Here is a 56,131-nt window from a genome sequence, read left to right as displayed (position 1 = left end):
CGGGTCGGAGTCGGCGACGATGCCGGCGCCAGCCTGGACGTAGAGTGTGCCATCCTTGACGACTGCGGTGCGGATGGCAATGGCCAGATCCATGTCGCCGTGGAAACCCAGATAGCCGACGGCGCCGGCGTAGATGCCGCGCTTGATCGGTTCGAGTTCGTCGATGATCTCCATGGCCCGCACCTTGGGGGCACCCGACACGGTGCCGGCCGGGAAGGTGGCCTTCAGCACGTCGAGCGCACTGAGCCCGGGCTGTAGCTTACCTTCAACGTTGGATACGATGTGCATGACATGCGAATAGCGTTCGATCATCATGTTTTCGGTGAGCTTGACGCTGCCGACCTGCGCTACGCGTCCAGCATCGTTGCGGCCAAGGTCGAGCAACTGAACGTGTTCGGCGCGCTCCTTCTCGTCGGCCAGCAGTTCGGCCGCCAGCGCCTGATCTTCGTCAAAGGTGGCGCCGCGCTTGCGCGTCCCGGCAATCGGCCGCACCGTGACGGTATCGCCTTCGAGGCGAACGAGGATCTCGGGCGAAGCGCCGACGACGTAAAAATCCTCAAAGTTGAAGTAGAACATATAGGGCGAGGGATTGAGTGAGCGCAGCGAGCGGTAGAGCGCCAGCGGGCTGGCGGCAAAGGGCTTGCTCATGCGCTGCGCGAGGACGACCTGCATGACATCGCCATCAGTGATATAACGCTTGGCCCTGACGACGGCCTGCTTGAAGTGCGCCTCGCCGAACAGGGAAACAGCCGCTGGCGACGGCCCGGGTGTTTCGCTCGGGATATTTGCCGGCTCGCGAAGTTTGGCGAGCAGTTCTTTTAGCCGCGCCTGCGCCTTCTGGTAGGCGCCGGGAACGCCGGGCTCGGCATAGACAACCAGAGTGAGCTTGCCGGAAAGATTATCAACGACGGCGATTTCTTCGGAGAGCAGCAGCACGATATCAGGCGTGCCAAGTTCGTCGGCTTTGCTCGTCCGGGTCAGCTTCGTTTCGATGTAGCGCACGGTATCGTAGCCAAAACAGCCGACGAGGCCGCCGCAGAAACGCGGCAGGCCGGCCGACGGCGCCGCGCGGAAGCGCTTCATGTACGTGCCGATGAACTCCAGCGGGTTGCTGTCGTCTTCGCGCTCGGCGATGCGGTTGCCGGTCAGCACCAGGATCTGGTGATCGTTGACCACAATACGCGTCGAACTAGCGAGGCCAATGATCGAGTAGCGGCCAAAACGCTCTCCCCCTTGCACCGATTCGAGCAGGTAGGTGTAGGGGCCGTTGGCAAGCTTCAGATAGATCGAGAGCGGGGTGTCGAGATCGGCAAAGGTCTCGAGGGTGACGGGAATACGGTTATAGCCCTGCGCGGCCAGCCGATTGAAAACGGATTCAGTCATGAACGACTCCACAGGCAATTATTGCAAGGTTCGGCATAAGCGCCGAGACAAGACGGGGACTTACTGGCAAGAACGCCAGGGCCACGCCTCCGCCCAGAAGGAGGGCTCACGATGCAAATTGTGGTGATGTGGTTTCATTTTGGCTGTTGCGGTTTGTGATTCGTTGTGCGGCGTATTCAACAGATGGGACTATAGCATCGCAATCCAGATCGCGTACATCGCGGCCTTCGTTGTAGCCGTAAGGCAGCAGAAAAACATGACAACCGGCAGCGCGACCGGCAAGGAAATCATTGATCGAATCGCCAATGAACAGCGTATCGACGGGAGAGACACCGAGTCGGCCACAGGCCCAGATGAGCGCCATCGGATCAGGCTTGGGCTTAGGCAACAAATCACCACTGACCACCACATCGAAATAGCCGGCCAGCCCGGTCATCTCAAGCAGCGGCAGAGTGAAGGACTCGGCCTTGTTGGTAATCACCGCCAGGGGAAGCCCCTTGGCCTTCAGCGCCTGCAATCCTTCGATGACGCCAGGATAACAGCGGACATTACGGCCGTTTTCCCTGGCGTAGTGCCGCCGAAAACTGTCCAGTGCACTCTGCGGTGGCGACGAGGCGTCGTCAGCCACCCCCAGCGAGCCGGCCAACACGCGCTTGACGAGGTTGACAATGCCGCGCCCGACGTAGCTGCGGATCGCCTCCTGGGGCAATTCTGGGCGACCAAGATCGAGCAGCATGGCGCTGGCTGCAGCATGAAGATCCGGCACGGTATCAAGCAGGGTGCCATCCAGATCGAAGAGGACGGCGCTAAGCGCCAGGGGTTCGGCGATGGTGGCTTGCTTCATCAGACTGTCGCCAGCTCGGCGCGCAGGGCGGCGATGATCGAGTTGTAGCGCTGCGCATCGGAATCCTTGCCAGCGCCATAGATTGCCGAGCCGGCGACAAAGGTGTCGGCTCCGGCACGAGCAATTTCGGCGATGTTGTCGACCTTGACGCCACCGTCGATCTCAAGGCGAATCTTTCGCCCGCTCTCGCTCTGGTAGGCGTCAATCCGGGCGCGTGCCGCCCTCAGCTTGGCCAACGTCGCCGGGATAAACTGCTGCCCGCCGAAGCCGGGGTTGACGCCCATCAGCAGGACCAGATCGATCTTGTCCATCACGTAATCGAGATAATCCAGTGAGCTTGCCGGATTGAACACCAGGCCGGACTGACAGCCATGTTCACGGATCAGCGAGAGGCTGCGGTCGACGTGTTCCGAAGCCTCGGGATGAAAGGTAATCAGGTTGGCGCCGGCCCTGGCGAAATCCGGAATCAGACGATCCACCGGCTTGACCATCAGATGCACGTCAATGCTCGCCTGGGTCAGCGGGCGCAGTGCTTCACAAACCAGCGGACCAACGGTCAGGTTGGGCACGTAATGGTTATCCATCACGTCGAAATGAATCCAGTCAGCGCCGGCGGCCAGCACATCAACGACTTCTTCACCGAGTTTGGTGAAATCGGCGGAAAGGATGCTAGGAGCGATGATATACATGACAACGACCTGCGAGGAAAGATGAAGGGAAATTCTACCGCGAAAGCATCAGTAAGCTTAAGCGATCATGGCCACGCAGAAATCGCTCTTGGAATCTCTCGCATCGTTCGATCACATGAGAAATTTGCAGAGATGATCAGATCGGAAGCCGCCAGCGGCTTCGGCGAGCGATTAGCGACCGTTTTCAAACGCGAGCCGTTACCGCTAAGTGGTGTAGCGCACCGACCGTTGGCCGGGTTCGGTATTAAATCAGCGCACGACCTAACCGGAGTGAATCGCCATGCTCGAAGAAGATGATTCGTCAACAATCAACGTCGTCTCGCCGGATACGCGGGCCTACGCCACATCAAATTCCGGTACATCCGTCGAATCATCGCGAGTGAAGACAAAGGCCACACAGAATGCGGCAGTACTCCAGTCCTCGCTTGACGTGTCGCTTGAATCGAAAAACCAGCCTCTGGCCTTGCTCCTAAAGTCTGCGATCACTGGAATTAATGATCTGCTGAGGCCGCAATTTGGCGACAATGCCATTCAGGCGGCCGCCAGTCAGGACAACACCCCCTCGGGTACTGCGGATCGCATCGTGTCACTCTCCACTGGCTTTTACGAAGCGTTCAAGAAACAACATCTGGGCGAGAGTGCGAGCGATGTGCTGACAAAGTTCATGGACACCATTCGCGGCGGGTTCGAGCAGGGCGCCAAGGAAGCGCAAGACATTCTGACGGGCATGGGCGTCCTGTCGGGTGATATTGCCAGCAACATTGACAAGACGCTCGCGCTGGTTAAGCAAGGCTATGCCGACTTTGAAACTGCACAACGTGCCAGTTTGGACACTGCAGCCTCAGCCGAGTAGCGCACAAAATCCGCTGGACTTGGTTTCTATGGGGGCAAGCAACACGGACGTGAGGCTCGTCTCCCGGGTAGATAAGTCTGGGCTGCTCAGCATCGGTTTATGAGGCGAGAAAGTAGGCAACGAGGGAGGAAAATGCGATGGCACGCGCGCTTATGAAATTGCATCTGAAGAAAAATCAACTTCACGAGGACGTAGGTAAGGCACCTGGGGCCAAGATCACAGAGGCAGACATCGCAACGGAGGAAGCCAAAGGCGGTGTTTTCGCCAAGCGCGCGCAGTTCGCCGAGAATGCAAAGAAGTGGAATCACCAAAGTAAGGCAAAGCGGTAGGCCGTTGGGCGGAAGCTCGAAAAGAAAAATAAGAAAGGAAAATAGACATGCCAGGATTTGGATCACCCTTTTCAGGGTTGGCAAACGACAGGAAGCTCGTCTGTCCAAAAGCAGTTATGACATAGACCATAGGCTAAAATCATGAGCAACTCCCTCGCAATACAACCCATCGACCTATACGGACCCGCCAGTATCCGTCAGGTGGTGCTTCAGTCGTTACTGTCTGCAACGTCGGCAAACAGCGCCTCGCCATTGGACAGCACGTCGGACGTTGTTCAATTGTCGGCGTTGGGGCAGGTGTTGGGGGCTGACGCAACACTTCAAAGTAGTCTTGAAGCCTTGCAGGCAAACACGGCTAACGCGACGCCTAGCACCGTGCAGACCACGGCACAGGCGTTTGTTACCGCATTTAACAACGTTCAGCAAAGCATAGCTACTGCGCTGCTGTCTGACAATGCACTGGTCACCCAGTTCGTCCAGACCTTGAATGCCTCGGGGACGTCCTCCACGACGGCCGGGAAACAGGATCTAAGCGATTTGCAGGCGATCGGGATTTCGTTCCTCTCGCCCTCGTCGACCAGCTCAATTGAAACCACAGCCCGCTTGAGTATCGACCAGAGCGTACTGAATGCCGCTGCCGAAGCGAATCCCGCAGCAACGGCAACCCTGCTTTCTGACGCGACCCAGTCGTTACTGCAACAAGTGACTACCTTCGAAGTGCAGGCGACCAGTTCTACTAGCTTGCCGACTGACACTGCAGTTCTGGGACCCGGATTGCCAACGGAGTTGTTGCAGAACCTGTCTGCAGATACGGTGCTGAACAACATTCAGTTGGAAAATCTCGATCTCGCCGCCGTCGGACTAGACGCCAACACAATCCGATCAGAGAGTACCGTACTCGATACGTCCCTGGCGGCTACGACTGCACTCGCCAATACAATCATCACGACTGATCTGACGGCCGTTGCTGACGTGAAGCCTGTTGCCGTTGGCGCCATGCCTATTGCTGCCGACAAACTGGCAACGCCTGACGTCGCAACTAGTGAAACACCAGCGGTCACAGCGACGACAATGACGACCACTGCCAACCAGAGCCTACCCCAGCTACCTGCAGTGGCGACCGTCGACACGCTTTCCGCTGATCAAGCCGCGGCTGACGCAACGCATGCTCTTCAGGTCATGATGGCAGATTCGGCACTGCGCGATGTTATCTTCAATCCGGCGTATTCGGCCCTCATCGCATCATCGCACATGTCCGATTTCGCCGTGCCCATCGCGCGGACTCGCATGGGGGCGATCCCGGCTGAAATTCCGGGGGCGGTCTTGCCGATCAATCGGATCGGAGCCATCAGCAGCTATCAGGACGCGGCAAGTGCCTTTGTCGGCCGCTAATGAGTGAGTCAGCGGTCGTACGCCAGACATCACCACGAAGGACTGCTTGGCGAATCGTGCTACCGCACGGACTGCCGGAATAATTTCCTCTGTGCGATGGCGCACAGAACGTTTTCTGCCAAATCGGATAGCTCGATAGCAGCGATGACTCGTGGGCTTGGGGTAGCGTCACTTTCCAGTGGGCCGCCCCGAAATCCAGTCATAGATGCGGGGAAGGGAAAATGCGCCATATCTTCATTGTGTTGTGGATGTTGTTCTTCGCGGCGACGCCGACCTTGGCACAGGTCAGCGTTAATATCGGTATCAATATGTCCTCGTACCCCGAGCTCGTGCGGGTTCCCGGCTATCCTGTTTATTATGCACCGCGACAAAATTCAAATTTTTTCTTTTACGATGGCATGTACTGGGTTTATCAAAATGACAACTGGTATGCGAGTTCCTGGTACAACGGGCCGTGGAGATTTGTAGACCCGGAGATGGTTCCCCTGTTTGTCCTGCGCATCCCGGTGCGCTACTACCGGAATCCCCCAACCTATTTCTACGGATGGCGACGAGAAGCACCGCCACACTGGGGTGATCACTGGGGTAATGATTGGGTGCAGCATCGGCGGGGCTGGGACCAATGGAATCGCCGTTCTGCTCCAGCACCAGCACCGCTGCCGGTTTACCAGAGAAAATATTCGGGTGAGCGCTATCCCCAGGCCGAGCAGCAGCATGATATTCACCAACAGAATTACCGCTACCAGCCGCGTGATGCCATGGTGCGGCAGCATGACCAGGCGCCGACCGTGCAAAGAGCGCCCGCGTCGTCGCGACAGAGTCGGGAAGCACCGCCGGAAAGAAATCAGCAGTCTCAGCAGGATGGTCAGCGCGCCGCGCCGCCGTCACACCCGCCGAGCGCTCCAGCCGCTCCGCGTTCGCAACCGCCGCAACAAAGAGGCGAAGAGGCTCAGAGATCAGCCCCGGCCCGCGAGCAACAACGAACTCCGGCCGCCCGAGAACAGCAGCAGCCCCGGCAAGCGCCGGTTCAGCATGAACAGCCGGCACCAAAGCAAGAGCAACACGGAGCACCCCATGATCCAGGGCGAGGTCAAGGGCAAGACCAAGAAAAGGATCACGACCAAGGCGAAGGGCATGGGCAGGGACGAAACAAGTAAGGTCGTTACGTCTCTTGTCGGTCAAGTCTTTACATTTTGTGAGCAGGAATTTCTCATCGCAGCGTCGCAGAGGAAAACATTTCTTTGAACTTCTTCGCGAAAACTTTGCGACTCTGCATTCCCTTCGGTCACCTTTGTGTCTTTGCGGGGAAGCTCAGATTTTAATCGGCGCGCCGGAGTGCTTCGCGTGTTTGAAATGTGCCGTTGCCGGCGTTATGGCGAAACTATTGAGATTAATGATGCGCAGCCCTTTTTTCCTGTCTCAGAAGCTGTGCGTCAAATTGAAGCCGGCGGCGACCTTGGCTGTCTTGAAGCCCTGGGGTTGGTACAGCAGCCCGAGGTCGTTGCGAATCAGCCAGCCGCGTCGGCCATCAGGACGCTTTCGCCGTCGAAACCGCGAACGGTGTAGCGGCCGCCAATCGAGAAGCGGTCCTGCGGCACCAGCACTTTTAAACGGGTAGAGAGGTTTAACCACAACGAACACAACGAACACAACGGGCACCACGAGAACCAAGAGGACAGAACCCAAGGGATTATTCGCTTAATGCCCTTCGTTGTGGTTGATTTCAAACCCTTTAAGCTGCACCGCCTCACTCACCCGAACGATATGCACTCCTTGATATATAGCGACGGAGAGCAAAGGTTTATCCCCTGTCACGATCCACTTGGCTTGCGCGGCCAGCGCAGTGCCGATTACCACATCATCATCTGGGTCGGGGGCGATGCCCGATACTAAAGTGGGTCGTACCAGCGTTATCAAATTCGCATAACGATCCACCAATTGATCGACCGTCAGCCTGGACGCAGCAATCTTCTTCTCAAACTTCGTGCGACCCAGAATATCGGTTAACTCTGCCAGTAGCGCCGTACTCGTAAACAGCATGACACGCTGCTCACGCGCTGCCTGCAACAGCAAGCGTGGTGTGCCGCCCCACAACATGGCCGAAGCCACCACATTCGTATCTAACACTACGCGCATCAGTTCGTATTCCTGGCGCGTCTATCGGCGCGCATGACGCGGATTTCCTCAGCCACATCTTCGGGTGACATGGCACCAGGCAAATCTACCGCAGCCATCTGATCCATTGCCTGGAATAACTCATCGACATGTTGCGCCTTCAGTTGTGCGCGCAAAATGCGCTCAATGGTGTCCGAGCCGAGCAACCCAGCACGTTGCGCTTCCTGTGCTAGCTGATCGGGCAAGGTAATTTGCACGGTCGTCATGATGATTTTTCCTCCTTTAAGTGGTTTAACCACACCGAACACAACGGGCACAACGAGAACCAAGAGGACAGAACCCAAGAGATTATTCGCTTAATGTTCTTCGTTGTGGTTAATTTCAAATCCCTTAGCGGCTCAGCCTGAAGCGGCCTGAATCAGTTCCATATCTTAAGGTTTTCGTCTCTCGCGATTGCAATGCGTTGGTGTGCTAGAAGTGATACCCAAGGCTGATCGACAAGAGATCGGTCTTCACCTTGGCGTCTCCCATTTTTGACTTGCCATAGGACTCGTATTCGGCCCGCAGACCGATATTTTTGCCAAAAGCATACCCGGCGCCCAGCCCGACGACCGGGGCAGTCGACGAGTAATTGTTACTGATGTTTTCGCTATAACCGGGCTGCGACCAGCTTTCGCGGTATTTGACCTGGGTGTTGGCGGCACCCAGCTTGCCAAGCAGAGCGAAAGAATTGCCAAGCGGGAGCCGTCCAGTCGCCGCCAAGGCAAAGGTACTGGCGGATACGGTTCCAGAGCCGCTTTCAACGGGACTATATGTCCAGTTGAACTTCTCTTTTCCGAAATCGACGTAGCTGCCTTCAATGCCGAAATTCGAGTTAAAGCGATAGCCGCCAAAGAGTTTGTAGCCCGTATCGTGGGTATCCCGGTTAATGGTGTAACCGTTGCCCATGGCATCTTCCTTCACGGTGCTGTAGCCTAGGCCAGCCCCCGCGTACCATCCGGCGCCACCGACACCGCCAAAGGCGGTATCGGTGGCGAACGCCGGAGCGGTGCAAAGGGCCAGGGTGAGAAGGCTGAGGGTGCGAATTATGTTCATTGTGTTCCCTTTGTTGAGGTAAATGCAGGAGATCCTGCGGAGAGGTGAAACGAAACGCTAAGGTCGTGGAGGTGTCTTGCGGATTTCTAGCTTTCTCGGGTTGCGGGGAGGTTGGTGGTAGGGCAGAGAAATATTTCAGTCAAATTAGAGACTGGCCGTTCGTAGTAACAGCAGTAAGTCTAGCGGGTTTAAGTCCCGTCCGGGGAGTTGTCCGTACGCCCCGGTAGCATGAGGAAGCGGCGTCGTGATAGCCCGTTTTGCGAACCTGTCAGAAATTTTATGTTTGAGGCATAACATGTTGCAAAGGAGCATGTATGCCAAGCAAGACGAGCACGAAGAAACCGGCGGCGCTGCCGACCATCCCGAAAGAACTCATTGACCAGTTCGCTGACGGCCCGATGACTGCCGAGGCGGTGAATGCCGCCTCGATGGTTTTCAAGAAGGCGCTGATTGAGCGCGCGCTGGGCGCCGAACTCAGCCATCACCTGGGTTACGCGCCTGGCGCCGATAAACCCGAAGGCGCCGGCAACCACCGCAACGGCGTCAGCAGCAAGCCCGACAGGCTGCTAGGCACCCGGCTCGTCGATCTGCGAGGGTTCGAGGTAGAGCTTGGCATACTTGAGATAAACCTTCTGCTTGATGAAAACCTCAAAAAGATCAGGGTCGATGTGACCGTTGTGGCAAAACTTGCCGAGGATTGCCAGGGCCTGGGTGAGTTTCATTCCAGGCTTGTAGGGCCGGTCGCGCGCGGTCAGCGCTTCGAAGATGTCGGCGATGCCCATGATTCTGGCCTGAATCGACATCTCGTCGCGCTTGAGCCCTTTCGGATAACCCTTGCCGTCCATGCGCTCGTGGTGCCCTCCGGCGTATTCGGGAACACGCTTCAAGTGCTTGGGCCAGGGCAGGGATTCGAGCATCTTGATCGTTGCAACGATGTGGTAGTTGATCGTTTCACGTTCGGCCTGGGTCAGCGTCCCGGCGCGAATGGTGAGGTTCTCGACCTCGTTGTCGGTCAGAAAATCGGCTTCGATCCCCTCGCTATTGAGCCAGCGGTAATTCTGCGAGATGCGGCGCACCCGATCCTGATCTTCGGGTTGCATGCGTTCGCTGCCGACATTGGCATGACGCAGGAATGCGCGGTCTTCGTCAATGGCGCGCAGTTGCTGGCGCAACGCCTGTTCGGCAGTGACCTGATCGGCACCCGCCAGCACAGCGCGCAGCATGGCCAGTTCGGCATCACGCCGGATGACTTCGAAGCGGGTATCGACCATCTGGATGCGGTCGAAGATGGTTTGCAGCTTGGTCGCCTTGTCGACCACATGCACCGGCGTCGTGACCTTGCCGCAGTCGTGCAGCAGACCAGCGATCTTCAGTTCATAGCGGTCCTTGTCGCTCATCTGGAAGCTGGCCAGTGGCCCTTCACTGGCCGCATCCGCCGCTTCGGCCAGCATCATCGTCAATGTCGGCACACGCTGGCAGTGACCACCGGTATAGGGCGATTTTTCGTCAATGGCCAGATTGATCAGGGTGATGAACGCTTCAAACAATGCCTCCAGTTGAATGACCAGGAGTCTGTTGGTCAGGGCGACGGCGGCCTGCGATGCCAGCGATTCGGCGAGTCGCTGGTCCGCATTCGAAAACTCGCAGACGGCGCCGCTTGCCGGGTCAATGGCGTTGATCAGTTGCAGCACACCGATGATCTCGTTTTCGTGATTCTTCAAGGGAACGGTGAGGAAGGACTGCGAGCGGTAGCCCGTTACCTGGTCAAATTTTTTCGTTCCCGAAAAATCAAACCCCTCTGCCGCGTAGGCATCGGCAATATTCACCGTCCGTACATGAATTGCCGAATACGCGGCGATCAGGGAATTGTTCGGCTCGCCATTCTCGCGATACAGCGGCAGATCCTTGAATTTGGCTGAAATCGGTTCGCCACTGGTCCCACCGTAGGCGATCTTCAGCGAGTCGGTACGCACGATTTCGAAACGCAGGGATTGTCGGTCTTCGCTGACGCGGTAGAGCGTTCCCCCGTCGGCATGGGTTATTCCTTTCACCGCCAGCAGGATGTTTTCCAGCAGGCGATCGATATTCCGCTCGCTCGAAAGGGATGCGCCAATTTCGTTGAGTTGCTCGAAGCGCTCGAACAGATCGGTCATCGTATCCACATTACCGCTCCTACTTGATGCAGACCGAACGCACCTGCTTGATGTCGGTGATCCCCGCCATGACTTTTTCGACCCCGTCCATCTTCAGCGTGCGCATACCTTCGTTAAGCCCCGTGGCAAACAGTTCGGCAACGCGCGCGTGTTCCTGGATCTGTTTTTTTAGCTGGTCGGTCCCGACCAGCAACTCGTGCAAACCGACCCTCCCCTTGTACCCGCTGCCGCCACAGGCATCACATCCCTTGCTGCGATAGAGGGTGAATTTTCCGTCTCTGGCGTACTGCTTTTGCCACTCCTGATGCACGGCAGCGCTGGCGGCTTTGGCATCTTTTTTCCAAAGATCGGTATGGCCAAGATCTTCGCAGTATTCCGCGAGCAGGCACAGAATCTCTTCTGGCTCAGCCTGATACGCCTCCTTGCACGACTTGCACAAACGTTTGGCCAGACGCTGTGCGAGAATGCCGAGCAAGGCATCGGAGAAATTGAAGGGGTCCATGCCCATGTCGAGCAGGCGATTGATCGACTCCGGCGCACTGTTGGTGTGCAATGTAGCGAACACCAGATGACCGGTGAGCGAAGCCTCAATCCCGATGGAGACGGTTTCCTTGTCGCGCATTTCGCCGACCATGATTACATCCGGATCGGCGCGCAGAAAGGCGCGCATCACCGTTGCGAAATCAAGGCCGGCTTTCTTGTTGATCTGGACCTGACGCAAGCCCTTCTGGGTGATTTCAACCGGATCCTCAGCCGTCCAGATCTTGGTTTCCGGCTTGTTGATGTAACTCATGATCGAATGCAGCGTTGTCGTCTTGCCCGACCCGGTCGGTCCGCACACAAAGAACAGGCCGTAGGGCTTGCTGATCACCGCTTTCAAGCGGTCAAGATTGCCCGGACTGACCCCCAGGCTGTTAAGTGGAATCGGCTCACCGGCCGACAGGATGCGCATCACCACATCTTCCATCCCCCCCGCCGTGGGGATCGTCGCCACGCGCAGCTCGATGTCAAGCGGACCAAATTTCTTGAACATGATCTTGCCGTCCTGCGGCCGTCGCTTTTCGGAAATATCGAGATCGCACATGATCTTGATGCGCGCTATCAGCGCACTGCGATAGGAGGGCGGGACTTCGATGTAGGTCCCGAGCGAACCGTCCTTGCGGAAACGGACCAGGGTCTTTTCCTTGCCCGGGCGCGGCTCGATGTGAATATCCGAAGCGCCTTGCTGGTAGGCCTCGACGATGATCTTATTGACCAGGCGGACCAACTCGTTGTCGGCTGCTGCAGTCAATTCGTCAGAACCGCCCGTGATGAATTCGCCGGATTCACCATCGTCAAGACTGGACAGCATATCGCCGACCGAGCCCATGTCGGCCAGGGCGCCGTAGAACTGATCAACAGCCTTCTGAAACTCGGCGTTGGTCGTCACGCGATAGACGATCTTATTCTTCGGGAAAACAGCATTGACGATCCGCGACCCCCTGATCCGCTCTGGATCCATCGCGACAACAACGATCCCCTCCGGATTCTCCTCAATTGGCAACCACTGATTGGCTTCGACATAATCACGCTTGAGATTTCTGAGCAAATCCATCGGCTTGATGCGTTCCGCCCGGAAGGGTTCGTAGGGCACGTCGAAGAAACGGGACAAGGCGTCGCCAATTGCCGCCGGTTTAACCTGAAATTCCCTGACCAGAACCTCCTCCAGATCAATGGCCTTGCGCCGCGCCGAACGCTGTGCGAGTTCAAGTTCGTCGGCAGAGATGATGGACTCGGTAACCAGCGCATCGTACTTCGAACGTACCGCCTGACGCGGCTTCTGGCGCTGGGTGAAGGCCACCGCCAGGGTCTGCGCCAAGCTTTGCACTCCCTCGTCGGCTAGCGCCGGAAAGGGCGTATCCGAGCGGTTGTTAATCAGTTGCACCACCCCGATCAACTTATTGCTTTTGGCGTCCAGGATAGGCGCCACCAGCATCTGTTTCGAGCGGTAACCGGTGCGCTTGTCGACCTCCTTGAGAAACTGCATGCTCGGGCTATAGCCTTGCAACTCGACTTCGTCATAGACATCGCTAATATTGGCCGCCTTGCGCGTCGATGCCACGTAGCCGGCCACACTCTGCTCGGAGATCGGCAGCTTGAAGTCCTTGAACGAGTTAAGCCCGGTCTTGACCTTGGAGACGATATGCTTTTTGTCTTCGCTCAGCGCGTATATGGTCAGCCGGTCGCTATTGAACAGATCGCAGATATCCTGCGACATCTCGAGCATGATCTCGTCGATGTTATTGGTCGCATGAATTTTGTTGGTGACGATCTGGAGCGTCTTGAGGAACTCCAGACGATTAGGCATATCACCCGTACCGGTATTTTCCATTTGAGAATTGCTTGTCATCGCTCAGAACTCGAAAATCTGGTTGTTTTGCAGCATCCTGGGCTTGAAGTCGCCGGCACACTCTTCGATCTCGCCCATGATCAGCTCGATGTGACCGGGCTTTAAGTGCGTGATGTAAATCTTGGCGTCACGCTCCAGTTTGGCCAACTCATCAATTAGCATGCTCGGACAAAGATGCTTCGACATGATGGCCAGCGGCTTTTCCCGATTTGAAAACGCGGTTTCAATAATCAGGTAACGTAAATTGGCAATCTTGTTCAGCACCGGCCAGAAAACGTCGTTGCTCGTCGTATCCCCGGTGAATACCAGGCTGCCCGCTCCGGAATCGAGGTGATAACCGACGGCCGGAACCGTATGCTCGGCGGGAACGGCGCTAATCCTGCGCTCACCTAAGCGGATTTGCTGCCCGACGCGAATCGCCTGGTACTGCATCACAGCCTCTTCACGAATCGAAATCTCGCTAAAATCAGGCCAGATCGCCCAGTTGAAGATGTGGTTCTGGATGATTTCAAGCGTGGCGTCGGTGGCATAGACAGTGACCGGTTTGATGCGCATATCGGCAACCGAGTCGATCATCAACGGCAGCGAGGCAATATGATCCAGGTGGGAATGAGTGATGAAGACATGATCGATCATGGCCAGTTCAGCGAGCGAGAGATCGGCCACGCCGGTGCCCGCATCAATCAGGATGTCGTGATCGACGAGCATTGAGGTGGTGCGCAACTGATGCCCTCCGATACCGCCGCTACAGCCCAAAATTCTGACTTTCATGCGCTCTCCACAGACCCTTAACCCTTAACCATCTTCACTTCGTTTCAAACGTCGTTACGCCATCCCAGTCCTCGCCTGGAGGATGCTCCCGGTAAAACGCAATGCGTTCGGTGTACACCTGATACAGGGTGCGCTGCGGACTGATGCGCGACAGATTGTAGAGCTGTAGCTCAGCCTGATCCCAGTCCTGCTGGCGGTAAAGGCGCAGGGCCTGATTCCAGAGTTTAAGTTCATCCTGCTCCGCCTTGTCGATTGGTGCGGCCAGAGGCTCGAAAATGCTGACCGGTTCGCCCTTGCCCTTGACCCGGACACGATCAAGCTCACGATAGACCAAATCCTTGACCAGCGCCCGGGTTGAAGCACTGACGATGATTCCGACGCCGTACTGCTTGGTCAGCCCTTCCAGCCGCGAACCGAGATTCACGGCATCGCCCATTACAGTGTAGGACTTGCGCACCTTCGATCCCATGTCGCCTACCGTCATCGTACCGGAATTGATGCCGACACCGATATGCAGCGCCGCCCATCCGCGCGCCTTGAAGGGCTCATCAAGCCGGCGCAACTCGACCTGCATTTCCAGCGCCGTCAATACGGCATGGCGGGCATGATCGACATCGGCCACCGGCGCTCCCCAGAACGCCATGATCGCGTCGCCGATATATTTGTCGAGCGTGCCACGATTTTTCTGGACGACCGCAGTCATCGCACCAAGATAGGCATTCATCAGTTGCGTCAGTTCCTTGGGGTCAAGTCCCTCCGAGATGCTGGTAAAACCTCGCACATCCGAAAAGAGCACCGTCAGCTCTTCATTCTTGCCTTCCATGCTGTAGCGCTCAGGGTCACGCGCCATTTCGTCGACCAGTTCGGGCGGCACGTATTGGCCGAAAAGCTCGGTGAATTGACGCTTGCTGCGTGACTCGACGAAAAAGCCCCAGGACATGTTCAACGCATAAAGTCCGAGGATGGCCGAGACGACGGCAGCCAGAGGCATCATCAGGCCAGCCCACCACAGGCCGAAGTTCAGCACCGTCACCCCCAGCAGGAGGGAAAACGCGAGCAGAGTGGCGCGCAAAGGCGAAAGAACAGGTAGCAACAAAGCCAGCAGCAAAGCACACAGCGAGAGCAAAAGGACATCGGCGCCGAGCACATACGACGGCTTTTGCTTGATGCTTCCATCAAGGATTCCGGCCAACAGATTGGCATGTATCTCGACCCCCGGGTAGGTGCTGCCCACCGGCGTCGCGCGCAAATCCATCAAGCCCGGCGCTGTCGTGCCGAACAACACAATCTTCCCCTTGAGTTGTTCCTGTTGCAGCCGTCCGCTCAGGACATCGGCAGCTGAAACATAGGTGAAGCTGCCCTCTGCCCCACGGTAGGGAATCAGGCTGGCCGCCTGTTCATCGACCGGAATACGCACCACCTTGCCACCGTCAAGCGGAAGGTCAAGCCACTCCATCGCGCCGTAGTTTTTGCTAGAGAAAATATCTTCTTCCGGATACCCCGGTGTCAGTTGTGGCTTGCCAAGCAGCACGCGCGCCATGGCCAGCGAAAGTGACTCGTAATATTTCCCTTCGTGCTCGACGAGCATCGGCACCCGCCGGGAAACGCCGTCAAAGTCGACAATCGGATTGAAGTGCCCGGCACTCCCAGCATTCTTCTGAAACTCGGGCAGATTGGCGCCATAACCACTCCACGACGTAAAATCGACATGCTTGCCCTTGAAAGTCCCCGCCTGGATGACCGCATCGGGCAGCGCGCCACTCTTGTGTACGGCATCCAGACTGGTGAAATAGTAGCCAAGAACGACTGGTCGGTTGCGCAATGTCTCGGCAAAACGCTGGTCGTAATTCAAGGCGCCGCGCAGCCCCTTTAATACCGATTGAAACGCCGCGTCGCCTTTCAGTTCGTCGTTGGCAACGGCCTCCAGGGATGACAGACCGGAACTGCTGTCCGGCTCGGCAAAGACCACGTCGAAACCCAGAAGGGCGATCCCGTAGTGGTCGAACAGTTGCGTCACCAGCGCCGCCATTTTGTCCCGACTCCATGGCCAGCGACCAACTTCGGCAAGACTTTTCTCGTTGATATCGACGATGACGATACGCTCATCGACACCGCCTCGGGCGGTCAAACGAAGACGCGCATCGTAGACGAAAGCATCAAGGGTGTTGAGCAGGGGAATCTGGTAGATATTGGCCGAATGACCAAAAAGAACCAGCGCCAGCGCTAGGCCGAGCGCAATCCGGATGAGGTTCTTTTTCAATGCACTTCCGGTAGGAATGAGCGCTGGAGCATCAGCTTTTCAGGAAGAACTCCATTTTAATGCCGGCGATTTCAATGACATCATGGTCTGCCAACTGATGCGCCTGCGCTTCAATCTCCTGACCATTCAAAACCGGGTGCTGTCCACCTTCGACATGGGTAATGAAATAACCGTGCGGCCGGCGGGCGATTACCGCGACCTGCACACCGGGTTTGCCCAGCGTCGTCAGGGTCTTGGTCAGTTCAAGTTCACGACCGGCATTGGCGCCATTAAGAATCTGGATCGCTCCGGTAACCACAGCAGCATAGGTAGGCTGAGGCTGTGCTGCCGCCGCCGCTGACGATGCTTGACCGGCCGAGGTATTGCCAAAGGCATTTTTTACAGCCGCTGCGGCTGCCGCCGACAAGGCCTCGGAAGTTGGGGCCTGTTTCAGAGCCTTCGGCCGTATGAGCATGGTTTTCTCAAAATCGGTCGATTCGATCTTTTGCACATGCTCGGCAACGTACTTGAGTTTGTACTTGCCAAGTTCAATGACATCACCGTTCTGGAGGAAATGCTTTTTGGCCGGCTGACCATTGACCAGCGTTCCATTGGTGCTGTTCAAATCTTCAAGGAAGGAGTCGTTAAGGATCGTCACCACTGCCGCGTGCTCGCCACTGATCGCCAGATTGTCGATCTGAATGTCATTGCTGGCTTTGCGCCCGATGCTCATCCGCTCCTTGGTCAAGGTAATTTCTTTGAGGACCAGGCCGTCCATGCTCAGTATCAGTTTTGCCATCGCTTTTCCGCCTTTATTTAAACCAAGTCAAGAACTTCGACCACCGGCTCCGGGAAGCAGGGAACTCGCGGAGAATTTTGACCAGAATGACAGAGGCGTTATCGCGCCCGCCATTATCGTTGGCCATTTGAATGAGTTGCGTCGCAGCCAGTTCCAGGTTAGCAGCAAGCATCTGCAGCGTGAGCTGGATTTCCTCATCCTCAACCATGTCATTGAGGCCGTCGGAACACAGGAGATAAATGTCTCCCGGCTGCACCGGGTAGTCGTGAATCTCGGTTTCAACGTCGGGCTCCACGCCCAGTGCGCGCAAGACCAGGTTCTTGTTTTGCGAGAAGCGCGCTTCCTCGACCGAGATGATGCCGCTATCGATCTGATCCTGCAACAGCGAGTGGTCGCGCGTAATCGCACAGAACGATTCGCCACGCAGGCGATACAGCCGCGAATCGCCAATGTGCGCAACCGTCACCTGATTGTCGTAAAACACCGCCGTTACCAGCGTGGTGCCCATCCCGGCGTACTGCGGCTGGCTTTCCGCCGCATTGAAGATGGCCAGATTGGTCACCGCCACCTTGTCCAGAAGACAACTGTGGGCAAACGACAGGCCGCTCACCCGATCGATGGCGTAGGGCGGGTTGGCAGAAAACGCCGTTTCCAGCTCGGAGGATAGCAGCGTGGTCGCCATGCCACTGGCCACCTCACCCGCGTTATAACCCCCCATCCCGTCGGCCAGGATTACGAAGCCAAGATTCGGGTTGGCAAATACGGCATCTTCGTTGTGTTCTCGAACCATCCCAGGATCAGTTCGAACCACAATTTCAAGCGCGCCACTTAGTGTTCTGTCCACCTCATCTCCCTACAGATGAATATCAATATTGGAATGCTGTGCCCGCCCCAGGATGAGGCATGCACGCAGGTCACGCGCCATTTCTTCGCCCGTCTGGTAGCGCTGCGCTATGTCTTTGTTCAGGGCACGATCGATAACTGCCGCCAGGCCATCGGGCACTTGCGGATTGACAGAACGAACATCGGGCTGGACTTCGTTGGCAATCTTGAACATCAGTTGCGCCATTGAATCACCGATAAAAGGCAGCTGGCCGCAAACCATCTGGTAAAGCATAACGCCCAGAGAGAAAATATCCGAGCGACCGTCGATTTTTTTACCCGACAACTGCTCCGGCGACATATAGCTTGGCGTTCCGAGTACCATGCCTGTTTTGGTTCTTGATGAGTCGGTAATGCGTGCAATCCCGAAGTCAGTGACCTTGACCTGATCCAATTCAGGTTCATACATCACGTTGGCGGGTTTTACGTCGCGGTGAACCACGTTGTTGCTGTGAGCATAGGCCAGCGCGTCGGCGACCCGGGCGGCGATGCTCACCACCTGCGGTAGCGGCAACAGTTGATCGGGCTTGGTGAACGGCACCAGATCCCTGCCCTTGAGAAATTCCATGGCGATATAGGCCAGATCGTGTTCTTCACCGGCATCGTACATGGTGACGATATTCTGGTGGTTGAGGCGTCCGGCGGTTTCTGCTTCGCGAAAGAAACGGTCCTTCACGTCAACGAGTTCGTCTGCCTCAAATTCTTGCGACAAGGCCATGGTCTTGATCGCCACTACACGATTGATCTTTGGATCACGCCCCAGATAGACCACGCCCATGGCTCCCTTGCCCAGCTCTTTCTCGATCTGGTAACGACCCAACATCGGCTTCTCGACCTGACCACCATCGAGCATCATGGTGTTGACGTTGGCGCGCCCACCGGAGCCACCGAGCATGACCGTTTCCGACATCGCCTTGGCACGCTGGAGGCGTTGTTCGAGGTCACGGAATTTCGGGTTGTAGTCAATCATGTAGCGGAATGCCGCTTCGGCCTTGTTAAATTGCCGCTTGCGCTCAAAATCAAGCGCCAGATTGTAGAGATTCTCCATCAAGGCATCGTCAAGCGGACACTTGCGGAACTTGTCGAAAGCCATGTCAAGCTGGCCCTGCCCTTGGAAAGCGAGACCGAGCATGCGGTTCGACTCGGCTGAATCGGCCTCCGATTTTTCCTTGCCGCGCTCGGTCATCAGGAAACGCTTGGTGGTCAGCAGGAGATGCCCGACCAGCAGCAGCGTCGCCGCCCCCATCAACTGAATCCACAGTGCACCACCCACCATCAGGGAAAAATGCGCGCCAAGCAGGGTCGCCAGGATAAGCGTCGTGGCTATTGCGCCAACCCCTGCCGACAGACGCGGCAGGAGGGCAATCAGATACCCGGCAATCAGAACGAAAACAGCAAAGGATGCCAATCCACCCCATTCCGGCGTGACGAAAAAATGCTCCTGGAGAATGCTTGACACGGCGTGCGCCAGAGTCAGCACCGGCGCCATTGCCGGCGACACCGGCGTCACCTGCGAAGCGCCGACACCGGCGGCAGTGGCGCCGATCAGAACGATCTTGTCTTGATACTTGCTGGCGGGAATTTTTCCGGTCAGGACGTCATAGAAGGAATCCACCTGGAATGCCGGTTTGCCCTCGCGCTCCTTGTAGAAGAAGGTATTCATCTGCGTCTGCTCATCGGTCGGAATGCGCAGATTCCCCAGCCGAACTTCCTGACCGAGTGTCACACGCACATCAGCCGGACCGAGGTTCAGGCTTTTAGCGGCAATCATCAACGACAAAGAGGGGTAGTACTGATCGAAGTAACGTAGCACCAGAGGCTCAGTCCGAATGGCGCCATCAACATCGGCGCTGGCGTTAAGGTGGCCGATGGCCGCCTTGATGCCAAGCGCTTCGATCGGCATCTGCAACGCCAGGGTCGCCCCGACCTCGCCGCCGCTGCCCGCAACCTGGGTCAGCCTGTTGCGCGTCACGAACTCAGGTAAATCCTGGTCCGGTCGCCCTCTCGGCTCACCCAGGACAAACAGCATGGGCAGGAGGACATTGCCGGCCTTGCCGATGCTCTCGGCCAATATGCGATCGGTATTCAACGCTAGCTCGGCTTCGCCCAGTATGCCGCCAATCTGCGTCATTTCCGCCGGCAAGGGTTCAATAGTCTCCGAGGCCCGCTTGACGATGTCGAGCAATCTCGTGACATAGACGTAGCCGGGATCGATCTGCGGCTCGAAAAAGAAAACGGTATTGGCCACCACCTTGGCCTTGCCGGCAGCCAGCAGATCGGTCATTCTAGCCAGACGATCACGCGGCCAGGGCCAGCGCCCGAGATTGGCAATCGAGGCATCATCAATGGCGATCACCGCGACACGATCAAGCGGGATGCGGCTCGACGCCTGAACACCGAGGTCGTAGGCCTTGCGTTCCAGACTGCGGATCAGGTCGCCACCGACCGCCACGAGCATGACACAACTGACCATCAGGCCGAGGAACCAGTCGGTTTTCCAGAATCCCGTTTTGCGCATTCTCATCCCTCTTCTGGCCCATCGATAATGACGTCTTCTTGATCACGCTGCCGCAGCCGTTTTCTGCTGATTATCCCTTCAAGAGGAAAAATGTGAAGGCGAAACATGAGTCTATAGCGCATTCTTACAGTTCAGCAAGAAATCAGTCAATCGGCATCGGCTGAAAGACTACTTTGCGTAAGGCAATTCAAGCCCCAGACCACGTTCGCGCGCCAAAGCCTCCAGCCTGACGGCCAGCGCAAGATCCTGGATGGCCATGCCCTGCGACTCGAACAGAGTAATCTCCGCGGGCGTACTACGCCCGGGATGACGTCCGGTGATTACCGCGCCGAGTTCGATCAGAGTTCGCTCGTTCAAGCGCCCCTTTTCCAGCATTGGCAGAAGATCTCCCGCCTCCTTGAGCGCGCTCTCCATACTATCGACCACGATGAGGCTAGTGACGCTCAACACATCCTCGCTCACCTCGCGCCGGATCAGCGAATTGGAGCCCGCCGCGTTGATGTGCGTGCCAGGCGACAGCCATTTCGCGTCAAACAAGGGCGTCGCCGACGTCGTGACGGTACTGACAATATCGCTGCCGCACACCGTTTCTTCCGCTGATGACGCGGGAACGACCTCGATTTCCAGGCGCTCTGACATTTGCACGCAAAATGCCTTCAGGCGCTCTGGATTTCGCGCAAACACCTTGACCCGACGCAGAGGTCGTACTGCAGCGATGGCCTCGATATGTCCCGCAGACTGCCACCCGGAACCAAAGACCCCAAGGATCTCGGCGTCCGGACGCGCCAACCAGCGTGTCGCCACCCCAGAAGCCGCACCGGTACGCATCATACCGAGCAGATTCGCCTCCAGGACGACACGCAGCACGCCGGTCGACGCACTGAATACATGAACCAGAAAACGGACGCCCGAACGGTTGCTGGTATAGGCTTTGTAGCCGATAGCATCGTGCTCCGGCAGCGCGCCCTGCAGGATATGCAGCGCCGTCTGTGGCAGCCGTGTACGTTGGCGTGGTATGTCTACGGCATGGCCAAGGGCGAGCTCGCGATGCGCTTCTTCGACCGCCTCGATAGCCATTGGCATGGTCAACAACTGCCGGACATCTGTTTCACTCAGGAACAAGGACATGCATCCTCCAAGAGCAGGACAAGAGCGTCAGAAAGGATTCTACCGGCATTCCATCTTTACTTCGCAGCCGCCATCACCATCGATGCTTTTGCGGCTACCATGGTGCTTTTATAGCGCATTCTTTACCCCGTTGCTATGCGAACAATACGACTGATCGCCATTCTGCTCCCGGCTTTTTTGCTTCCTTCACCGGCAGCCCAGGCCGCCAAATGGATTGGCATCAGCAGCAAGGAGCAGGCCACACAGACACGCAACGAAGTCGATGCCAGCAGCATCAACTCGGCCAGCGACGGGAAATTGCGCATCTGGCATCGCGAAATCTATTCCCAGCCAAAGATTCCAGACTCAGGCGCCTTTTCCTTCAGCCGCCTGACCTCGCTCACTGAATTTCAATGCGACAAGCGACTTGCGGCTTTGATTCAACGCAGCTACATCGCAGCCGATGGTAACGAATTGAAGAACGAAACATTTGACGCCAGGGAGCCCAGACCCATCGCTCCCGACTCCAGTCTCGAAGCCGTGTTCAATTACGCCTGCAAGCACCGCAGCACACCGCTTGTCGAGCCGCCGCCTGCTCCCACTCCACCCACTCCAGCGCCCGTGCTTGAAGTCAAGGAAGCGCCCAAGAAGAATGGTAAAAAAACACAGGATGACCCGCCGCCACGTCAAACCTACTGGAGCTACACCGGCAACACGGGCGCCGACAAATGGGGCGCCCTGGACAAAGAATTTGCATTCTGCGGCCAAGGGCAACGGCAGTCACCAATTGACATTCGCCATACCGTCCGCGCCGATCTGCCTCAGATTCAGTTTGCCTACAAGCCGATTCCGCTCTCGATCGTTGATAACGGGCACAGCATCAAGGTCGATACGCCGGATGCCGGTGGTATCACCATTGAGGGTGAAAGCTACGCGCTGCAACAGTTCCATTTTCACAAACCCAGCGAGGAAAAGCTCAACGGCAAGGCCTACGCCATGGCCGTCCACCTGGAGCATAAGTCCAAGGCCGGCAAACTTGCCGTGGTCGCTGTCATGTTCGAAGCCGGCAAGGAGCAGGGGCTGATCCGTACGCTGTGGACCAATCTGCCACTGGAACAGAACAAGCCGATCGTTCGTCCCGACATCAAGATCGACCCGACCCTGCTGCTTCCGGTAAAACGAAATTACTATACCTTCCTTGGATCGCTGACCACGCCGCCTTGTACCGAGGGTGTGTTATGGCTGGTGCTGAAAACGCCAATCCAGGTTTCCAGGGAGCAACTCGCCGGCTTTGGCACAATCTACAAGAACAATGTACGGCCTACCCAGCCGGTAAATAGTCGGTTGATCAAGGAATCGCGCTGAGGACAGGCAAGCTCCACGACGAAAAAGGGCAGGCCGCAGCCTGCCCTTTTTTCTGAAACGCGCTCGTTTTACTTGAGCAGTGCCTTGAGCAGCTTGGCCATTTCTGACGGATTGCGTGTCACCGTGAAACCGCACTCTTCCATGATCGCCAGCTTGGCATCGGCCGTATCGGCACCGCCCGAAATCAGCGCTCCGGCATGGCCCATGCGCTTGCCGGCCGGCGCCGTGACGCCAGCGATGAAACCGACGATCGGCTTCTTCATATTGGCCTTGCACCATTGCGCGGCTTCGGCTTCATCCGGACCGCCGATTTCACCGATCATGATGACCGCATCGGTATCCGGATCGTCGTTGAACAGACGCATGATGTCGATATGCTTCAGACCGTTGATCGGGTCGCCGCCGATACCAACCGCCGTCGATTGACCAAGACCAATTTCCGTCAGTTGACCGACAGCTTCATAGGTCAAGGTTCCGGAACGCGAAACCACGCCAATGCGCCCCTTGCGGTGGATATGGCCAGGCATGATGCCAATCTTGATTTCGTCCGGCGTGATGACGCCCGGGCAGTTCGGTCCGAGCAGCAGCGTTTTTTTGCCGCCCGCCGCTTCCCTTTTTTTCATCCTGTTGCGCAGTTCAAGCATGTCGCGAACCGGAATGCCTTCGGTAATGCAGATGGCCAGATCAAGGTTAGCTTCGACCGCTTCCCAAATCGCTGCGGCGGCGCCCGGTGGCGGCACGTAGATAACCGAGACCGTGGCCCCGGTTTCTGCAGCGGCTTCCTTGACCGAAGCGTAGATTGGAATGTTAAACAACGACTCACCGGCCTTCTTCGGATTGACCCCGGCGACGAAACAATTTATTCCGTTGGCGTATTCCTGGCATTTTTCAGTATGAAATTGACCAGTCTTGCCGGTCATGCCCTGGGTGATGACTTTGGTATTTTTGTTGATCAGAATTGACATAGTGGCTCCTTACTTGACCGCAGCAACGATCTTGGTGGCGGCTTCAGCCATAGAATCGGCCGTGATGATCGGCAGACCCGAATCCTTGAGAATTTGCTTGCCCATATCCTCGTTGGTGCCTTTCATGCGCACTACCAGCGGCACCGACAAATGGGTTTCACGGGCCGCAGCGACGACACCGTTGGCGATCGTGTCACACTTCATGATGCCGCCGAAGATATTGACCAGAATGCCCTTGACCTTCGGGTTCTTGAGCATGATCTTGAAGGCTTCAGTCACCTTTTCAGTCGTTGCGCCGCCACCGACGTCGAGAAAGTTGGCCGGCTCGGCGCCGAACAGCTTGATGGTGTCCATGGTCGCCATGGCCAGGCCGGCGCCATTGACCAGACAGCCAATATTGCCGTCAAGTGCGATGTAGGCGAGATCAAACTTGGACGCCTCAATTTCATCGGCATCTTCTTCGTCCAGATCGCGGTAAGCGACGATTTCCGGGTGGCGGTAGAGCGCGTTGGCATCAAAATTGAACTTGGCATCGAGCGCCTTGATGGTGCCCGGCTTGCCATCCACGCCTCCTTCAAGGATCAGCGGGTTGATTTCAGCCAGCGAGGCGTCGGTTTCCATATAGCAGGTATACAGCCCCTGCAGCGCCTTGACGGCCTGGGCTACGGAATCGGCGGGAATGCCAATGCCGTTGGCCAGCTCCCTGGCTTGCGAGTCGGTCAAACCATCTGCCGGATCGATAAAGACCTTGAGGATTTTCTCGGGAGTGTTGTGCGCGACTTCCTCGATGTCCATCCCGCCTTCGGAAGAGGCCATCATGGCGACCTTCTGCGTGGCACGGTCGGTCAGTGCGGCGATGTAATACTCCTTGCGGATGTCGGCACCCTCTTCAACCAGCAGGCGACGCACCTTCTGGCCTTCAGGACCGGTCTGATGGGTAACGAGTTGCATGCCCAGGATCTGCGTGGCGTACTGACGCACCTCGTCGAGCGACTTGGCCACCTTGACACCGCCGCCCTTGCCGCGGCCACCCGCATGGATCTGTGCCTTGACCACCCAGACCTTGCCCCCCAGCGATTCGGCCGCCTTGACGGCATCCTCTACAGAACTGCAGAACACCCCGCGCGGAACAACCACGCCGAATTTTTTGAGCAGTTCTTTTCCCTGGTATTCGTGAATTTTCATGCGCCTTCCTTGCTTGTAATGAAGAGACGATTGTTAGGCAGGAGAACCTACCCGTGGGTTTGGTCGCGATACCAGCGCGGGTAATAGCGCCGTACCGTTTCCGAATGTGAAACCAGTGCATGACAACGGTCGACATGATAGGGCTTGTGTTCGCTGTCATGGTTGTCGACAACTTCACTGGCAAAGGTCTGCAAGGCCGCCGTCGGCAGAAACATCAGCAGTTCGGAGAGGTGAGCACAGCCGCGAGTACTGCCAAACATGTCCTTGACCGCTCTGAGAAAGCCATGGAACAGATTCAGGCCGATGATCCGCGAATAGTCCGGTGGAATGCTGTCGCAGTAGCCCATGTAGGGCGCTGCATCGATGCAGGTCGCCGCGTCAAGAATATTGAACTTGTCGTCGATGGTCACCCGAACCCACATGTCATGCACCGCTTCGCCAGCTTTACGCAGACCGGACGACAGGGGATAGTCCTGATCCTTGGTATCGACTATATGCGCCTCGATCTCCCACAAGCCATCAACACGCTTATAGCCATCAAGCTTGACATTGCGTTGATGCATTCGGGCGCGTCCTGCGCTGGGAGGAGGAAGTGGCATCGTAAATCCTGGGAGGCATGTCAATAGCGCGGAACTCTGAATACTTCTTCCACGACTTTAGCACAAAACGCCCGCGTTTATGCCAAAACCTGTCTGTTGCACAGGGCAGTCGCATGAATGCCACTGCCGTTAACGTCTGGAATAGTGGCTAACAATCAATTGGTTGCAAGGTAGCTAATGGGACGGTCGCCCCTACCTGAACCGGTATCTGAGTGCCAAAGTGGCGAATGGAAATTTCCACCAACAGAGCGAGGCGACCAAGATGAAGATTACGGCAGTTGGCATTGATCTACTTGTTTTGGATGACTGACTTGAGGTCTGCTTTGGCATCGCCATACGACGCCTGAGCTCTGCCGTGGGCATTTTGAACTTTGCCTTTCATCTCCAACTCCTTATTGCCGACCAGGTGGCCGACGACTTCCTTTACTTTGCCTTTGGCTTCTTTGACACGACCGCCGGTTTGATCCTTGTTCATGGTGATCTCCTGAAATGATGGTTGAAAATGACCCGGAGCACTGCGCTTGCGTTGCAGTGCTCTTGACGAACAGAATAGGCGTAGCGTCCGAGACGTTCTGTGCGGTGGCGCGCTTAGGGTAAAACTAACCGCACACTGTGCGTTCGCGCACAGACTAGCCTGCCGCCTAATGTGAAAATACCCTCGTGAGTACGTGTTTGAACGCCTCGTTAAGTGTTGCCGAGCTTGCTTGTGACGACCTGGATTTGTCTACCATCAGGACCCATGAACGCATGACAAAAAATCAAACCGCGCAGTTGTTGAAAAGCCCTCAGTCCGCCAACTCGCTGACTCAGGTGTTGGGCCAAAGCGAGCGTGTCAAGGATATCGTCGAAGAGTGCGCAGACGACTTGTCGTCGGTCAACACTGGGCTAAAGCGTGAACTACAGGACGGAGATATTTCGCCAGGCGTTGAAAACGCTCTTGAAAAGAGCGAGGCCGTCGAGAGTAAGGTGCAGGATGCTTCCGAGGCGTTGTCGTTGGTCAATAGGGCGTTGCAGGAACAGATCAATGAGCGGCACGTTCTGGACGCTCAATTGGCCACCGTCACCAAGCAGGGGGACGAGGCGCGCCATGCGTCCCTCCACGACCCTTTAACGGGCCTGCCTAACCGCGCGCTGTTCAATGATCGACTGGAGCATGGACTGGCAGTGGCCAATCGGAATGGTCTTCATTTTGCCGTGATGTTCCTGGATCTGGATGATTTTAAGATGATTAACGATTCGTATGGGCACGACGTGGGTGATCTCGTCTTGCAAATGATCGCCGGACGACTCAAGGAAACGACGCGGGACGATGACACGGTTTGCCGCCATGGTGGTGACGAATTCCTGTACATTTTGGTGAACACCGAGAGTGAGCACGACATCACGATCGTCGCGGAAAAAATTATCAATGCGGTTCAAGTGCCGTGTGACATTCAGGTGCGAGACATTAGCGTCAGCCTGAGCATTAATCCTAGCATTGGAATATCGATTTTCCCGAAAGACGGAACGACTTCAGAGGCACTGCTTGATGTCGCGGATAAGGCTATGTACCGGGCAAAGCGCAACAAGTGTGGCTATTCATTTGCCGGTGATGATTAATCCGGGTCGCATCAGCGGGCAGGCTGGATTCAGACGCAGCCTATAGCGACAACAGAACGTACAATCCGGCTCATCTCACACCGGAACTTCGACCAATGACCACCATCCCGATTCGTTACGCCATCCGGCCCCTCTGTCCTCAGGCGCACATTTTTGACGTCCGCTGCACGGTGCGCTATCCCGACCCGGCAGGGCAGCGCTTCGCACTTCCGGCATGGATTCCCGGCAGCTACCTGATCCGCGACTTCGCCCGGCATATTGTGGCTATCCGCGCCGAGTCCGGCGGCAAACCGGTGCGCCTGACGAAGATCGACAAGCACACCTGGCAGGCTGCTCCGCTGAGGGGCGGCGAAGCAGTTACCGTCATATGTGAAATCTACGCCTGGGACCTCTCGGTACGCGGCGCCCACCTTGACCAGACCCACGCCTTCTTTAACGGCACCAGCGTCTTCCTGCGCGTACTCGGACAGGAGCAAACCCCCTGCCAAGTCGATATCCAGCCACCAGCAGGCAAACTTTACCGGAACTGGCGTATCGCCACGGCCTTGCCGCCGGCGCACGGTGAGCATCAATGCGCCCAAGCACACGGTTTCGGGCTCTACCAGGCAGCCGATTACGATGAACTGATCGACCACCCGGTCGAAATGGGCCGCTTCACCCTGGCACGCTTCAAGGCCTGCGGCATCGCGCACGAAATTGCCATTAGCGGCCAGCATGACGGAGACATGAAGCGCATCACCGCCGATCTTAAGCGTATCTGCGAATGGCAAATACGCTTTTTCGGCGAACCCGCGCCGATGTCGCGCTACGTTTTTCTCATTACCGCCGTCGGCGAGGGTTGCGGCGGCCTCGAACATCGGGCTTCGACCGCCCTGCTCTGCGCGCGCCACAATCTCCCTTACCACGGCATGACAGGGCTCAGCGAGGGCTACCGCAACTTCCTCGGGCTGTGCAGCCACGAATACTTTCACACCTGGAATGTCAAACGCATCAAGCCAGCCGCCTTTACCCCCTACAACCTGGATCAGGAGAATTTCACGACCTTGCTCTGGTTTTTTGAAGGATTTACGTCCTATTACGACGACCTGGCGCTGCTCAAGAGCGGCAGCATCGAGCTTGCGGACTGGCTTGAACTCACCGCCAAGACCATCAGCACCGTCCAGCGCGGCCCCGGCCGCCTGCGGCAGACACTGGCTGAATCAAGTTTCGATGCCTGGAGCAAGTTCTATCGGCCAGATGAAAACACCCCCAATGCGGTGGTCAGCTATTACGCCAAAGGGGCGCTGGTCGCGCTCGCGCTCGACCTCACCCTGCGCAGCAAGAGCCAGGGAAAAATCACGCTCGACGACATCATGCGCGCCCTCTGGCAACGCCATGGAAAAACCGGCATCGGTGTCGGTGAAGAGGATATCCGCTTGCTTGCCGAAGAACTCTCCGGGCTCGACCTGAAGCATTTCTTCGCCAACGCTGTGCACGACACCGGCGAATTGCCGTTGAAGAAGCTACTCGCGCACTTTGGCCTGAAACTGACGTGGGACAAGGGAAAAACACCATCGCTTGGCGTCAAGACCAGCAGCGAGGGCAAGGAACTGAAGCTGGCGACGGTGTATGACGGTGGTGCGGCACAGGCCGCCGGCCTTGCCGCCGGTGACCTCCTGCTCGCCATCAACGGCCTGCGCGCCACGCCGGATACGCTTGACCAGCAACTCGCCCGTTACCAGCCCGGCGCGACCCTCAAGGTGCATGCCTTCCGGCGCGACGAGTTGATGCAGTTCAATGTCCGCCTCGGCCCACCGGCAGCCGACACGGCGCGGCTCTTTGCCGAGGCAAACGCCAACAGCTTGCGGCGCACGTGGCTTGGGGCTTAACGCGAGGCACGCTTTTTTCGCCCTGGTCAAACCAATCTGATCTTCAGCTCGCCAAGCCCGTCAATGCCACCTTCGAGTAAATCGCCACGAACCACCGTCGATACCCCCGCCGGGGTCCCGGTAAAAATCAGGTCGCCCGCTGCCAAACGCACATAGCCTGAGAGATTGGCGATCACTTCAGCCACCTTCCACGACATCTGCGACAGGTCTCCGCTTTGTTTCAGCTCGCCATTGACCTTGAGCCAGATGGTCCCCGTTGCCGGATGGCCAAGCGTGGCTACCGGCCGGATAGTGCTGATCGGTCCGCCCTGGTCGAACCCCTTGCCCATGTCCCAGGGCTGACCCTTGGCCTTGGCGCTAGACTGGAGGTCACGGCGCGTCAGATCAAAGCCGACGGCATAGCCAAAGACGCAATCAAGCGCCTGGTCCAGCGCAATGTCGCTGCCGCCCTTGCCCAGCGCAACGACCAATTCGACCTCATGCTGGAGATTGGCCGTCATTGGCGGATAAGCGACATCTCCCCCGCCAGGAACCAGAGCATCAGCCGGCTTGCTGAAAAAGAACGGTGGTTGACGGCCGTCAGCGCCCATTTCGGCGGCATGCTCGGCGTAATTCTGCCCGACACAATACACGCGACGCACAGGAAAGACGGCAGCGCAGCCGTCAACAGGAAGAACGACCGGCGTTGCAGGCGGGAAAACGTAGTTCATACAGGCTCCATTGAAAAGTCGTCACTCAAACCGGATTATCGATATCAACAAACTCGCAATCGAGGCCAAAACGCTCGGTCAGGTGGCTGGCCAGTGCCTGCACCCCATAACGTTCGGTTGCGTGGTGCCCGGCAGCGATATAGGCCACCCCGGATTCGCGCGCCAGATGCACGTTCTGCTCGGAAATTTCTCCCGAGAGATAGACATCAACGCCTTGAGCAAGCGCCTGTTCAAAAAGATTTTGCGCACCGCCCGTACACCAGGCGACGCGACTCACCAAGCGCTGGCAATCACCCTTAGCGGCAATCACCTGCGGCGTTCGCTGCAAGCGAACAGCAATTGCGCTGCTCAGCTCGGAGAGTGTTGTCGGCACCATGAGGCGACCATGCCAGCCGATATCCTGCTCGCCAAAGCGCCCTTCGACAATCCACCCCAGGTGTCTGGCAAGTTGTGCGTTATTGCCAAAGTCAACATGGCTGTCGAGCGGCAGGTGATAAGCGATCAAGTTGATGTCATGCTTGAGCAGCGCTTGCAGACGCGCCTTGCGAAACCCGGTGAGACGCCCATCCTCGCCACGCCAGAACCAACCATGATGCACAAGCAGGGCATCGGCCTGCCGCTCGATTGCCGCGTCGACCAGCGCCTGACTGGCTGTAACGCCAGCGACGATACGCTGTACTTGCGCGCAACCTTCCACTTGCCAGCCGTTTGGGCAATAATCCCGGAAGCGCTCCGCTTCAAGCAGGTGATCGAGATAGCGCGTCAATTCTTCACATTTCATTTTTGGCTCCGGAATTCCATGCGCAGACTTTGGCTGATTTTTGCACAAACCGTCACGGTTAGTCTTGCCGTTCTTTTTGTCGTCACCACACTCAAACCTGAATGGCTGGGCAAACCCGTCAGCACCGGCCCCAGCATCGTCGCCTTGCAGGAATCACCGAGTATTGGCGAACCGGTCGTCGGCACGGCGTCCTACCGCGACGCCGCCAAAAAAGCGCTGCCTTCTGTCGTGCATATCTTCACGTTGCAAAAAATCAGGGCGCCGCGCAACCCGCTGATTGACGATCCGCTGTTCCGCCACTTTTTTGGTGAACGCGAGCAAACCGAAGGGCAAACCAAGTCGGGCCTGGGCTCCGGTGTCATTGTCAGCGCCAACGGTTACATTCTGACCAATTTCCACGTGGTCGACGCGGCCGACCAGATTGAAGTCGCCCTCCATGACGGACGCAATCTGAAGGCCCGCCTGGTCGGCGGCGATCCGGAATCCGATCTGGCCGTGTTGCAGATCGACCAGGAAAAAGCCGGCGCGCTCAAACTGCCGGCAATCACCCTCGGTCAGATGGATAACATTAGCGTTGGCGATGTCGTGCTAGCCATCGGCAACCCCTTCGGCGTCGGCCAGACGGTGACCATGGGTATCGTCTCGGCACTCGGTCGCTCGCACCTGGGAATCAACACCTTCGAGAATTTCATCCAGACCGACGCCGCTATCAACCCCGGCAATTCGGGCGGTGCGCTGATCGATAGCCGCGGCAATCTGGTTGGCATTAACACGGCGATTTATTCCCGTACGGGGGGGTCGCTCGGCATTGGCTTTGCCATTCCAGTATCAACCGCCAAAAATGTCATGGAGCAGATAATCCAGAATGGCGCCGTAACCCGCGGCTGGATTGGCGTTGAAGCACAGGAGATTACCCAGGAACTGGCCGAATCGTTTGGCCTGACCGACGCCGGCGGCGCGCTGATCGCCGGCGTACAACGCGGCAGCCCGGCCGACGTCGGCGGCATCAAACCGGGCGATATTCTGCTTCTGGTCGATGGAAAGCCCGTCGAGGATCCTCAGGTCATGCTCGATCTGATCGCCAGACAGAAACCCGGCGAAATGATTCCATTCAAGCTGCGTCGTCAGAAAACGCTATTCGATGCCACGATCCGTATCGGTAAACGGCCGCCGCTGAGCCGCTAATCGGCGGTATCCGGCTTGTCGACAAAGCGCGCCATCAGCATCCCCAGTTCGTAGAGCAGGCACAGTGGTATGGCCAGCATGAGTTGGGAAATCACGTCCGGCGGGGTGAAAATGGCGCCGATCACGAAAGCCCCGACGATCACGTAAGGCCGCCATTCCTTGAGCGTCGCGAGTTCGACGAAATGCATCTTGACCAGGACGATAACAATGATCGGCACCTCAAAAGTCACGCCGAAAGCGATAAAGGTACTCATCACGAAGGAGAGATACTTTTCGATATCGGTCATCCAGGCGACACCCTCTGGCGCCACCTTGGACATGAAACCGAATACCGTCGGGAAAACGAGAAAATAGGCAAAGGCCATCCCGACGAAGAACAGAATGACGCTCGCCGTGACCAGCGGCAGCGCCAGTCGTTTTTCGTGGGCGTACAGACCTGGCGCGACAAAGGCCCATATCTGATAGAGAACGTAAGGCAGCGCGATGAGGAAAGCCACCATCAGCGCCACCTTCATGGGCACCAGAAAAACACCGACGACATCGGTGGCAATCATCTGCCCGCCTCGCGGCAGTGACGCCAACAGCGGCTGCGCAAGCAGCGCATAGAGCTCTTTAGCCCATGGGCAGAGGCCAACAAAAACGATGCCGATGGCCAGCAGCGAGCGAATCAGACGATCTCGCAACTCGAAAAGATGCGAGAGAAAAGAGTCTTCCGACTGAGTCATGCGTCGCTCATGTCTTGGCGGCGGGATCGTTGATGGCAGCCTGGGCAGACTGATCGACGACCTGTTCAACGGCCTGCATTTCGCTGTTGATGCTGTGCTCGAAGCTGCGTGCCGAATCCTGCATTTCAGCCTGTAGCTTCTTCAATTCGTCAAGCTGCATCTCACGGCTGATATCCGCCTTGACGTCATTGACATAACGCTGCATACGCCCAAGCAGATGCCCGGCGGTGCGCGCCACCTTGGGCAGGCGCTCAGGACCAATGACCACCAGAGCGACGATGGCAATAACGATCAGTTCGGAGAAGCCGACGTCGAACATGGTCAGGCGTCAGCCGTAAACAACGTAAAGCGCAGTCGAAATGCCCCCGAGGCCCGCGCCATACGCTTCACGACCGGGTCTTTTCCTTGACTTCGCCCTCGAGCGTTTGTCCACCATTGGCCTGTTGGGCAGGCGCTGCATCAACCGGCTTGTTCTCGGTCGAAGCGTCCTTCATGCCAGCCTTGAAGCCTTTCACGGCGCCGCCAAGATCCTCACCAATATTGCGCAGCTTCTTGGTGCCAAACACAAGCATGACGATGACCAGAACGATCAGCCAGTGCCAGATGCTGAAACTACCCATGGTTGTTTCTCCTTAAGCTCGCTTGAGCATCGGCCCGACCGGATCCGGCCCGCCGACGACATGCGCATGCAGGTGCTGTACCTCCTGCTGCCCGACGCGTCCGCTGTTGATGATGACACGAAAGCCGTCCGGACTGCCGTTTTCTGCGGCCAGCCTGTTGGCTACCGCGAGCATCCGGCCCAGAAGCGGAATATCCGCTTCGCTAACCGTTGCCAGCGAGGTGATGTGACGCCGGGGTATGACCAGGATATGCACCGGACGCGCCGGATTAATGTCATGAAACGCGAAAAGTTCGTCGTCCTCATACACTTTGCCCGAGGGAATCTCGCCACGCGCGATTTTGCAGAACAGGCAGTTGTCCATGTTTACGTGGTCCGCGCCTTTTTTTCATCAATCCCCGAAACCCCTTCGCGGCGCCGCATTTCCTGGGAGACATCTTCAATGCTCATGCCGTAGAACGCCAGCAGGACCAGCACATGGAAAATCAGGTCGGTCGACTCCCAGACAATATTCAGGCGCTTGCCATCCTTGGCGGCGATAATCAGTTCAGCCGATTCCTCGCCAATCTTTTTCAGAATGGAATCCGGGCCACTGGCAAACAGCTTGGCGGTGTAGGACGTTTCCGGATCGGCATGACGACGCGTCGCCAGGGTCTCGGAAAGACGATGCAGGATGTCATGAGTACTCATTGTGCGTAAATTTCCTTAGGGTCTTGCAAAACCGGATCAACAGGAACCCATCGTTCGCCGTTCAGCTCAAGAAAAAAACAGCTTTGCCGGCCTGTGTGACAGGCAATTCCGCCCACTTGGTCGACTGACAGCAACAACACATCACCGTCGCAATCGGCGCGAATCGAGATAACGTTCTGGCAATAGCCGGATTCCTCACCTTTGCGCCACAGCCGCTGACGCGAGCGCGACCAGTATACCGCTTTACCGCTGGCGACCGTCTGCAGCAAAGATTCACGATTCATCCAGGCGAACATCACAACGCGGCCGCTCGTCGCATCTTGCGCGATGGCCGGAATCATTCCGTTCTCGTCCCACTTGAGCGCATCGAGCCAGAAGCGGCTTGCATCCAGGTCACTCACAGCCGCACCTCGATGCCACGTTCACGCATAAACTCCTTGGCCTGGCGCACGGTGTACTCGCCGAAATGGAAGATGCTTGCCGCTAGCACCGCATCGGCACGACCCTCGGTCACGCCGTCGGCCAAATGCTGCAAATTGCCGACACCACCGCTGGCGATCACCGGAATATCCACGGCCTCCGAGACGGCGCGGGTCAGTGGCAGGTCAAAGCCATTCTTCGTCCCGTCGCGATCCATGCTGGTCAGCAGGATTTCTCCGGCGCCAAGCTGCTGCACACGCCGCGCCCAGAGCACCACATCCAGCCCGGTCCGTTTGCGCCCGCCGTGGGTAAACACCTCCCACTGGCCTGGCGCGACTTGCTTGGCGTCGATGGCGACAACGATGCACTGGTTGCCGACCTTGGCCGAGGCTTCGGCAACGAGGTCGGGATTATCGACAGCGGAGGTGTTCATGCTGACCTTGTCGGCGCCGGCGTTAAGCAGACGGCGCACGTCAGCCACCACGCGCACGCCACCGCCAACGGTCAGCGGAATAAAGACCTGCGCGGCGCAGGCCTCGATAATATGCAGAATGATGTCGCGCTGATCGGAGGACGCCGTGATGTCGAGAAAGGTGACCTCGTCAGCGCCCTGCTCGTCATAGCGACGGGCAATCTCGACGGGGTCGCCGGCGTCGCGCAGGTCGATGAAGTTGGTGCCCTTGACGACCCGGCCGGCGGTCACGTCAAGACAGGGAATGATTCGTTTTGCCAGAGCCAAGACGGATTCCGGTGCTTTCGCTGAATGAGTGAGGCGCTAGCGCTGCGTCGCGCGGTCGGCTTCCGCTTGTGCGGCTGCGAAGTCGAGCGATCCGTCGTAGATGGCTCGACCGGCAATGGTGGCGAAGATTCCTTCATGTTCAACGGCGCACAGCGCCCGGATGTCGTCCATACCCGACAGACCACCACTGGCGATGACCGGAACGCGCAGCGCTTGCGCCAGTTTGACTGTGGCTTCGATATTGATGCCCGAGAGCATACCGTCGCGACCAATATCGGTGTAGATGATTCCCTCGACACCGTAGTCCTCGCACTTCTTTGCCAGATCGATGACGTCGTGGCCCGTCAGCTTAGACCAGCCGTCAACCGCCACCTTTCCCTCCTTGGCGTCGAGCCCAACGATAATCTGCCCCGGAAAGGCACTGCAGGCGTCGTGCAGGAATCCAGGGTTTTTTACTGCTGCGGTGCCGATGATCACGTAACTCACGCCATTATCCAGGCAGAGTTCTATCGTATCGAGATCACGGATACCGCCACCAAGCTGAATTGGAATCTCGTCGCCAAGCGCCGCGACGATCGACTTGATCGCACTGGCATTCTTGGGCTTACCAGCAAAGGCGCCGTTCAGATCAACGACATGCAGCCGGCGCGCGCCCTGCTCCAGCCAATGAGCCGCCTGTTCGCTGGGCGAACTGGAAAAAATGGTGGCTTCGTCCATGAGCCCCTGCTTCAGACGGACACACTGCCCGTCTTTCAGGTCAATCGCGGGAATGATCAGCATTTTTTTGAACAGTAGTGGGAAAGGTGATGAGAAAAGCGATACCGGTTCAGGGTTTCCATCCAATGAAATTGGCCAACAAGGCGAGCCCAGCCTGGGCACTCTTCTCCGGATGACACTGGATGGCGAAGATATTATCCCGGGCCACGGCACTGGTAAAGGGGATGCCGTAGTCCGTCATGCCGACGATGCAATTGCGATCGATCGGATCAACGCAATAGCTATGCACAAAATAAAAGCGCGCCTTGTCGGCGATGCCTTTCCACAGCGGGTGCGCCTGGGCCTGCGCCACTTCGTTCCATCCCATGTGCGGCACCTTCAGTCGGTCGCCCTCGGAGGCCAGCATCTTTTCAGCCGGAAAGTGGCGAACACTGCCGGCGAAGACGCCCAGGCCAGGCACATCACCTTCTTCGCTGTGTTCAAAGAGCATTTGCAGACCGATACAGATACCTAGGAAAGGCTTGTTTTTTGCAGCATCAAGTACCGCCGAGCGCAGGCCACGCGCCTCAAGTTCGCGCATGCAATCGGGCATCGCGCCCTGACCGGGAAAAACCACCCGTCCAGCCGCAGCGACCACCGCCGGATCAGAGGTAACGACCACCTCACGATCATCGGCGACATGCACCAGCGCCTGCCAGACCGAGCGTAAATTACCCATGCCGTAGTCGATAACAGCAATGCTTGCCGGCGCCGAACCCATCACAGCGATCCCTTGGTCGAAGGAATACTGCCCGCCGCACGCGGATCGGCTTCAACCGCCATGCGCAGGGCACGGCCGAAAGCCTTGAATACCGTCTCGGCCTGATGATGCGCGTTTTCACCGCACAGATTGTCGATATGCACCGTCATCAGGGCGTGATTGACCAAGCCATGAAAGAATTCGCCGGTCAGATCAACATCGAAAGCGCCAATCATTGCGCGCTTGAAATCGACGTTAAATGAAAGGCCAGGACGGCCGGAAAGATCAATCACGACACGCGACAATGCCTCGTCGAGCGGCACATAGGCATGTCCGTAGCGGCGCAATCCCTTTTTGTCGCCCAGCGCCTTGGCCAGCGCCTGACCAAGCGTAATGCCGATGTCCTCGACGGTGTGGTGTGCATCAATGTGCAGATCACCCTGCGCCTCGACGTAGAGATCGATCATTCCGTGGCGAGCCACCTGATCGAGCATGTGGTCGAGAAAAGGAACCCCGGTCGCGAACCGGCATTGGCCACTGCCGTCAAGATTCAAACGTACCGTAATCTGCGTTTCGAGGGTGTTTCTGCTAATTTCGGCTTGCCGCATGAAGGCCCCAATTCGAACTCTAAGATTCCAAGCAAACTGGCGGCGCATACCGCAGCCTGCACCGACCGGATCAAACCAGCAGTCGTGCATGATACCATCTAAGGCTTCCGCTGCATTCGACCTTGCGAACCGTTCATGAGCCAATTCTGGAGCCCCCTCGTTCACCGCCTGACGCCCTACGTCCCGGGCGAACAGCCCAGACTGTCCGGGCTCATCAAGCTCAACACCAACGAAAACCCCTATCCGCCGTCACCGCGCGCCGTCGCGGCGATGCAGTCCGAGTTGGGCGCTGACGGCGCGACCCTGCGCCTCTACCCTGACCCCAGCGCCGACCGGCTCAAGGAAGCCGTAGCTGCCCATTTCGCCGAGTTCGCGATTAGCCCGGCACAGGTCTTCGTCGGCAACGGTTCCGACGAAGTGCTAGCGCATGCCTTCATGGCCTTGCTCAAGCACGAAGCACCGATCCTGCTGCCCGACATCAGCTACAGCTTCTACCCGGTGTACTGTGGGCTTTATGACGTTGACTATATCGCCATCCCGCTCGGCGAACGCTTCGAGGTCCGCGTTGACGACTACGCGCGGGAAAACGGCGGCATCATCATCGCCAACCCCAACGCACCGACCGGTGATTTGCTGCCGCTAGCGCACGTCGAACGGCTGGTCGCCGCCCACACGCAATCAGTGGTGATCATCGACGAGGCCTACATTGACTTTGGCGGTGAAACGGCGATCGAGCTGATCACGCGCCACCCCAATCTGCTGGTCATCCGCACCCTCTCCAAGTCACACTCGCTGGCTGGACTGCGCGTCGGTTACGCAGTCGGCGACAGCGTCCTGATCGAAGCGCTGGATCGGGTCAAAAACAGTTTCAATTCCTATCCGCTCGACCGTCTGGCCATTGTCGGCGCCGTTGCAGCGTTGGCCGACCGCGAGCATCTGGAGATGACGCGGCAGGCCGTCATGCACAGCCGCGCCAAGCTGACCGCCGACCTCGAAGGTATGGGCTTCACGGTCCTGCCCTCGGCGGCCAACTTCATCTTTGCGCGTCATCCGCAAAACGATGCAGCGCAACTGGCGGCCGAACTGCGCCAGCACAAGGTCATCGTCCGCCACTTCAAATTGCCGCGCATTGACCAGCACCTGCGCATCACCATCGGCACCGACGCGCAATGCCAGGCACTGATAGCCGCGCTACGCGCAATCCTCGACTAGCTTATTTCGCTTGACGCGATACCCAGCGCCTTGGCCACGCCTGCGCCATACGCCGGGTCAGCTTTCAGGCAGTTGCCGATGTGGCGCAACTGGATTTCCCTGGCGGCTCCACCAACCGAACGCGCCGTATTCTCGAACAATATCTGCTGCTGGGCGGGCGTCATCAGGCGGAACAGCGCGCGCGGCTGCGCGTAATAATCATCGTCATCTTCGCGGAAGTTCCAGTGATCAGCCTCACCGTTGATCGCCAAGGGCGGTTCGCGAAAATCTTGCTGCTCTTGCCACTGGCCATGACTGTTTGGCTCATAGCCCAATGTACTGCCGTAATTTCCATCGACGCGCATGACGCCGTCACGGTGGTAGCTGTGCACCGGGCAGCGCGGCGCATTGACCGGAATATGGCCGTGATTGACCCCAAGACGATAGCGCTGCGCATCGCCATAGGAGAACAAACGTCCTTGCAGCATCTTGTCCGGAGAAAAGCTGATGCCGGGTACCACATTGGCCGGGTTGAACGCGGCCTGTTCGACTTCGGCAAAATAATTCTCCGGATTGCGATTGAGTTCGATCACGCCAACCTCGATCAAGGGGTAATCCTTGTGCGGCCAAACCTTGGTCAAGTCAAAGGGGTGATAGGGCACTTTCTCGGCGTCGCCCTCCGGCATGACCTGAACGCACAGCGTCCATTGCGGGAAATCGCCGCGCTCAATAGCGTCGTACAGGTCACGCTGGTGGCTTTCCCTGTCCTTCCCGGCTAGTGCTTCAGCTTCGGCGTCAGAGAGATTCTTGATACCCTGCTCGGTCCGCCAGTGGAACTTGACCCAGAAACGTTCGTTTTGCGCATTGATGAAACTGAAGGTGTGCGAACCGAATCCGTGCATATGGCGATAGCTGGCCGGAATGCCGCGCTCACTCATGACAATGGTCACCTGGTGCAGCGCTTCGGGCAGCGAAGTCCAGAAATCCCAGTTATTGTCTGCACTGCGCAGATTGGTGCGCGGGTCACGCTTGACCGCGTGGTTAAGATCAGGAAATTTCAGCGGGTCGCGCAGAAAGAATACCGGCGTATTGTTGCCGACCAGATCCCAGTTGCCTTCCTCGGTGTAAAACTTCAGTGCAAAGCCGCGGATGTCGCGCTCGGCATCGGCGGCTCCGCGCTCGCCAGCCACAGTGGACATGCGGCTAAAGAGTTCGGTTTTCTTCCCGACTTGCGAGAAGATTTTCGCGCGAGTGTATTTGCTAATGTCGTGCGTCACCGTGAACGTGCCATAGGCGGCAGAGCCCTTGGCGTGCATGCGACGCTCAGGAATCACTTCGCGGTCAAAGTGGGCCAGCTTTTCCAGGAACCAAACATCCTGCAACAACTGCGGGCCACGCGGGCCGGCAGTCATGACGTTCTGATTGTCGACGACCGGGCAACCGGCAGCGGTGGTGAGTTTTTTGCTCATATCGATACTCCTTGCGTGCTTGAAAAAAACGATGGATTAAATTGATCAACCGAGGAAACGAACTCACTTTAGTCAAGGAGGAGTTAATTTAGAAATGAATAATAATTTTATTTATAATCGTTTTATTCGATAACGATTTTTTACGGACTTTTTCTGCCATGACCACCTTGCCATCGCTCAAGCAGCTACAGTACTTGGTCGCTCTTTCGCAGCAACTCAATTTCACGCGCGCCGCAGAATCCTGTTTTGTCACCCAATCGACATTGAGCGCTGGTTTGAAGGAACTGGAAGGCGTGCTCGGCAGGCAATTGGTCGAACGCGACCGGCAATCGGTATTGATGACGCACACCGGACTGGAAGTCGCCAGCCGGGCACGAGCCATTATCGCAGCGGCTCAGGACCTGGTTGGACTGGCCGCCCAAACTTTGCAGCCGATGAGCGGACAACTGCGCCTTGGCGTTATCCCGACCATCGCCCCTTTCCTGCTGCCGCAGTCCTTGCCGTTGTTGCGGGCGCACTACCCCGAATTACGCCTGGCGCTGCGTGAAGATCTGACGGCCAATTTGCTGTTGCGTCTTGAAGACGGACAACTCGATTTCGCCCTGATCGCACTGCCCTACGCTACGGGGACACTGCTCGTCGAAGCCCTGTTCGACGACGAGCTTTGGATCGTTGGACGCCAAGACGACCCGGCAGTCAAGGCCAAAACAGTCAAGCCGACACCTGTGCTGACCGATCGTCTGCTCCTGCTCGAAGAAGGACATTGCCTGCGCGACCACGCACTCTATGCCTGCGGCAAACCGATCCGTCGGACTTCCATCGGTATTGAAGCGACCAGCCTGCTGACGCTGGTACAAATGGTCGAATCCGGGTTCGGCGTCGGGTTGGTTCCGGGAATGGCGGTCAAAAGCGGGCTGACGCAAAGTCCCGCGCTGGTTTCACGACCAATGTCCCAACCTACCCCAAAACGTACGATCGCCCTGGTAGCCCGGCGATCAACTTCGCGACTGGAAGATATGAAGGCCCTGGCTGAAGTGATCCGGCAAGCCAAGGCATAGTCAAGCTCAGTATTGGCAAACAGATCACTTATCCCCGCGGGGTAAATTTTTTCTGCTGCTAACCAATTGATTTTCCGTCGTTCCGGGCTCTGCACTTCCTACGGTCGCTTGCGCTGGAATGATGGATGGTTAGAACAAATTTACCCTGGCAAGGTGCGTGTAAATGAAAATCGTTTGTCGTGAGCAAAACTATCCTAGAATCACCAGCATGTGAATCTCTGGAGGATCCTAGATGAAAACCTTACTGCGTCACGTTCTGATCGTCAGCGCCGCCACGGCCTGCTTCACAGTCCCGGCACATGCTGCTGAGTTCATCAATATCCTTACCGGTGGCACCAGCGGCGTTTATTACCCACTCGGCGTTGCCCTGTCGCAGATCTACAGCAAGGCGATTCCGGGTTCCAAGACGGCGGTGCAGGCGACCAAGGCCAGCGCCGAAAATCTGAATTTGCTGCAGGCCGGTCGTGGCGAGGCGGCAATTTCGCTTGGCGACTCGCTGTCGGATGCCTGGAAGGGCAATGAAGAAGCCAGTTTCAAGACCCCGCTAAAAAAACTGCGGACGATCGCCGCGCTTTATCCGAATTACATCCATTTTGTTGCCGCAGCCGACTCTGGAATAAAGTCGCTGGCCGACATCAAGGGCAAGCGCATTTCGGTGGGAGCGCCAAAATCAGGGACTGAACTTAACGTGCGCGAGATCCTCAAGGCCGCCGGGCTCAGTTACAAGGATTTTTCAAAGGTCGAATACCTTTCCTACGCCGAATCGGTTGAGCTGATGAAAAACCGACAACTCGACGTCACCTTGCTGTCATCAGGACTGGGCGTTGCCGCCTTGCGCGACCTGGCCACCGCGCAAAAAGTTGTTTTTCTGACGATTCCTGCGGACATCGTGAGCAAGATCAACGATCCGGCCTTCCAGGTCGGCGTCATTCCCGCCAAGACCTACGAGGGGCAGGATGCCGATGTTTCAACCATTTCTGTCCAGAACTATCTGGTCACCCATGAAGGCGTTTCAACCGAGACGGTCTATGCCATGACCAAATCGATGTTCGAAAACCTCGACCAAATGGTTGCCGCGCACTCGGCGGCCAAGGCGATCAAGCGGGAAAACGCCGCCAAGGCGCCGCCAGCGCCGCTGCACCCGGGAGCGGAGAAATATTATCGTGAAGTTGGCTTGCTCAAATAAAACCAACGAAAGAAATGGTATGAGTGACAGCCCGACCGACGTAGTCCTTGTTCCCGAAGCGTCCGAACCGTCCGATTTCGAAGAAAATGCACACCAGCGCCAGCTTGCCGGCTGGGCCGCCCGAATCGCAATGTTTGCTGCACTGACTTTTTCGGCCTACCAGATCGCCGTCGCGGCATTTCACCCTTTTTCAAGCCTGATCATCCGTTCGCTGCACGTCAGCTTCCTGCTGCTGCTGATCTTCCTGCTCTATCCGGCGCGCAGCAAGGGGCGAACTGCCAGGAGTGTGCCCTGGTATGACGCGCTGCTGGCCGTCGTCGGCTTCGCGCTCGGTTTCTACCACATGATTTTCGAGGCCGATCTGATCGAACGTTCGGGCGACCCGAACAGTGCCGATCTGGTCATCGCCACGGTGGCCTCCGTGCTTGTTTTCGAAGCCGCACGACGGGTCATGGGCTGGGCCCTGCCGTTGGTCTGTGGCAGTTTTCTCGCCTACGGTTTTTTTGGCCAGTACCTGCCACTCTCGATCGCTCATCGCGGTTTCGGTTTTGATCAGATTGTCAGCCAGCTCTATCTTGGCAGCGACGGTATTCTGGGAACGCCAACGCTGGTCTCGGCCACCTACATCTTCCTCTTCATCCTGTTTGGCTCTTTCCTCGAACATGCCGGCATGATCCGCCTGTTCAATGCGCTGGCGCTCGGCCTGGTCGGCCATGCCCAGGGCGGACCGGCCAAGGTGGCAGTGATTTCCTCGGGACTGATGGGAACCATCTCCGGCTCCGGCGTGGCCAACGTGCTGACCGTTGGTCAATTCACCATCCCGCTGATGAAACGCTTCGGGTATACCTCGGTGTTTGCTGGCGCCGTCGAAGCAACGTCGTCAATGGGCGGCCAGATCATGCCACCGGTGATGGGGGCGGTGGCTTTCATCATGGCCGAAACGCTCAACGTCCCCTATGCCGATATTGTCAAGGCCGCGATCATCCCGGCCATGCTCTACTACTTGACGGCATTCTGGATGGTGCATCTTGAAGCCGGGCGATTGAAGCTGCTCGGCGTGCCCAAGGACCAGTGCCCGAACCCCTGGCTGGCGCTCAAGGAAAACTGGCATCTGGCGCTGCCGCTGGCAGCGCTGGTGTACATGCTGTTCCACGGCTTCACACCGATGTTCTCCGGCATGATGGGGCTGGCGCTAACCGCCATTCTCATTCTTGGCGCGGCGATTGCTGCGCGCATTTCAGGAACGGCCCTGCGTTACGTCTTCTGGTTTGCCCTGGGTCTGGGCGCCGCATCCTTCGCTAAATGGGGAATCGTTCCGGTACTCGGCGTCATCGCCGCGCTGACGCTTGCCAATTTTTTCATCAAAGGTGGCCAGGAAACGCTGCGCACGATGAAAATGGCCCTGGTCGACGGCGCCAAGCAGGCACTGGCTGTCGGCATCGCCTGCGCCATTGTCGGCGTCATCATTGGCGTACTGACGCTGACCGGTGCGGCGTCCAACTTCGCCGGATTCATCCTCGAAATCGGTGAGAAGAGTCTCTTTCTTTCGCTTTTCCTGACCATGGTAGTGTGCCTCATTCTCGGCATGGGCATCCCGACCATCCCGAACTACATCATCACCAGTTCAATCGCCGCGCCGGCACTGCTCAAGCTTGGCGTCCCGCTGATCGTCAGTCACATGTTCGTCTTCTATTTCGGCATCATGGCCGACCTGACGCCGCCAGTTGCCCTGGCGGCCTTTGCTGCGGCATCGATTGCCAAGGCATCAGCAATGAAGATCGGCTTCAAGGCGACGCAGATCGCCATTGCCGGTTTTGTCGTCCCCTTCATGGCAGTCTATGACCCGGCGCTGATGCTACAAAACGATCCCACCGTAGCGGCCGTTGCCTACATCGTAATCAAGGCCACGTTGGCGATTCTCCTGTGGGGCAGTGCCGCCATCGGTTACCTGTGGGCACCGCTCGCTCTGGTCGAGCGTGCGGTCGCCGCCAGCGCCGCCTTCGCCCTGGTCGTCGCCCTGCCGATTACCGATGAGCTGGGCTTTGTCACGGGGGCGGTGTTCGTCATCTGGCACTGGCTGCGCAGCCGTCAGCGCTGATGGCACTGTGCCTCATCGCTGGAGCTGTGTCCGCCGTGCTGGCTGTGAATAGCTTCACCTTGGCCTGGATGCACTCGATTGAAAGAGTGCGCTGGGAGGAGGACTGGCGAGTCGTTGATGGCCGGCAACTGCAAATCGTCGCCGCACGCATCAAGGGAAGCGGTGCCGGCATGGAACCGCCAGCCGATGCCGTATTGCGTGACGGCGCCTGGCATTACCGGCCGCCGGTTGCTGCCATGGATAGCCTGACCCTGGCCCATTCGTCCTATACCCAAGGCTATGAATTGTGCGCGGACGGCGCCTGTCAGACGCTCACTGATTATCTGCCTGGCATCGCGGCAAGTGGGACTATCATTCTGACCCCCTGCCTTGAATAGCTGACCGGCTCCAGTCAGGCCATGGCGATTGGGGTAGAATCTCGCGAAATTTTCGCTGCTGGCGAGCGCCAGTCTTGGAGTCGCAGTTTTTCACTTTTTTATCGAGGAAACCATGAGCACTCTGGCAAAACAATTACAGACAATGGAGGCGCACAATTCGATCTTCGAATCGGCCGTACGCCAATTACCGCTCCCGGTCTGCGCCGCATTCGGCTCTGCCAGCCAGCCACAGGCGGTCAGCTTTGCGAACAGTGCGCGGGTGCTAAGCACCAAGGATAGCGACAGCGTCGCCAGGAGTTTTCCGCATTCGGTGCGCGCCTCGAACAACGTCGTTCTCGAGTCCTCCGGCATCAATGCCAAGGTGGCGCAAGGCAAGCGCGTTGCCGTGCTGTTTTCCGGCGGCCCCGCGTCCGGTGGTCACAATGTGGTGTGCGGCATCAAACACATACTCGGCCAGGGCAACACCCTGTTTGGCGTCAAACCCGGCCCCAAGGGTTTGTTGCAGGGCAATCTGTTCGAGATCACCGACGCTGACGTGGGCGCCATCATCAATACTGGCGGCTTTGATTTCCTCGGCACCGACCGCACCAAAATCAAGACCGAGGCGCAGTTCCAGCAGGTCAAGACGACCTGCAGAAAGCATAATCTGGATGCCATCGTCGTTATTGGTGGCGATGATTCAAACACCAACGCCGCCGTGCTCGCCGAATTCCTGTTTACCGACGTCAAGACGGATGGTTCCGGCGTGCAGGTGATCGGCGTACCGAAGACCATCGACGGCGACCTGCAAATCGGCGACCTGTTGCCGATTTCCTTCGGCTTCGATACGGCGACCAAGATCTACAGCGAAATGGTTGGCAACATCCTGCAGGATACCCGCTCCTCGCTCAAGTACTGGCACTTCATCAAGCTGATGGGGCGCTCGGCATCGCATGTCACCATCGAGGTGGCGCTACAGACCAAGGCTGCGGTGACGCTGATCTCCGAAGAAGTGGCCGAGCAGCGGCAATCGATCGCGGCCATTGTTGACCAGATCGCACAGGCTGTTGTTGCCCGTTCCGCCAAGGGCATCATGCACGGTGTGGTACTGGTTCCGGAAGGACTGATCGAATTCATCCCCGAAATGAACACCCTGATCGCCGAACTGAATGACGCGCTGGCGCACAACGCGGCGGAATTTGCCGAGGAGCCCTTCGATACCAAGGCCGATTTCATTCAGGAAAAATTGACTACCGACAACGCCCGCCTGTTTGCTTCGCTGCCGGCTTATGTCGTCAAGATGTTACTCGCCGACCGCGACTCGCATGGCAACCTACAGGTTTCACTGATCCCGACCGAGCAGTTGCTAGTCGACATGGTCAGAACCCGGGTCAAAGAAATCGACATCAGGATACCGTTTTCCGCCCATTGCCACTTCCTCGGATATGAAGGCCGCTGCGGTGCCCCGACCCTGTTCGATGCTGCCTACACCTACAACCTTGGCCTGACCGCAGGCTCGCTGATTCTCGACGGACGCTCCGGCTACATGGCCACGGTGACCGGTCTCACCACTGGCGGGGCACCAAAGGCCATCCCGTTGACCGGCCTGCTCAACATCGAGCGCCGTCATGGTCAGGACGAGTTTGTCATCGAAAAGGCACTGGTCAAGATGGATTCCGCAGCCATGCGGTACTTTTCGGCGCGCCGCGCTGAATGGGCGGCCGACGACCTCTTTACCTCACCCGGCCCGCGTCAGTTGTGGGGCCCGGCTGCCTACCAGCAACCGATCAGCGTCGCGCTAAACTCGGGCGCCGAATCGCTGGCCTTCAAAATCGGCTGATCCTGAGGATTCTTCAGCTTTAGCAGAACACCATTCTTTTCAGTAAAGGAATCTAACAAATGTCCGAACACGGTTTTCATGTCCATGGCCCCCACGATCACGAAGTCGAGCACCGTGCACAGCATGGCGGCGACAGCTTTACCTCGCGGCTTGCGGTGTTGACGGCGATTCTATCGACGATCGGCGCCATCTTCGGCTACCTGGGTGGCCACTCGCAGAATGCGGCCCTACTTTTCAAGAACGAGGCGGCAATCCAGAAAACGTCAGCGTCAAACCAGTGGAATTACTATCAGGCCAAGAGCAACAAGCAGAACCTGGCCGAGCTTTCGATCGTCCTAACCACCGGCGAGGCGCAGGAAAAATACCGGCAAGAAGTCGTCCGCTACAAGGGTGAAAAGGAGGAGATCAAGGCCGATGCCGACAGGCTCGAAGCCCTGGCCAAGGACGCCGACAAGAAGAGTGAAGCCGAAATGCACGTTCACGAACGCTGGGCGCTGGCCACCACCTTGCTGCAGATCGCCATCGCGCTTTCCGCCATCACCCTGCTGACGCGCAAGCGCTGGCTGCTGGTCGGGGTTTTCGGCGCCACCGGTATCGGCCTGCTGTTCGGGGCAATGGGCTACCTTCATTTATAAAGGCGGCAGAAAAATGTCATGGTCCCGGACGAGAATGCCAGCAGCATTGCTGGCGCTGCTGCTGGCCGGCTGTGCCACAGCGCCGGGAAGCTCGTACATGCGTGGTCAGGACGTACTGCATTCCTGGACACAGTTCGGACCCGATGGCGTGTTGTCCTTGCGTGCGGTGGTCCCGGCTGGCACAAACTGCCCTTCAGCCGATGTCGACGGCGTGGCGCAACGCATGACGCTGCGTGCTGCCGCGTCGACATCGGCAACGGTGTTTGCCGCCAACCCGGCCTTCAATCCGCCGTTCGCCGTCGCCTCCTGTGAACTTGGGCTGCCGGCCGATACCGGGCAGGTCCATCTCGCTGGGCGGAGGGTGGCGCTTGGCCAGCATCCCGGGCAGACACGCCGGATCGTCGTGGTCGGCGACACCGGCTGTCGAATCAAGGTGCCGGCGAGCGGCGCTGGTGATCCCGTTCAGGATTGCAGCGACCCGCAAGCCTGGCCGTGGGCGCGCATTGCCGCCGCAGCGGCGAGAACGAATCCGGATCTGATCATTCACCTTGGTGACTACCATTACCGAGAATACTGCGACGACCCCCTGCGTTGCGATCGCTTCAGGCAGAGCGGAACCATCATCGGCTATGGCTGGGCGGGCTGGCAGGCCGATTTCTTCGCGCCCGCTGGATCGCTGCTTGGTCAGGCGCCGTGGGTGTTTGTCCGTGGCAACCATGAGAACTGTGACCGCAGTGGCGAGGGCTGGATGCGCTTCCTCGCACCGGCCGCTTATGTGGCATGCACCGATCAGCGCTACCGGACGCCAAGCCGCTCGCTGCTGTCCAGCAACTTCACCGCCGATGCCTATCGCATCAACATCGATAGCGAACTCGGACTGGTGGTCGCCGACAATGCTGGCCATGAGGATTACCGTCCGGCGAGTGCGCTGCCCGCCGAGCTTGATCTATTTCGCCAGACCCTGGCGGCCCTGCGCGCGGCACCGGCCGGGCAGCGCCAGTGGCTGCTCGCGCATCGCCCCCTGTGGTACGACCTGTTGCCGCCGGAATTGCCAGAAAATGCCTTCCAGGCGGCACTGCATCAGCCACCGTCCACTCTTCAACTCGTTTTATCCGGTCACCAGCATGCGTTTGGAACCCTGGCTTTTCGTGCCGACGCTGACCCCGAGCGCTATCCGGAGGGGAGGCCGGCACAGCTGATCGTTGGCGCAAGCGGCACGCAACTAGAATCGCTCGACCCGAAATCACCGCTCTACGAGGGCAAAGACGGCGCCGGTAGCAGAGAACGCTCGGCGCCTGATGGTCGTCTTTACGAAGGTCTGGCCGCCGCAAGCGGCATCGTCCTGAATCGCTACGGATTTCTTTTACTCGAACGTGACGAGGGTGACTGGTCAGGCACGGTGCTCGATGCCGATGGCGTAGTGCTCACCCGCTGCCGCCTCAAGGGTGAGGCCAAGCAGTTTGATTGCCGCTTCCCCGGACGTTAAGGTAGCAAGCCCTTATCTGGCGGCGCAGGCAATTTTCCAGAGCTTGTCTTCCATCGACGACTCCGAAATCGAGTACCACCCATCCACCTCGTCCTCATCCGCGATCACTATGGCTCCGTCACCCATGGCTCCGGTGTAGGACGTCGAGGCCAGATACTTTTCCCGCTTGGCGATGCAATCGTATGCCGTCTGTACGACCGTCGACAGATAGGGCGGGCTACCGGGTTCGAGTTGCGGCTCGCCCCAGCGCACGAGGTGCGTGACGCGTGCCGTATCGCCGCTGCGGCGAGCACTCGCCCGGTCAACAAATACCCGCATGCCGTCGTCAAACTTCTGGATTTCGAACCATTCGGCCAGCACCGGTCCGCTGAGAGCGGCAAGCGCCAGTGTCAGGGCAATTCGTTTCGTCGTTTTCATGAGGCGTGATTTTACCGTACCTGCATCACCGTATTTGACCGGTCTGTCTGTGGCGGGGATACTTCGGGCTGGTCAAAAAATTCCATTCCTTCTGGATAAACCCATTATGGATATCACCGTTCTTGGCGAAGCCCGCTTTACTTCGCCACTTCTGTACCACGTCAACGACAAGGCGCGCGTGCTGTTCAACGTCATCGTCGACCCCGATGTGCCGGCCAAGGAGGAGCTCCTGTTTGAACTCGCCGGCCCGCGCCAGCATCTGTTCTTCGATCCGCAGGAAACGCGCGCCGGCATTGTGACGTGCGGCGGCCTGTGCCCCGGGCTCAATAACGTCATCCGTTCGCTGGTCCTCGAACTGCATCACGGCTACGGGGTGCGTGAAATCTTCGGTTTCCTCAATGGCTATCAGGGGCTTGACCCCTGGCGCGGCTCCGAACCGATTCCGCTGACCCCGGAATTCGTCGAGGATATTCACAAAGAAGGCGGCACCAAGCTAAATACCTCGCGCGGACCGGTCGACGCTGGCGTGGCCGTCGACAACCTGATTCGACGCAAGATCAACATGCTCTTCGTGATCGGTGGTGACGGCACCCAACGCGGCGGCGAAGCGATTTTTCAGGAAGCCAAAGCGCGAGCTTATGCGCTGGCCGTGGTCGGCATCCCGAAAACCATAGATAACGACGTCGCCTTCGTCTCGCGCAGCTTTGGCTATGTCACCGCCGTCGAGGAGGCGGCCAAGGCGATCAACTGCGCGCATACCGAGGCGCACAGCGTGCACAACGGCATCTCGCTGGTCAAGATCATGGGGCGCAATGCCGGCTTCATCGCGGCCGGCGCGACGATCGCCAGCCAGGATGTAAACTTCACGCTGGTGCCGGAAGTGCCCTTCGCGCTCGACGGCAAGGATGGTTTCCTGGCCGCACTCAAGCAGCGCGTGCAAAAGCGTGCGCACGCCGTCATCCTCGTCGCCGAAGGCGCCGGCCAGCATCTGTTCAACGCTGGCGGCGAACAGTACGACGCCTCGGGCAACCTAAAAACAAAGGACATTGGTGTTTTCCTGCGCGAGCGCATCGATGCCTACTTCAAGGCCGAGAAAGTCCCCTTCGTCCTACGCTACTTCGACCCGAGCTACCTCATTCGAAGTGTTCCGGCCGGCGCCGAGGACGCGATACTCTGCGATTTCTTCGCGCGCAACGCCGTGCATGCCGCAATGGCGGGCAAGACCGGTCTGCTCATTGGCTTTCAGCACGACACCTTCACCCATGTACCGACCGAACTGCTCAATCAGCACAAGAAGCAGCTCGACCTCAACAGTCCGGCCTGGCTCGGCGTACTGGCAGCGACCGGCCAGAAATTCGCGCAGTTCGGGCTGTGATCGTCTCCACACCGCGGGCCCATGACAACAGCCTTGAACTCATTGAAGCCCACTGACCATGCAATGGATCGCCCCCTCCGAAAAAAACGCTGCCTCCACCTCGCTCGAAAAGCGCCTGTGGGATGCCGCCGACCAGTTCCGCGCCAACTCCGGCCTCAAGGCCCAGGAATACTCTGGCCCGATCCTTGGACTCATCTTCCTGCGCTTCGCCGAAGTCCGCTTTGCCATCCAGCGCAGCAAACTCGAAGGTGTCAGCGCGTCGTCAAGGCGCGGTAGCCGCGTCGATGAACCCGCCGCCTACCACGCCGAAGGCATCCTGTATCTGAGCCCCGGTGTGCGTTTCGACTACCTGCTGACGCTGCCCGAGGTAGCCGACATCGGCGCCAAGGTCAATGCCGCCATGCGCGAGATCGAGAAGCACAACCCGCAACTTGCCGGTGTGCTGCCCAAAACCTACAACCTGTTCACCAGCACCCTGCTCAAGGAACTGCTCAAGAAGGTCTCCGAGATTCCGGCGACGCTCGACTACGACGCCTTTGGCCGCATCTACGAATACTTCCTCGGCGCCTTCGCCATGACCGAGGGCCAGGGGGGCGGCGAGTTCTACACGCCGAGCAGCATCGTCAAGCTGCTGGCCGAAATCATCGAACCCTTCCACGGCCGCATCCTCGACCCCGCCTGCGGTTCCGGCGGCATGTTCGTGCAATCGGCGCGCTTCGTCGCCGAGCACCAGAAGAACCCCGCCGCCGAACTCGCCATCTGCGGCGTCGAGAAAACCGACGAAACCGGCCGCCTGTGCCGCCTCAACCTCGCCGTGCATGGTCTGGAAGGCGACATCAAGCACGGCGGCAACGTCAACAGCTACTACGACGACCCGCACACCGCCACCGGCCAATTCGACTTCGTCCTCGCCAATCCGCCCTTCAACGTCAATGCGGTGGACAAGGAACGGCTCAAGGACATGGTCGGCGCCGGCCGCCGCTTTCCCTTCGGCCTGCCGCGCAGCGACAATGCCAATTACCTGTGGATTCAGCTCTTCTACTCGGCGCTCAACGCCACCGGCCGCGCCGGCTTCGTCATGGCCAACTCGGCCTCCGATGCAAGGTCCAGCGAGCAGGAACTTCGGCAGAAGCTGATCGAAGCGCGGGCGGTCGATGTCATGGTTGCCGTCGGCCCCAACATGTTCTACACCGTCACGCTGCCGTGCACGCTGTGGTTCTTCGACAAGGGCAAGGCCAAAACCCAGCGCGCCGACACCGTGCTCTTCATCGACGCCCGCCACATCTACCGGCAGATCGATCGCGCCCACCGCGACTGGACACCGGCGCAGACCGGCTTCATCGCCAACCTGGTCCGCCTGTACCGTGGCGAGGCGCACGACAACACGGTCGGCGGTGACGAGACGGCGGCCAAGCTTGGTGAAATCTTCGCTTCCCCGCCGGTCTACCGCGACATTCCCGGCCTGTGCAAGGCGGCGACGCTCGCCGAAATCGCAGCCCAGGGCTGGTCGCTAAACCCCGGCCGCTACGTCGGCGTCGCGCCAGGCGAGGACGTCAGCGACGAGGACTTCAAGGAACAGCTCGAAACCCTGAACGAGGAACTGGAATCGCTTAACGCCCAGGCGCGGGAACTGGAGCAGATCATCGCCACGAATGTGGCGGGGATTCTGGAGGCGTGAGGATGAGTTCATGGCGCACGGTGAAACTTGGTGACATTTGCCGATTCAAGTATGGCGAGATGCCCAAGAAAACCGACCTAAGCGACGATGGCTACCCTGTATTTAGCGGTTATCGACTGGTTGGACACTCAACTCGTTATCACTATCGCGAATCGGAGATCATCGTCGTAGCGCGGGGGGTCGGAGGAACTGGCGACATCAAGATGGCGCCGCCCTTCTGCTTTCTGACAAACCTGTCTATCGCGATACTCATTGAAACGCCCGACGTCTACAAGCCGTTTCTCTACTATTGCCTTGCATCAACTACGCTTTGGGAACTTAGAACGGGTTCGGCGCAAGCTCAAATCACGATTGAGCACCTGAAAAATTACGAGGTCGCCTTCCCCCCGCTCCCCATCCAGCAACGCATCGCGGGCATCCTGTCGGCCTACGACGAACTCATCGAGAACAGCCAGCGGCGCATCAAGATTCTGGAGTCGATGGCCCGCGCCCTCTACCGCGAGTGGTTCGTCCACTTCCGCTTCCCCGGCCACGAGAACCACCCCCGCGTTGCTTCCCCCCTCGGCGAGATTCCGCAGGGGTGGGAGCGCACAACGTTCGCGCAAGCCGCAGTTTTTGAGAACGGTGATCGGGGGAAAAACTATCCAAACGGTAGTGATTTTGTCGCTGAAGGGATTCCATTCATCAATGCTGGGCATCTTGCGGATGGTGCGGTTGATCCCACAGGCATGAACTACATTCTGGAGGAGAAGTTTGCGCAACTGCGCAGCGGGAAGATTCGGAAGGGCGATCTTCTTTTTTGCCTGAGAGGCTCGCCGGGGCGAACCGCAAGGACGGCGGGCCTTTGCCGTGGCGCAATTGCGTCGTCGCTTGTGATTATCCGACCGACTGAACGTGCGAACGAAGCATTCCTCTTTTACACGCTTTCCGGCGAAATCGGCAAACGGATGGCGACAGAGTTGGACAATGGCGCAGCACAGCCCAATGTTTCCGTCGGTAGCATTCAGAAGTATCCGCTCCTTCTGCCGCCGATAGGTCTTTTGAACGATTATGCAAAATTGATCGAACCAATCTGGAGACACACAGAGATACTTCGCGATCAATTGTCGAACTTAAGGAAGCAGCGCGATCTCCTGCTGCCGCGCCTGCTCTCCGGCCAGATCGAGGTCGAGGCCACCTGAGCCATGAGCGCCCACGCCTACTCCGAAGACCAGTTCGTCGAGCAGTCCGCCATTGGGCTGTTTGGCGAACTCGGCTGGCAGACGGTGTCGGCGCTGAAAAACTCCCGGACGGGGACGCGGCCAGGTTAGAACTGTCTACCAATAGCTGCTAATTCGCTATTGGTTTAGTAGACTTTGCGTGATCTCAGTGGCTATACTAATCTCTGCTAATGAGTTTATGGTTTAGTAGACAATGCGCCTCCCGGAACCCGCCCCCTCTCTCGAAAATGCTTTTGCGAAGCTGCTGCCAGCCCGGATCGAGGCGGTGATGCAGCATGCCAATCCGCTGCCGACCGGAAAGTATCTGCATTGGGACGAGTTGCGGCGGCGCCCGCTGCCGGAAGGGTTTACACATGCCGAATGGTGGGCGGCGGTCACGCTTTCACGCGTCTCCCTGTTTCAGCAACTGCCCTTGCTGGACAAGCAGGGAAAGCCTTTCGTCTTCGCCACCCCGAGCCTGGTAGCGATCGACTTGCACCATATCGACCGTGACGCGGCCGGGCATATCCGCGCCACGACCGGCGCGCCACTCCAGGCGGATTCACAGCGCTATCTGATCAGTTCGCTGATCGAGGAGGCCATCACATCGAGCCAACTGGAAGGGGCGTCCACGACGCGCAAGGTGGCGGCGGCGATGCTCCGGAGCGGGCGCAAGCCGCGCGATCTCAGCGAAAGGATGATTTTCAACAACCATCTGGCCATGGTGCAACTGCGCTCGTTGCGTGACGTGAAGCTGACGCCCGCACATGTTCTGGAACTGCACCTGATCCTCACGCAACACACACTGGAGAATCCGGAGGATGCCGGCCGCTATCGGTGCGACGACGAGGTGCATGTCGTGGATGTGCGCGACAACACGTTGCTGCATGAGCCGCCTGCCCACACCGAACTGGCGGAGCGCATGCAGCGGCTGTGCGATTTCGCCAACGCCGACGAGGCATCGCTGCCTTTCGTCCATCCGGTGCTGCGCGCGATTCTGCTGCACTTCATGATCGGCTACGACCACCCGTTCGCTGACGGCAACGGACGCACGGCGCGCGCGCTCTTCTACTGGTCGATGGCAAGGAGCGGCTATTGGCTGATGGAATACACGTCGATCAGCCACATCCTGCGCAAGGCGCCGGCGCAGTACATGCGTGCCTACCTGCACACGGAAACGGACAAGAATGACACGACCTACTTCCTGCTGCACCAGTTGCAGACGATCCGCCAGGCCATTGCCGCACTGCACGAATACGTGGCCAGAAAGTCGCGCGAACAGAAGGAAACCGAACTGTTACTGGCAAGTTCGCCCAAGCTGCGCGGACGCTTCAACCATCGCCAGGTGGCCCTGCTCAATCACGCGCTGCGCAATGCCGGCGAGGCCTATCGGGTGGATGCCCATCAGCGATCCCACGCCGTGGTGCACCAGACGGCGCGGCGGGATTTGCTGGAACTGGAAGAACAGGGTCTGCTGGAAAAGACCAGGCAAGGCAACGCGTATGTCTTTTATGCACCCGCCGATCTGCGTGAGCGACTGAACACCCTCTCGAAATCAAGCACATGAGCCCGCACGCCTACTCCGAAGACCAGCTCGTCGAGCAGCCCGCCATCGGGCTGTTCACCACGCTCAGCTGGCAGACGGTATCGGCGCTGGACGAAACCTTCGGTGCGGGTGGATTGCTGGGGCGCGAAACCAAGGGCGAGGTAGTGCTGGTCGAACGCCTGCGCGCCGCGCTGGGCAAATTCAACCCGACCCTGCCACCGGAGGCGATCGCCAACGCCGTCGACGAGCTGACCCGCGACCGTTCGGCGATGAGTCTGGAAGCGGCCAACCGCGAGGTTTATCGGCTGCTCAAGGAAGGCATCACGGTGTCGGTTCCCGACCGCGAGCACGGCGGCCAGAAGACCGAACGCCTGCGTGTGGTCGATTGGGAAGCGCCGGCCAACAACGATTTCCTGCTCGTCAGCCAGTTGACCGTGACAGGCCCGCTCTACACCTGCCGTCCCGATCTGGTCGGTTTCGTCAATGGCCTACCCTGGGTGGTGATCGAGCTGAAGAAGCCCGGCGTGCCAGCGCGGGCCGCCTTCGACGAAAATCTCACCCACTACAGGCAGCAGATTCCGGCGCTTTTCTGGAGCAATGCGCTGCTGATTGCCAGCAACGGCACCGACAGCCGCGTCGGTTCATTGACCGCCGACTGGGGGCGCTGGGTCGAGTGGAAGCGCGTCGAGCGCGAGGACGAGGCGCGCCGCGTGTCGCTGGAAGTCATGCTGCGCGGTACCTGCGACCCCACCCGCCTGCTCGATCTGGTCGAGAACTTCACGCTGTTTTCTGAGCACAAGGCCGGGCTGGTCAAGATCATCAGCCAGAACCATCAGTTCCTCGGCGTCAATAACGCCATCGCCTCAATGCTCGAAGCGCGCAAGCTGGGTCATGGGCGCGGCGGTGTGTTCTGGCAGACGCAGGGCAGCGGCAAGAGCTTCTCGATGGTCTTCTTCGCGCAGAAGATATTGCGCAAACTCGCCGGAAACTGGACTTTCGTGGTGGTCACCGACCGCGTGGAACTGGACGAACAGATCGCCAAGACCTTCAAGACCACCGGCGCAGTCAGCGAGGCCGAGGGCGACGAATGCCATGCCGCCAGCAGCGCTCATTTACGCGAACTGCTACGCGGCAACCACCGCTACGTCTTCTCGCTGGTGCATAAGTTCCAGACGCCGGAGCTGCTCTGCGATCGTTCCGACGTGATCGTGCTGACCGACGAGGCGCACCGCAGCCAGTACGACACGCTGGCGCTGAACATGCGCGCCGCGCTGCCCAAAGCGATGTTCCTGGCCTTTACCGGCACGCCGCTGATTGCCGGTGAGGAACGCACCAGGGAAGTCTTCGGCGACTACGTCTCGATCTACGACTTCCAGCAGTCCATCCAGGGCAATTGCATCAAATTCCCTTTAACCCGAGGAGACTGGCGCGATAAGCATCGGAAGAAGCGGCGAGAATGCGACGAGTATAGACACCCCCTTTTTTCTTGGAGGTGTCGAGGCGGAAAAGATTGAGGACGAGGCGA

The 56,131-nt window shown here is 58.1% G+C and carries 55 protein-coding genes and 3 pseudogenes (1 of these 58 cut by a window edge); 23 read left to right on the top strand and 35 right to left on the bottom strand.

The window, feature by feature from the left end; all coding sequences use genetic code 11:
• The 3 genes from trpE to rpe form a co-directional block, all read right to left on the bottom strand.
• On the bottom strand, positions 1–1,383 hold the 5' portion of the coding sequence (gene trpE / locus Q1J43_RS11520; protein WP_301102640.1) for an anthranilate synthase component I. Its footprint begins 90 nt before the window's first position; 1,383 of the gene's 1,473 nt are visible here — the first part of the coding sequence; the start codon lies at positions 1,381–1,383; its stop codon lies beyond the left edge, outside the window.
• A gap of 106 nt (positions 1,384–1,489) precedes the next feature.
• Positions 1,490–2,227, bottom strand: a complete 738-nt coding sequence (locus Q1J43_RS11515; protein ID WP_301102639.1) for a phosphoglycolate phosphatase — start codon at positions 2,225–2,227, stop codon at positions 1,490–1,492.
• The gene (rpe, locus tag Q1J43_RS11510) at positions 2,227–2,916 is read right to left on the bottom strand and encodes a ribulose-phosphate 3-epimerase (RefSeq protein ID WP_301102638.1); all 690 of its coding nucleotides are present in this window, start codon (positions 2,914–2,916) and stop codon (positions 2,227–2,229) included. Before rpe ends, Q1J43_RS11515 begins: the two co-directional genes overlap by 1 nt.
• Positions 2,917–3,196: 280 nt before the next feature.
• On the opposite strand from rpe, the gene Q1J43_RS11505 reads away from it, so the two are divergent.
• The 4 genes from Q1J43_RS11505 (at position 3,197) to Q1J43_RS11490 (ending at position 6,647) form a co-directional block, all read left to right on the top strand.
• Positions 3,197–3,769 (top strand): DUF5610 domain-containing protein, encoded by a 573-nt coding sequence (locus Q1J43_RS11505; RefSeq protein ID WP_301102637.1) that lies wholly within the window; start codon positions 3,197–3,199, stop codon positions 3,767–3,769.
• Between the two features lie 137 nt (positions 3,770–3,906).
• Positions 3,907–4,098 carry a hypothetical protein gene (locus tag Q1J43_RS11500; RefSeq protein ID WP_301102636.1) on the top strand — a complete coding sequence of 64 codons (192 nt, stop codon included), beginning with the start codon at positions 3,907–3,909 and terminating at the stop codon, positions 4,096–4,098.
• 141 nt (positions 4,099–4,239) lie between these two features.
• Entirely contained in the window at positions 4,240–5,490 is a 1,251-nt protein-coding gene (locus tag Q1J43_RS11495; RefSeq protein WP_301102635.1) for a hypothetical protein, read from the top strand.
• Between the two features lie 221 nt (positions 5,491–5,711).
• On the top strand, positions 5,712–6,647 hold the full coding sequence (locus Q1J43_RS11490; protein ID WP_301102634.1) for a hypothetical protein: 936 nt from the start codon (positions 5,712–5,714) through the stop codon (positions 6,645–6,647).
• A 351-nt stretch (positions 6,648–6,998) separates the two neighbouring features.
• Here the strand turns inward: Q1J43_RS11490 and Q1J43_RS11485 are convergent, their stop codons facing one another.
• The 5 genes from Q1J43_RS11485 to Q1J43_RS11465 form a co-directional block, all read right to left on the bottom strand.
• Positions 6,999–7,088 (bottom strand): ShlB/FhaC/HecB family hemolysin secretion/activation protein, encoded by a 90-nt coding sequence (locus Q1J43_RS11485; protein WP_301102652.1) that lies wholly within the window; start codon positions 7,086–7,088, stop codon positions 6,999–7,001.
• Between the two features lie 100 nt (positions 7,089–7,188).
• Positions 7,189–7,626 carry a putative toxin-antitoxin system toxin component, PIN family gene (locus Q1J43_RS11480; protein ID WP_301102633.1) on the bottom strand — a complete coding sequence of 146 codons (438 nt, stop codon included), beginning with the start codon at positions 7,624–7,626 and terminating at the stop codon, positions 7,189–7,191.
• On the bottom strand, positions 7,626–7,871 hold the full coding sequence (locus Q1J43_RS11475) for a hypothetical protein (protein ID WP_301102632.1): 246 nt from the start codon (positions 7,869–7,871) through the stop codon (positions 7,626–7,628). Before Q1J43_RS11475 ends, Q1J43_RS11480 begins: the two co-directional genes overlap by 1 nt.
• A 205-nt stretch (positions 7,872–8,076) precedes the next feature.
• Positions 8,077–8,700: a porin family protein gene (locus Q1J43_RS11470; RefSeq protein ID WP_301102631.1), complete on the bottom strand. Its 624-nt coding sequence runs from the start codon at positions 8,698–8,700 to the stop codon at positions 8,077–8,079.
• Between the two features lie 277 nt (positions 8,701–8,977).
• On the bottom strand, positions 8,978–9,139 hold the full coding sequence (locus Q1J43_RS11465) for a hypothetical protein (protein ID WP_301102630.1): 162 nt from the start codon (positions 9,137–9,139) through the stop codon (positions 8,978–8,980).
• On the opposite strand from Q1J43_RS11465, the pseudogene Q1J43_RS11460 reads away from it, so the two are divergent.
• Positions 9,075–9,254 (top strand): annotated as a pseudogene (locus Q1J43_RS11460) (IS256 family transposase); the annotation flags it as partial. The gene Q1J43_RS11465 and the pseudogene Q1J43_RS11460 sit on opposite strands and share 65 nt — an antisense overlap.
• Positions 9,255–9,266: 12 nt before the next feature.
• On the opposite strand, the gene Q1J43_RS11455 reads toward Q1J43_RS11460, so the two are convergent.
• From Q1J43_RS11455 to Q1J43_RS11420, 8 genes are all read right to left on the bottom strand, one after another.
• Complete coding sequence (locus Q1J43_RS11455) at positions 9,267–10,853, bottom strand: HD family phosphohydrolase (protein WP_301102651.1); 1,587 nt, start codon at positions 10,851–10,853, stop codon at positions 9,267–9,269.
• Between the two features lie 19 nt (positions 10,854–10,872).
• Positions 10,873–13,224, bottom strand: coding sequence for a GspE/PulE family protein (locus Q1J43_RS11450; RefSeq protein ID WP_301102629.1), 2,352 nt, complete (start codon positions 13,222–13,224; stop codon positions 10,873–10,875).
• Positions 13,225–13,245: 21 nt separating this feature from the next.
• Complete coding sequence (locus Q1J43_RS11445; RefSeq protein ID WP_301102628.1) at positions 13,246–14,013, bottom strand: 3',5'-cyclic-nucleotide phosphodiesterase; 768 nt, start codon at positions 14,011–14,013, stop codon at positions 13,246–13,248.
• A gap of 34 nt (positions 14,014–14,047) precedes the next feature.
• Entirely contained in the window at positions 14,048–16,273 is a 2,226-nt protein-coding gene (locus Q1J43_RS11440) for an adenylate/guanylate cyclase domain-containing protein (protein WP_301102627.1), read from the bottom strand.
• A gap of 31 nt (positions 16,274–16,304) precedes the next feature.
• Entirely contained in the window at positions 16,305–17,051 is a 747-nt protein-coding gene (locus Q1J43_RS11435) for an FHA domain-containing protein (RefSeq protein ID WP_301102626.1), read from the bottom strand.
• A gap of 13 nt (positions 17,052–17,064) precedes the next feature.
• Positions 17,065–17,841, bottom strand: coding sequence for a Stp1/IreP family PP2C-type Ser/Thr phosphatase (locus Q1J43_RS11430; RefSeq protein WP_301102625.1), 777 nt, complete (start codon positions 17,839–17,841; stop codon positions 17,065–17,067).
• A 63-nt stretch (positions 17,842–17,904) separates the two neighbouring features.
• A complete protein-coding gene (locus tag Q1J43_RS11425; protein ID WP_301102624.1) occupies positions 17,905–20,451 on the bottom strand; it encodes a serine/threonine-protein kinase in 2,547 nt (848 codons plus the stop codon).
• 168 nt (positions 20,452–20,619) lie between these two features.
• A complete protein-coding gene (locus Q1J43_RS11420) occupies positions 20,620–21,579 on the bottom strand; it encodes an ornithine cyclodeaminase family protein (RefSeq protein WP_301102623.1) in 960 nt (319 codons plus the stop codon).
• 135 nt (positions 21,580–21,714) lie between these two features.
• Here Q1J43_RS11420 and Q1J43_RS11415 point away from each other — a divergent pair, with 135 nt between their 5' ends.
• On the top strand, positions 21,715–22,923 hold the full coding sequence (locus Q1J43_RS11415) for a carbonic anhydrase family protein (RefSeq protein WP_301102622.1): 1,209 nt from the start codon (positions 21,715–21,717) through the stop codon (positions 22,921–22,923).
• A gap of 68 nt (positions 22,924–22,991) precedes the next feature.
• On the opposite strand, the gene sucD is transcribed toward Q1J43_RS11415, so the two are convergent.
• The 4 genes from sucD to Q1J43_RS11395 all read right to left on the bottom strand — a co-directional run bounded on the left by sucD (position 22,992) and on the right by Q1J43_RS11395 (position 26,147).
• On the bottom strand, positions 22,992–23,888 hold the full coding sequence (gene sucD / locus Q1J43_RS11410) for a succinate--CoA ligase subunit alpha (RefSeq protein ID WP_301102621.1): 897 nt from the start codon (positions 23,886–23,888) through the stop codon (positions 22,992–22,994).
• 9 nt (positions 23,889–23,897) lie between these two features.
• The gene (sucC, locus tag Q1J43_RS11405) at positions 23,898–25,073 is read right to left on the bottom strand and encodes an ADP-forming succinate--CoA ligase subunit beta (RefSeq protein ID WP_301102620.1); all 1,176 of its coding nucleotides are present in this window, start codon (positions 25,071–25,073) and stop codon (positions 23,898–23,900) included.
• Between the two features lie 47 nt (positions 25,074–25,120).
• Complete coding sequence (locus tag Q1J43_RS11400; protein WP_301102619.1) at positions 25,121–25,636, bottom strand: DUF2889 domain-containing protein; 516 nt, start codon at positions 25,634–25,636, stop codon at positions 25,121–25,123.
• A 325-nt stretch (positions 25,637–25,961) separates the two neighbouring features.
• On the bottom strand, positions 25,962–26,147 hold the full coding sequence (locus Q1J43_RS11395; protein ID WP_301102618.1) for a CsbD family protein: 186 nt from the start codon (positions 26,145–26,147) through the stop codon (positions 25,962–25,964).
• Positions 26,148–26,344: 197 nt separating this feature from the next.
• Here Q1J43_RS11395 and Q1J43_RS11390 point away from each other — a divergent pair, with 197 nt between their 5' ends.
• Positions 26,345–27,271 (top strand): GGDEF domain-containing protein, encoded by a 927-nt coding sequence (locus Q1J43_RS11390; RefSeq protein ID WP_301102617.1) that lies wholly within the window; start codon positions 26,345–26,347, stop codon positions 27,269–27,271.
• A gap of 95 nt (positions 27,272–27,366) precedes the next feature.
• Positions 27,367–29,139 carry a PDZ domain-containing protein gene (locus tag Q1J43_RS11385; protein WP_301102616.1) on the top strand — a complete coding sequence of 591 codons (1,773 nt, stop codon included), beginning with the start codon at positions 27,367–27,369 and terminating at the stop codon, positions 29,137–29,139.
• Between the two features lie 26 nt (positions 29,140–29,165).
• Here Q1J43_RS11385 and Q1J43_RS11380 read toward each other — a convergent pair whose 3' ends face one another.
• Both Q1J43_RS11380 and Q1J43_RS11375 read right to left on the bottom strand, forming a co-directional pair.
• Positions 29,166–29,849, bottom strand: coding sequence for a fumarylacetoacetate hydrolase family protein (locus Q1J43_RS11380; RefSeq protein ID WP_301102615.1), 684 nt, complete (start codon positions 29,847–29,849; stop codon positions 29,166–29,168).
• A gap of 25 nt (positions 29,850–29,874) precedes the next feature.
• Positions 29,875–30,630: a Nif3-like dinuclear metal center hexameric protein gene (locus tag Q1J43_RS11375; RefSeq protein WP_301102614.1), complete on the bottom strand. Its 756-nt coding sequence runs from the start codon at positions 30,628–30,630 to the stop codon at positions 29,875–29,877.
• 18 nt (positions 30,631–30,648) lie between these two features.
• On the opposite strand from Q1J43_RS11375, the gene Q1J43_RS11370 reads away from it, so the two are divergent.
• Positions 30,649–31,815 carry a trypsin-like peptidase domain-containing protein gene (locus tag Q1J43_RS11370; protein ID WP_301102613.1) on the top strand — a complete coding sequence of 389 codons (1,167 nt, stop codon included), beginning with the start codon at positions 30,649–30,651 and terminating at the stop codon, positions 31,813–31,815.
• Here Q1J43_RS11370 and tatC read toward each other — a convergent pair.
• From tatC to hisB, 10 genes are all read right to left on the bottom strand, one after another.
• The gene (gene tatC / locus Q1J43_RS11365; RefSeq protein ID WP_301102612.1) at positions 31,812–32,540 is read right to left on the bottom strand and encodes a twin-arginine translocase subunit TatC; all 729 of its coding nucleotides are present in this window, start codon (positions 32,538–32,540) and stop codon (positions 31,812–31,814) included. The two genes, Q1J43_RS11370 and tatC, sit on opposite strands and share 4 nt — an antisense overlap.
• A 7-nt stretch (positions 32,541–32,547) precedes the next feature.
• Positions 32,548–32,859 (bottom strand): Sec-independent protein translocase protein TatB, encoded by a 312-nt coding sequence (tatB, locus tag Q1J43_RS11360; protein ID WP_301102611.1) that lies wholly within the window; start codon positions 32,857–32,859, stop codon positions 32,548–32,550.
• A 67-nt stretch (positions 32,860–32,926) separates the two neighbouring features.
• Positions 32,927–33,160 (bottom strand): Sec-independent protein translocase subunit TatA, encoded by a 234-nt coding sequence (gene tatA / locus Q1J43_RS11355; protein WP_301102610.1) that lies wholly within the window; start codon positions 33,158–33,160, stop codon positions 32,927–32,929.
• 12 nt (positions 33,161–33,172) lie between these two features.
• Positions 33,173–33,523 (bottom strand): histidine triad nucleotide-binding protein, encoded by a 351-nt coding sequence (locus Q1J43_RS11350; protein ID WP_301102609.1) that lies wholly within the window; start codon positions 33,521–33,523, stop codon positions 33,173–33,175.
• 2 nt (positions 33,524–33,525) lie between these two features.
• On the bottom strand, positions 33,526–33,849 hold the full coding sequence (locus Q1J43_RS11345; protein ID WP_301102608.1) for a phosphoribosyl-ATP diphosphatase: 324 nt from the start codon (positions 33,847–33,849) through the stop codon (positions 33,526–33,528).
• Positions 33,846–34,250 (bottom strand): phosphoribosyl-AMP cyclohydrolase, encoded by a 405-nt coding sequence (gene hisI, locus Q1J43_RS11340; RefSeq protein ID WP_301102607.1) that lies wholly within the window; start codon positions 34,248–34,250, stop codon positions 33,846–33,848. Before hisI ends, Q1J43_RS11345 begins: the two co-directional genes overlap by 4 nt.
• The gene (gene hisF, locus Q1J43_RS11335; RefSeq protein WP_301102606.1) at positions 34,247–35,008 is read right to left on the bottom strand and encodes an imidazole glycerol phosphate synthase subunit HisF; all 762 of its coding nucleotides are present in this window, start codon (positions 35,006–35,008) and stop codon (positions 34,247–34,249) included. Before hisF ends, hisI begins: the two co-directional genes overlap by 4 nt.
• Positions 35,009–35,044: 36 nt before the next feature.
• Positions 35,045–35,788, bottom strand: a complete 744-nt coding sequence (hisA, locus tag Q1J43_RS11330; protein ID WP_301102605.1) for a 1-(5-phosphoribosyl)-5-[(5-phosphoribosylamino)methylideneamino]imidazole-4-carboxamide isomerase — start codon at positions 35,786–35,788, stop codon at positions 35,045–35,047.
• Positions 35,789–35,834: 46 nt separating this feature from the next.
• A complete protein-coding gene (gene hisH / locus Q1J43_RS11325; RefSeq protein ID WP_301102604.1) occupies positions 35,835–36,485 on the bottom strand; it encodes an imidazole glycerol phosphate synthase subunit HisH in 651 nt (216 codons plus the stop codon).
• Complete coding sequence (gene hisB / locus Q1J43_RS11320) at positions 36,485–37,072, bottom strand: imidazoleglycerol-phosphate dehydratase HisB (RefSeq protein ID WP_301102603.1); 588 nt, start codon at positions 37,070–37,072, stop codon at positions 36,485–36,487. Before hisB ends, hisH begins: the two co-directional genes overlap by 1 nt.
• Before the next feature lie 135 nt (positions 37,073–37,207).
• Here hisB and hisC point away from each other — a divergent pair, with 135 nt between their 5' ends.
• On the top strand, positions 37,208–38,284 hold the full coding sequence (gene hisC, locus Q1J43_RS11315; RefSeq protein WP_301102602.1) for a histidinol-phosphate transaminase: 1,077 nt from the start codon (positions 37,208–37,210) through the stop codon (positions 38,282–38,284).
• Here hisC and Q1J43_RS11310 read toward each other — a convergent pair.
• On the bottom strand, positions 38,281–39,738 hold the full coding sequence (locus tag Q1J43_RS11310; protein ID WP_301102650.1) for a catalase: 1,458 nt from the start codon (positions 39,736–39,738) through the stop codon (positions 38,281–38,283). The two genes, hisC and Q1J43_RS11310, sit on opposite strands and share 4 nt — an antisense overlap.
• 152 nt (positions 39,739–39,890) lie before the next feature.
• Here Q1J43_RS11310 and Q1J43_RS11305 point away from each other — a divergent pair, with 152 nt between their 5' ends.
• The 7 genes from Q1J43_RS11305 to Q1J43_RS11275 all read left to right on the top strand — a co-directional run bounded on the left by Q1J43_RS11305 (position 39,891) and on the right by Q1J43_RS11275 (position 48,391).
• Positions 39,891–40,790 (top strand): hydrogen peroxide-inducible genes activator, encoded by a 900-nt coding sequence (locus tag Q1J43_RS11305; protein ID WP_301102601.1) that lies wholly within the window; start codon positions 39,891–39,893, stop codon positions 40,788–40,790.
• A 232-nt stretch (positions 40,791–41,022) separates the two neighbouring features.
• Positions 41,023–41,976 (top strand): TAXI family TRAP transporter solute-binding subunit, encoded by a 954-nt coding sequence (locus tag Q1J43_RS11300; RefSeq protein WP_301102600.1) that lies wholly within the window; start codon positions 41,023–41,025, stop codon positions 41,974–41,976.
• 19 nt (positions 41,977–41,995) lie between these two features.
• On the top strand, positions 41,996–44,074 hold the full coding sequence (locus Q1J43_RS11295) for a TRAP transporter permease (RefSeq protein WP_301102599.1): 2,079 nt from the start codon (positions 41,996–41,998) through the stop codon (positions 44,072–44,074).
• Positions 44,074–44,451 (top strand): DUF1850 domain-containing protein, encoded by a 378-nt coding sequence (locus Q1J43_RS11290; protein WP_301102598.1) that lies wholly within the window; start codon positions 44,074–44,076, stop codon positions 44,449–44,451. The genes Q1J43_RS11295 and Q1J43_RS11290 overlap by 1 nt, the downstream gene beginning before the upstream one ends.
• A gap of 112 nt (positions 44,452–44,563) precedes the next feature.
• The gene (locus Q1J43_RS11285) at positions 44,564–46,270 is read left to right on the top strand and encodes a diphosphate--fructose-6-phosphate 1-phosphotransferase (protein ID WP_301102597.1); all 1,707 of its coding nucleotides are present in this window, start codon (positions 44,564–44,566) and stop codon (positions 46,268–46,270) included.
• 59 nt (positions 46,271–46,329) lie between these two features.
• Positions 46,330–46,905, top strand: coding sequence for a DUF4337 domain-containing protein (locus Q1J43_RS11280; RefSeq protein ID WP_301102596.1), 576 nt, complete (start codon positions 46,330–46,332; stop codon positions 46,903–46,905).
• 34 nt (positions 46,906–46,939) lie between these two features.
• On the top strand, positions 46,940–48,391 hold the full coding sequence (locus Q1J43_RS11275; protein WP_301102595.1) for a metallophosphoesterase: 1,452 nt from the start codon (positions 46,940–46,942) through the stop codon (positions 48,389–48,391).
• Positions 48,392–48,403: 12 nt separating this feature from the next.
• Here Q1J43_RS11275 and Q1J43_RS11270 read toward each other — a convergent pair whose 3' ends face one another.
• Entirely contained in the window at positions 48,404–48,808 is a 405-nt protein-coding gene (locus tag Q1J43_RS11270; RefSeq protein WP_301102594.1) for a surface-adhesin E family protein, read from the bottom strand.
• A 106-nt stretch (positions 48,809–48,914) separates the two neighbouring features.
• Here Q1J43_RS11270 and Q1J43_RS11265 point away from each other — a divergent pair, with 106 nt between their 5' ends.
• The 6 genes and pseudogenes from Q1J43_RS11265 to Q1J43_RS11240 all read left to right on the top strand — a co-directional run.
• On the top strand, positions 48,915–50,183 hold the full coding sequence (locus tag Q1J43_RS11265) for an ATP-dependent 6-phosphofructokinase (RefSeq protein WP_301102593.1): 1,269 nt from the start codon (positions 48,915–48,917) through the stop codon (positions 50,181–50,183).
• Between the two features lie 58 nt (positions 50,184–50,241).
• Positions 50,242–51,861: a class I SAM-dependent DNA methyltransferase gene (locus Q1J43_RS11260; protein WP_301102592.1), complete on the top strand. Its 1,620-nt coding sequence runs from the start codon at positions 50,242–50,244 to the stop codon at positions 51,859–51,861.
• Positions 51,862–51,863: 2 nt separating this feature from the next.
• Positions 51,864–53,042 (top strand): restriction endonuclease subunit S, encoded by a 1,179-nt coding sequence (locus Q1J43_RS11255; protein ID WP_301102591.1) that lies wholly within the window; start codon positions 51,864–51,866, stop codon positions 53,040–53,042.
• 3 nt (positions 53,043–53,045) lie between these two features.
• Positions 53,046–53,171 carry a hypothetical protein gene (locus Q1J43_RS11250; RefSeq protein WP_301102590.1) on the top strand — a complete coding sequence of 42 codons (126 nt, stop codon included), beginning with the start codon at positions 53,046–53,048 and terminating at the stop codon, positions 53,169–53,171.
• 103 nt (positions 53,172–53,274) lie between these two features.
• Positions 53,275–54,627 carry a Fic family protein gene (locus tag Q1J43_RS11245; protein WP_301102589.1) on the top strand — a complete coding sequence of 451 codons (1,353 nt, stop codon included), beginning with the start codon at positions 53,275–53,277 and terminating at the stop codon, positions 54,625–54,627.
• Positions 54,624–56,000: pseudogene (locus Q1J43_RS11240) on the top strand (HsdR family type I site-specific deoxyribonuclease); the annotation flags it as partial. The gene Q1J43_RS11245 and the pseudogene Q1J43_RS11240, both read left to right, overlap by 4 nt.
• 4 nt (positions 56,001–56,004) lie before the next feature.
• On the opposite strand, the pseudogene Q1J43_RS11235 reads toward Q1J43_RS11240, so the two are convergent.
• Positions 56,005–56,131, bottom strand: a pseudogene (locus tag Q1J43_RS11235) (ISAs1 family transposase); the annotation flags it as partial.

The organism is Propionivibrio sp., from assembly GCF_029255185.1.
Taxonomy (GTDB): domain Bacteria; phylum Pseudomonadota; class Gammaproteobacteria; order Burkholderiales; family Rhodocyclaceae; genus Propionivibrio.
The sequence above is the reverse complement of the archived record's forward strand: the minus strand, read 5'-3'. Positions and strand labels throughout refer to the sequence as shown.

Bases quoted from the DNA above. Each gene is read 5' to 3' on its own strand.
- Q1J43_RS11515 (WP_301102639.1), bottom strand. From the start codon at position 2,227: ATGAAGCAAGCCACCATCGCCGAACCCCTGGCGCTTAGCGCCGTCCTC.
- rpe (WP_301102638.1), bottom strand. From the start codon at position 2,916: ATGTATATCATCGCTCCTAGCATCCTTTCCGCCGATTTCACCAAACTC.
- Q1J43_RS11505 (WP_301102637.1), top strand. From the start codon at position 3,197: ATGCTCGAAGAAGATGATTCGTCAACAATCAACGTCGTCTCGCCGGAT.
- Q1J43_RS11500 (WP_301102636.1), top strand. From the start codon at position 3,907: ATGGCACGCGCGCTTATGAAATTGCATCTGAAGAAAAATCAACTTCAC.
- Q1J43_RS11495 (WP_301102635.1), top strand. From the start codon at position 4,240: ATGAGCAACTCCCTCGCAATACAACCCATCGACCTATACGGACCCGCC.
- Q1J43_RS11490 (WP_301102634.1), top strand. From the start codon at position 5,712: ATGCGCCATATCTTCATTGTGTTGTGGATGTTGTTCTTCGCGGCGACG.
- Q1J43_RS11480 (WP_301102633.1), bottom strand. From the start codon at position 7,626: ATGCGCGTAGTGTTAGATACGAATGTGGTGGCTTCGGCCATGTTGTGG.
- Q1J43_RS11475 (WP_301102632.1), bottom strand. From the start codon at position 7,871: ATGACGACCGTGCAAATTACCTTGCCCGATCAGCTAGCACAGGAAGCG.
- Q1J43_RS11470 (WP_301102631.1), bottom strand. From the start codon at position 8,700: ATGAACATAATTCGCACCCTCAGCCTTCTCACCCTGGCCCTTTGCACC.
- Q1J43_RS11455 (WP_301102651.1), bottom strand. From the start codon at position 10,853: ATGACCGATCTGTTCGAGCGCTTCGAGCAACTCAACGAAATTGGCGCA.
- Q1J43_RS11450 (WP_301102629.1), bottom strand. From the start codon at position 13,224: ATGGAAAATACCGGTACGGGTGATATGCCTAATCGTCTGGAGTTCCTC.
- Q1J43_RS11445 (WP_301102628.1), bottom strand. From the start codon at position 14,013: ATGAAAGTCAGAATTTTGGGCTGTAGCGGCGGTATCGGAGGGCATCAG.
- Q1J43_RS11435 (WP_301102626.1), bottom strand. From the start codon at position 17,051: ATGGCAAAACTGATACTGAGCATGGACGGCCTGGTCCTCAAAGAAATT.
- Q1J43_RS11430 (WP_301102625.1), bottom strand. From the start codon at position 17,841: ATGGTTCGAGAACACAACGAAGATGCCGTATTTGCCAACCCGAATCTT.
- Q1J43_RS11425 (WP_301102624.1), bottom strand. From the start codon at position 20,451: ATGCGCAAAACGGGATTCTGGAAAACCGACTGGTTCCTCGGCCTGATG.
- Q1J43_RS11420 (WP_301102623.1), bottom strand. From the start codon at position 21,579: ATGTCCTTGTTCCTGAGTGAAACAGATGTCCGGCAGTTGTTGACCATG.
- Q1J43_RS11415 (WP_301102622.1), top strand. From the start codon at position 21,715: ATGCGAACAATACGACTGATCGCCATTCTGCTCCCGGCTTTTTTGCTT.
- sucD (WP_301102621.1), bottom strand. From the start codon at position 23,888: ATGTCAATTCTGATCAACAAAAATACCAAAGTCATCACCCAGGGCATG.
- sucC (WP_301102620.1), bottom strand. From the start codon at position 25,073: ATGAAAATTCACGAATACCAGGGAAAAGAACTGCTCAAAAAATTCGGC.
- Q1J43_RS11400 (WP_301102619.1), bottom strand. From the start codon at position 25,636: ATGCATCAACGCAATGTCAAGCTTGATGGCTATAAGCGTGTTGATGGC.
- Q1J43_RS11395 (WP_301102618.1), bottom strand. From the start codon at position 26,147: ATGAACAAGGATCAAACCGGCGGTCGTGTCAAAGAAGCCAAAGGCAAA.
- Q1J43_RS11385 (WP_301102616.1), top strand. From the start codon at position 27,367: ATGACCACCATCCCGATTCGTTACGCCATCCGGCCCCTCTGTCCTCAG.
- Q1J43_RS11380 (WP_301102615.1), bottom strand. From the start codon at position 29,849: ATGAACTACGTTTTCCCGCCTGCAACGCCGGTCGTTCTTCCTGTTGAC.
- Q1J43_RS11375 (WP_301102614.1), bottom strand. From the start codon at position 30,630: ATGAAATGTGAAGAATTGACGCGCTATCTCGATCACCTGCTTGAAGCG.
- Q1J43_RS11370 (WP_301102613.1), top strand. From the start codon at position 30,649: ATGCGCAGACTTTGGCTGATTTTTGCACAAACCGTCACGGTTAGTCTT.
- tatC (WP_301102612.1), bottom strand. From the start codon at position 32,540: ATGACTCAGTCGGAAGACTCTTTTCTCTCGCATCTTTTCGAGTTGCGA.
- tatB (WP_301102611.1), bottom strand. From the start codon at position 32,859: ATGTTCGACGTCGGCTTCTCCGAACTGATCGTTATTGCCATCGTCGCT.
- tatA (WP_301102610.1), bottom strand. From the start codon at position 33,160: ATGGGTAGTTTCAGCATCTGGCACTGGCTGATCGTTCTGGTCATCGTC.
- Q1J43_RS11350 (WP_301102609.1), bottom strand. From the start codon at position 33,523: ATGGACAACTGCCTGTTCTGCAAAATCGCGCGTGGCGAGATTCCCTCG.
- Q1J43_RS11345 (WP_301102608.1), bottom strand. From the start codon at position 33,849: ATGAGTACTCATGACATCCTGCATCGTCTTTCCGAGACCCTGGCGACG.
- hisA (WP_301102605.1), bottom strand. From the start codon at position 35,788: ATGCTGATCATTCCCGCGATTGACCTGAAAGACGGGCAGTGTGTCCGT.
- hisH (WP_301102604.1), bottom strand. From the start codon at position 36,485: ATGGGTTCGGCGCCGGCAAGCATTGCTGTTATCGACTACGGCATGGGT.
- hisB (WP_301102603.1), bottom strand. From the start codon at position 37,072: ATGCGGCAAGCCGAAATTAGCAGAAACACCCTCGAAACGCAGATTACG.
- hisC (WP_301102602.1), top strand. From the start codon at position 37,208: ATGAGCCAATTCTGGAGCCCCCTCGTTCACCGCCTGACGCCCTACGTC.
- Q1J43_RS11305 (WP_301102601.1), top strand. From the start codon at position 39,891: ATGACCACCTTGCCATCGCTCAAGCAGCTACAGTACTTGGTCGCTCTT.
- Q1J43_RS11300 (WP_301102600.1), top strand. From the start codon at position 41,023: ATGAAAACCTTACTGCGTCACGTTCTGATCGTCAGCGCCGCCACGGCC.
- Q1J43_RS11295 (WP_301102599.1), top strand. From the start codon at position 41,996: ATGAGTGACAGCCCGACCGACGTAGTCCTTGTTCCCGAAGCGTCCGAA.
- Q1J43_RS11290 (WP_301102598.1), top strand. From the start codon at position 44,074: ATGGCACTGTGCCTCATCGCTGGAGCTGTGTCCGCCGTGCTGGCTGTG.
- Q1J43_RS11285 (WP_301102597.1), top strand. From the start codon at position 44,564: ATGAGCACTCTGGCAAAACAATTACAGACAATGGAGGCGCACAATTCG.
- Q1J43_RS11280 (WP_301102596.1), top strand. From the start codon at position 46,330: ATGTCCGAACACGGTTTTCATGTCCATGGCCCCCACGATCACGAAGTC.
- Q1J43_RS11275 (WP_301102595.1), top strand. From the start codon at position 46,940: ATGCCAGCAGCATTGCTGGCGCTGCTGCTGGCCGGCTGTGCCACAGCG.
- Q1J43_RS11270 (WP_301102594.1), bottom strand. From the start codon at position 48,808: ATGAAAACGACGAAACGAATTGCCCTGACACTGGCGCTTGCCGCTCTC.
- Q1J43_RS11265 (WP_301102593.1), top strand. From the start codon at position 48,915: ATGGATATCACCGTTCTTGGCGAAGCCCGCTTTACTTCGCCACTTCTG.
- Q1J43_RS11260 (WP_301102592.1), top strand. From the start codon at position 50,242: ATGCAATGGATCGCCCCCTCCGAAAAAAACGCTGCCTCCACCTCGCTC.
- Q1J43_RS11255 (WP_301102591.1), top strand. From the start codon at position 51,864: ATGAGTTCATGGCGCACGGTGAAACTTGGTGACATTTGCCGATTCAAG.
- Q1J43_RS11250 (WP_301102590.1), top strand. From the start codon at position 53,046: ATGAGCGCCCACGCCTACTCCGAAGACCAGTTCGTCGAGCAGTCCGCC.
- Q1J43_RS11245 (WP_301102589.1), top strand. From the start codon at position 53,275: ATGCGCCTCCCGGAACCCGCCCCCTCTCTCGAAAATGCTTTTGCGAAG.